The 56200-nt window shown below is 69.4% G+C and carries 49 protein-coding genes (1 of these 49 cut by a window edge); 23 read left to right on the top strand and 26 right to left on the bottom strand.

Going from position 1 to position 56200, the window contains the following annotated elements; translation table 11 throughout:
* Window positions 1-166: 166 nt before the first annotated feature.
* The 4 genes from LZ199_RS18010 to LZ199_RS18025 form a co-directional block, all read right to left on the bottom strand.
* Window positions 167-1741: an LVIVD repeat-containing protein gene (locus LZ199_RS18010; protein WP_323389790.1), complete on the bottom strand. Its 1575-nt coding sequence runs from the start codon at window positions 1739-1741 to the stop codon at window positions 167-169.
* Between the two features lie 197 nt (window positions 1742-1938).
* A complete protein-coding gene (locus tag LZ199_RS18015; protein WP_253994951.1) occupies window positions 1939-3162 on the bottom strand; it encodes a carboxylesterase family protein in 1224 nt (407 codons plus the stop codon).
* A gap of 214 nt (window positions 3163-3376) precedes the next feature.
* Entirely contained in the window at window positions 3377-5233 is a 1857-nt protein-coding gene (locus LZ199_RS18020; RefSeq protein WP_253994952.1) for an MXAN_5453 family MXYO-CTERM-anchored protein, read from the bottom strand.
* Between the two features lie 55 nt (window positions 5234-5288).
* Window positions 5289-5774 carry a hypothetical protein gene (locus LZ199_RS18025; protein WP_253994953.1) on the bottom strand — a complete coding sequence of 162 codons (486 nt, stop codon included), beginning with the start codon at window positions 5772-5774 and terminating at the stop codon, window positions 5289-5291.
* Window positions 5775-6026: 252 nt separating this feature from the next.
* On the opposite strand from LZ199_RS18025, the gene LZ199_RS18030 reads away from it, so the two are divergent.
* On the top strand, window positions 6027-6542 hold the full coding sequence (locus LZ199_RS18030) for a YfbM family protein (protein WP_253994954.1): 516 nt from the start codon (window positions 6027-6029) through the stop codon (window positions 6540-6542).
* Between the two features lie 25 nt (window positions 6543-6567).
* Here the strand turns inward: LZ199_RS18030 and LZ199_RS18035 are convergent, their stop codons facing one another.
* On the bottom strand, window positions 6568-7344 hold the full coding sequence (locus LZ199_RS18035) for a TSUP family transporter (RefSeq protein ID WP_253995289.1): 777 nt from the start codon (window positions 7342-7344) through the stop codon (window positions 6568-6570).
* 144 nt (window positions 7345-7488) lie between these two features.
* Here LZ199_RS18035 and LZ199_RS18040 point away from each other — a divergent pair, with 144 nt between their 5' ends.
* From LZ199_RS18040 to yhbY, 4 genes are all read left to right on the top strand, one after another.
* Window positions 7489-8301 carry a hypothetical protein gene (locus tag LZ199_RS18040; protein WP_253994955.1) on the top strand — a complete coding sequence of 271 codons (813 nt, stop codon included), beginning with the start codon at window positions 7489-7491 and terminating at the stop codon, window positions 8299-8301.
* 826 nt (window positions 8302-9127) lie between these two features.
* Window positions 9128-9310, top strand: a complete 183-nt coding sequence (locus LZ199_RS46970) for a hypothetical protein (RefSeq protein WP_407667212.1) — start codon at window positions 9128-9130, stop codon at window positions 9308-9310.
* Window positions 9307-11214 carry a J domain-containing protein gene (locus tag LZ199_RS18045; RefSeq protein WP_407667213.1) on the top strand — a complete coding sequence of 636 codons (1908 nt, stop codon included), beginning with the start codon at window positions 9307-9309 and terminating at the stop codon, window positions 11212-11214. The genes LZ199_RS46970 and LZ199_RS18045 overlap by 4 nt, the downstream gene beginning before the upstream one ends.
* Window positions 11215-11276: 62 nt before the next feature.
* Entirely contained in the window at window positions 11277-11567 is a 291-nt protein-coding gene (yhbY, locus tag LZ199_RS18050) for a ribosome assembly RNA-binding protein YhbY (RefSeq protein WP_253994957.1), read from the top strand.
* A 21-nt stretch (window positions 11568-11588) separates the two neighbouring features.
* On the opposite strand, the gene LZ199_RS18055 is transcribed toward yhbY, so the two are convergent.
* From LZ199_RS18055 to LZ199_RS18065, 3 genes are all read right to left on the bottom strand, one after another.
* Window positions 11589-12377, bottom strand: a complete 789-nt coding sequence (locus tag LZ199_RS18055) for a crotonase/enoyl-CoA hydratase family protein (RefSeq protein ID WP_253994958.1) — start codon at window positions 12375-12377, stop codon at window positions 11589-11591.
* 92 nt (window positions 12378-12469) lie between these two features.
* Window positions 12470-13141, bottom strand: a complete 672-nt coding sequence (locus LZ199_RS18060; protein ID WP_253994959.1) for a hypothetical protein — start codon at window positions 13139-13141, stop codon at window positions 12470-12472.
* 185 nt (window positions 13142-13326) lie between these two features.
* Complete coding sequence (locus LZ199_RS18065; protein ID WP_253994960.1) at window positions 13327-14637, bottom strand: neutral/alkaline non-lysosomal ceramidase N-terminal domain-containing protein; 1311 nt, start codon at window positions 14635-14637, stop codon at window positions 13327-13329.
* Between the two features lie 144 nt (window positions 14638-14781).
* On the opposite strand from LZ199_RS18065, the gene purF reads away from it, so the two are divergent.
* Window positions 14782-16167: an amidophosphoribosyltransferase gene (gene purF, locus LZ199_RS18070; protein ID WP_253994961.1), complete on the top strand. Its 1386-nt coding sequence runs from the start codon at window positions 14782-14784 to the stop codon at window positions 16165-16167.
* Window positions 16168-16433: 266 nt separating this feature from the next.
* Here the strand turns inward: purF and LZ199_RS18075 are convergent, their stop codons facing one another.
* From LZ199_RS18075 to wecB, 3 genes are all read right to left on the bottom strand, one after another.
* Window positions 16434-16670 carry a hypothetical protein gene (locus tag LZ199_RS18075; RefSeq protein WP_253994962.1) on the bottom strand — a complete coding sequence of 79 codons (237 nt, stop codon included), beginning with the start codon at window positions 16668-16670 and terminating at the stop codon, window positions 16434-16436.
* Window positions 16671-16823: 153 nt separating this feature from the next.
* On the bottom strand, window positions 16824-17861 hold the full coding sequence (locus tag LZ199_RS18080; RefSeq protein ID WP_253994963.1) for an RluA family pseudouridine synthase: 1038 nt from the start codon (window positions 17859-17861) through the stop codon (window positions 16824-16826).
* Between the two features lie 264 nt (window positions 17862-18125).
* Window positions 18126-19256, bottom strand: a complete 1131-nt coding sequence (gene wecB / locus LZ199_RS18085) for a non-hydrolyzing UDP-N-acetylglucosamine 2-epimerase (protein ID WP_253994964.1) — start codon at window positions 19254-19256, stop codon at window positions 18126-18128.
* A gap of 105 nt (window positions 19257-19361) precedes the next feature.
* Between wecB and kdsB the strand changes: the two genes are divergently transcribed.
* Both kdsB and LZ199_RS18095 read left to right on the top strand, forming a co-directional pair.
* Complete coding sequence (kdsB, locus tag LZ199_RS18090) at window positions 19362-20102, top strand: 3-deoxy-manno-octulosonate cytidylyltransferase (RefSeq protein WP_253994965.1); 741 nt, start codon at window positions 19362-19364, stop codon at window positions 20100-20102.
* Window positions 20103-20104: 2 nt separating this feature from the next.
* Window positions 20105-21013 carry a hypothetical protein gene (locus tag LZ199_RS18095; RefSeq protein WP_253994966.1) on the top strand — a complete coding sequence of 303 codons (909 nt, stop codon included), beginning with the start codon at window positions 20105-20107 and terminating at the stop codon, window positions 21011-21013.
* Here LZ199_RS18095 and LZ199_RS18100 read toward each other — a convergent pair.
* Window positions 21006-21854 (bottom strand): aldo/keto reductase, encoded by an 849-nt coding sequence (locus tag LZ199_RS18100; RefSeq protein WP_253994967.1) that lies wholly within the window; start codon window positions 21852-21854, stop codon window positions 21006-21008. The two genes, LZ199_RS18095 and LZ199_RS18100, sit on opposite strands and share 8 nt — an antisense overlap.
* 94 nt (window positions 21855-21948) lie before the next feature.
* On the opposite strand from LZ199_RS18100, the gene LZ199_RS18105 reads away from it, so the two are divergent.
* The 6 genes from LZ199_RS18105 (at window position 21949) to LZ199_RS18130 (ending at window position 28090) form a co-directional block, all read left to right on the top strand.
* Entirely contained in the window at window positions 21949-23715 is a 1767-nt protein-coding gene (locus LZ199_RS18105) for an ABC transporter ATP-binding protein (RefSeq protein ID WP_253994968.1), read from the top strand.
* A 316-nt stretch (window positions 23716-24031) separates the two neighbouring features.
* Window positions 24032-24265: a hypothetical protein gene (locus LZ199_RS18110; protein WP_141643146.1), complete on the top strand. Its 234-nt coding sequence runs from the start codon at window positions 24032-24034 to the stop codon at window positions 24263-24265.
* An 84-nt stretch (window positions 24266-24349) separates the two neighbouring features.
* Window positions 24350-25984, top strand: a complete 1635-nt coding sequence (locus LZ199_RS18115; protein ID WP_253994969.1) for a CTP synthase — start codon at window positions 24350-24352, stop codon at window positions 25982-25984.
* Window positions 25981-26820 carry a 3-deoxy-8-phosphooctulonate synthase gene (gene kdsA, locus LZ199_RS18120; RefSeq protein ID WP_163866295.1) on the top strand — a complete coding sequence of 280 codons (840 nt, stop codon included), beginning with the start codon at window positions 25981-25983 and terminating at the stop codon, window positions 26818-26820. The genes LZ199_RS18115 and kdsA overlap by 4 nt, the downstream gene beginning before the upstream one ends.
* 32 nt (window positions 26821-26852) lie before the next feature.
* Window positions 26853-27434: a KdsC family phosphatase gene (locus LZ199_RS18125; RefSeq protein WP_253994970.1), complete on the top strand. Its 582-nt coding sequence runs from the start codon at window positions 26853-26855 to the stop codon at window positions 27432-27434.
* 35 nt (window positions 27435-27469) lie between these two features.
* Window positions 27470-28090 (top strand): response regulator, encoded by a 621-nt coding sequence (locus LZ199_RS18130; protein WP_015346747.1) that lies wholly within the window; start codon window positions 27470-27472, stop codon window positions 28088-28090.
* Window positions 28091-28205: 115 nt separating this feature from the next.
* Here the strand turns inward: LZ199_RS18130 and LZ199_RS18135 are convergent, their stop codons facing one another.
* The gene (locus LZ199_RS18135) at window positions 28206-28658 is read right to left on the bottom strand and encodes an Hsp20/alpha crystallin family protein (RefSeq protein ID WP_253994971.1); all 453 of its coding nucleotides are present in this window, start codon (window positions 28656-28658) and stop codon (window positions 28206-28208) included.
* A 248-nt stretch (window positions 28659-28906) separates the two neighbouring features.
* Window positions 28907-29101 (bottom strand): CPXCG motif-containing cysteine-rich protein, encoded by a 195-nt coding sequence (locus LZ199_RS18140; protein ID WP_253994972.1) that lies wholly within the window; start codon window positions 29099-29101, stop codon window positions 28907-28909.
* Window positions 29102-29182: 81 nt separating this feature from the next.
* On the opposite strand from LZ199_RS18140, the gene LZ199_RS18145 reads away from it, so the two are divergent.
* Window positions 29183-30049 (top strand): GspE/PulE/PilB domain-containing protein, encoded by an 867-nt coding sequence (locus tag LZ199_RS18145; RefSeq protein WP_253994973.1) that lies wholly within the window; start codon window positions 29183-29185, stop codon window positions 30047-30049.
* 3 nt (window positions 30050-30052) lie between these two features.
* Here LZ199_RS18145 and serB read toward each other — a convergent pair whose 3' ends face one another.
* The 3 genes from serB to LZ199_RS18160 form a co-directional block, all read right to left on the bottom strand.
* A complete protein-coding gene (serB, locus tag LZ199_RS18150) occupies window positions 30053-31252 on the bottom strand; it encodes a phosphoserine phosphatase SerB (protein ID WP_253994974.1) in 1200 nt (399 codons plus the stop codon).
* Window positions 31253-31325: 73 nt separating this feature from the next.
* The gene (locus LZ199_RS18155; RefSeq protein ID WP_253994975.1) at window positions 31326-32891 is read right to left on the bottom strand and encodes a serine/threonine-protein kinase; all 1566 of its coding nucleotides are present in this window, start codon (window positions 32889-32891) and stop codon (window positions 31326-31328) included.
* A 68-nt stretch (window positions 32892-32959) separates the two neighbouring features.
* Window positions 32960-33709: a TIGR02266 family protein gene (locus LZ199_RS18160; RefSeq protein WP_163866288.1), complete on the bottom strand. Its 750-nt coding sequence runs from the start codon at window positions 33707-33709 to the stop codon at window positions 32960-32962.
* A gap of 105 nt (window positions 33710-33814) precedes the next feature.
* Between LZ199_RS18160 and LZ199_RS18165 the strand changes: the two genes are divergently transcribed.
* The 7 genes from LZ199_RS18165 to LZ199_RS18195 all read left to right on the top strand — a co-directional run bounded on the left by LZ199_RS18165 (window position 33815) and on the right by LZ199_RS18195 (window position 42121).
* A complete protein-coding gene (locus LZ199_RS18165) occupies window positions 33815-34303 on the top strand; it encodes an NADH-quinone oxidoreductase subunit NuoE family protein (RefSeq protein WP_253994976.1) in 489 nt (162 codons plus the stop codon).
* A gap of 34 nt (window positions 34304-34337) precedes the next feature.
* A complete protein-coding gene (gene nuoF / locus LZ199_RS18170; protein WP_253994977.1) occupies window positions 34338-35678 on the top strand; it encodes an NADH-quinone oxidoreductase subunit NuoF in 1341 nt (446 codons plus the stop codon).
* On the top strand, window positions 35675-36184 hold the full coding sequence (locus LZ199_RS18175) for an NADH-quinone oxidoreductase subunit J family protein (RefSeq protein ID WP_253994978.1): 510 nt from the start codon (window positions 35675-35677) through the stop codon (window positions 36182-36184). Before nuoF ends, LZ199_RS18175 begins: the two co-directional genes overlap by 4 nt.
* A gap of 75 nt (window positions 36185-36259) precedes the next feature.
* Complete coding sequence (gene nuoK, locus LZ199_RS18180) at window positions 36260-36562, top strand: NADH-quinone oxidoreductase subunit NuoK (RefSeq protein ID WP_141643162.1); 303 nt, start codon at window positions 36260-36262, stop codon at window positions 36560-36562.
* Between the two features lie 22 nt (window positions 36563-36584).
* The gene (gene nuoL / locus LZ199_RS18185; RefSeq protein WP_253994979.1) at window positions 36585-38816 is read left to right on the top strand and encodes an NADH-quinone oxidoreductase subunit L; all 2232 of its coding nucleotides are present in this window, start codon (window positions 36585-36587) and stop codon (window positions 38814-38816) included.
* Complete coding sequence (locus LZ199_RS18190; protein WP_253994980.1) at window positions 38813-40543, top strand: complex I subunit 4 family protein; 1731 nt, start codon at window positions 38813-38815, stop codon at window positions 40541-40543. The genes nuoL and LZ199_RS18190 overlap by 4 nt, the downstream gene beginning before the upstream one ends.
* A gap of 18 nt (window positions 40544-40561) precedes the next feature.
* Entirely contained in the window at window positions 40562-42121 is a 1560-nt protein-coding gene (locus LZ199_RS18195) for an NADH-quinone oxidoreductase subunit N (protein ID WP_253994981.1), read from the top strand.
* Between the two features lie 92 nt (window positions 42122-42213).
* Here LZ199_RS18195 and LZ199_RS18200 read toward each other — a convergent pair whose 3' ends face one another.
* The 7 genes from LZ199_RS18200 to LZ199_RS18230 form a co-directional block, all read right to left on the bottom strand.
* The gene (locus LZ199_RS18200; protein ID WP_253994982.1) at window positions 42214-43056 is read right to left on the bottom strand and encodes a GNAT family N-acetyltransferase; all 843 of its coding nucleotides are present in this window, start codon (window positions 43054-43056) and stop codon (window positions 42214-42216) included.
* A gap of 424 nt (window positions 43057-43480) precedes the next feature.
* Window positions 43481-44926, bottom strand: a complete 1446-nt coding sequence (locus tag LZ199_RS18205; protein ID WP_253994983.1) for a sigma-54-dependent transcriptional regulator — start codon at window positions 44924-44926, stop codon at window positions 43481-43483.
* Window positions 44923-47439 (bottom strand): ATP-binding protein, encoded by a 2517-nt coding sequence (locus LZ199_RS18210; protein ID WP_253994984.1) that lies wholly within the window; start codon window positions 47437-47439, stop codon window positions 44923-44925. Before LZ199_RS18210 ends, LZ199_RS18205 begins: the two co-directional genes overlap by 4 nt.
* Window positions 47436-49352, bottom strand: a complete 1917-nt coding sequence (selB, locus tag LZ199_RS18215; RefSeq protein WP_253994985.1) for a selenocysteine-specific translation elongation factor — start codon at window positions 49350-49352, stop codon at window positions 47436-47438. Before selB ends, LZ199_RS18210 begins: the two co-directional genes overlap by 4 nt.
* 19 nt (window positions 49353-49371) lie before the next feature.
* Complete coding sequence (locus tag LZ199_RS18220) at window positions 49372-50175, bottom strand: phosphoribosyltransferase (protein ID WP_407667214.1); 804 nt, start codon at window positions 50173-50175, stop codon at window positions 49372-49374.
* 68 nt (window positions 50176-50243) lie between these two features.
* Window positions 50244-51275 (bottom strand): Glu/Leu/Phe/Val dehydrogenase family protein, encoded by a 1032-nt coding sequence (locus LZ199_RS18225; RefSeq protein WP_253994987.1) that lies wholly within the window; start codon window positions 51273-51275, stop codon window positions 50244-50246.
* Window positions 51276-51309: 34 nt separating this feature from the next.
* Entirely contained in the window at window positions 51310-52200 is an 891-nt protein-coding gene (locus LZ199_RS18230) for an Hsp33 family molecular chaperone HslO (protein WP_253994988.1), read from the bottom strand.
* A 262-nt stretch (window positions 52201-52462) separates the two neighbouring features.
* Here LZ199_RS18230 and LZ199_RS18235 point away from each other — a divergent pair, with 262 nt between their 5' ends.
* Window positions 52463-53140, top strand: a complete 678-nt coding sequence (locus LZ199_RS18235) for a succinate dehydrogenase (RefSeq protein ID WP_253994989.1) — start codon at window positions 52463-52465, stop codon at window positions 53138-53140.
* A gap of 125 nt (window positions 53141-53265) precedes the next feature.
* Here LZ199_RS18235 and LZ199_RS18240 read toward each other — a convergent pair whose 3' ends face one another.
* Window positions 53266-53769, bottom strand: a complete 504-nt coding sequence (locus tag LZ199_RS18240) for a single-stranded DNA-binding protein (protein WP_253994990.1) — start codon at window positions 53767-53769, stop codon at window positions 53266-53268.
* A 232-nt stretch (window positions 53770-54001) separates the two neighbouring features.
* Window positions 54002-56200, bottom strand: partial view of a D-alanyl-D-alanine carboxypeptidase/D-alanyl-D-alanine endopeptidase gene (dacB, locus tag LZ199_RS18245; protein ID WP_253994991.1) — the 3' portion only. Its footprint extends 84 nt past the window's final position; the window shows 2199 of its 2283 coding nt (coding positions 85-2283); its start codon lies off the right edge, out of view — the gene reads right to left on this strand; it ends in the stop codon at window positions 54002-54004.

The raw sequence follows: 56200 nt of genomic DNA on the forward strand, positions 1-56200 counted from the left end.
GCACCTGGGACTGCTTCTACTCCCGGAACGAAGGAGCGAGAGGCGCTACCCACGAGTCGTAAAGATAAAAATGAGCAACTACGACAAGAAGTGGGTGAAACGCCCCCGCCCTAACTGACCGGCATTGTCGCTAGGCGGCCGCCCGTTCTTGTGTCGGATATGGGGTTCAGAGCTCGTTGAAGATGAGCAGGCCGCGCGCGGACTCGACGACGTAGATGTAGCCATCTCCCGGCAGGCGGATGCCGAAGGCGCCCTGGAAGACTCCATCCGTGCGTCCCGAGTCTTGCTCCCGGAAGACGTTGTAGTGGGCCACCTGTCGGGGCTGGGTGGGATTGGCCACATCCAGCACCCGCACGCCCTCCTGATACCAGGCGATGTACAGCCGCGTGCCCTTCAGAATCAGGTTGTGGATGGAGGACACGGGCCGCAGTCGGTGCTCACCAATCTTCACGATGTTCGCGGGGTCCGTGACGTCGAGCACTCGCAGGTGGGAGCCGGCGAACTCGCCGCCTTCGAAGGCGATGGTGCGCCCGGCGAACGTCCCCACCGCGCTGTGGTGCGAGTACACATCCCGGTAGGTGTACTGGCCCAGGAGCTTCGTGTCGTCCAGCCGGCTGATGTCCACGACGGCGTAGCCACCCTGCGCGTTGCTGACGTAGAGCCGGTCCTCGTACACGAACTGGTCATGGGGCCCTCCCGAGTTGAACTGGTCGGGCAGGGTGATGCTCTGCAGGGGCACCGGCTCCAGGGGATTGGCGAGGTCGTAGATGTCCGTCCGGCCCTCGTTGGCCGTGGCGTACAGCCGGCCGCCGTGGACCAGCACGGTGTGCACGCCGTAGTCACCCGAGTACAGGGAGCGGATGAAGACCGGCTCCGCGGGCTGGGAGATGTCGTAGACGACGATGCCCGCGACATCGCTGGCGATGTACAGCGCGTCCTCGTGCGCCCAGACCCCGTTCCAGTAGTTGTCCCCGGGGATGCTGATGGACTTCTTGAGGACGGGGTTGCGCTTGTCGGTCACGTCGAAGACGGTGAGCCCGCCGGCCTTCCCGGTGAGCGATTCGGACACGGAGACGACATAGGCGTGGTTCTTCGCGACGTAGACATCCACGGGCTTCCCCAGCGCCACGTGGCCCTCCGAGACGAGCGTCATGCCTCCGGAGGACTCCGGCTCGCCCGCGTGCCACACCATGCGGTGCGCCTCGAAGGTGCCACGCTGACTCACGTTCCCCGCGGCGTTGCACGTGACGTAGCAGCCGGTAACCGTCTCCGGCGTGGGCCGCTGGCAGCCGGCATACACCCGTGACACCGCGGTGCCCGTGGTCGAGCCGGAGGAGATGAAGAAGGCGCCGCCCTCGGTCCGCCGGCTGATGAGCGGCCTGGACGCCAGCGTGCCGCCACCCTCCGCGCCGTCCAGCTTGAAGCCAATGCCGATGCCGAAATTCACCTGCGTCCCGCCATCTTGCAGCCTCAACTCGTACCGCTGACCGGCCTGGTAGATGCCCTCCTGCTCCACGTGCGCCAGCGCATCTGTGTCACACGCCGACAGGTCGAAGCTCTCAGGCCCCAGGCCCTCACACCGCAAGGGCGTCCTCACCCCGAGCACGGAGCAGGGCGCGTAGGGGCCCTTGTCCAGCCAGTTGCCGTACTCCTCCAGGGGCGTGGCTCCTCCATCCCAGCCGCCGCCTCCCACGCCGGCATCGGGTTCGCCCTTGGGCGTGTCCTCACAAGCGGACAGCACGCCTCCTCCCAGGACACAGGCCAACAACCAGACACGGGCACGAGTGGACGACATCATTGGGCACCTCACCGAGGGGAATGTCGGAGTACGAATTCCGCCGTCCACCTGGGTCGTCCCGCACGGACATGCGACTCCAATGCTTGTCGCCCGAGGCCCATCTCCCGTCTGGCTCCCGAGTTGGCCCCGAAATGGCGGCTTCAAGTCCTGGAATTGCAGTCAGGGTCTCTCTGCTCCGCTGAGACAAGAGGCGCCCTGCCGCGCTGCGACCCACGAGAGCCTCGGGCTACGCTGGCGCGCGTCGTCCCCTTCCCCTCAAGGAGCTGCCCATGAATGCTCGCCGCATCCGTTCGTTCGTCCTGGCCTCGCTGTCCGGGATGGTCCTCGTGGCCTGTGGGGCAGGCGCTCCCGAAGCCGAGCCCGTGAGCCCTGAGACGTCCGAAGTCGAGTCCACCTCCCAGGCCCAGACGTCCTGCCTGGACGAGTGCTACCAGGCCCATTCCTGGTGCCCGGTGCAGTGTCAGGCGACCACCGAGCAGTGCAACGCGGCCATCTCCATCTGCTACGACTCGTGCACCCGCGGTGTCGGTCCCTGGCTGCCCTGCTGAGTCGCGGCCCCACCGCCCGGGTGAGGCGAGCTGTCCACCCGGGCGGAGTGGCACGGCGTCAGCGGGAGTGGCTGAGCATCCAGGTGTAGATATCGTGGCCCGCGGAGCCGCTGTACGTCCGGGACCAGGAGTCATGTCCGACGCCCTGGTACAGCGTGAGCAGGGCGGCGGGGTTCGCCCGGGGTTGCAGGTGTTGTTGAGGGTGTCGACGGGGTCGATGGACCCCCACTGGGACACCGTGCCATCCGAAGTTCCGTGGAAGGCCCACACCGGGACATTCCGCAGGTTGCAGATGGGCAGGCCGTTGCCATTGCCCGCGATGGGGACGATGGCCGCGAGCTTCTGCGGATAGGTGGCCGCGTAGCCCCAGGTGATGAAGGCCCCGGCGGACAGCCCGGTCAGGTACACGCGGTCCGGGTCGATGCGGTAGTGGCTCTTGGCGAACTCGATGACGGCGTCGACTTCGGTGTACGGCCACCACGCGCTGCCCCGCTGCGGCGCCACCAGGACGAAGGGGAAGTGCCGCCCGTTGCGGGCGAGCAGCGGAGGCGCGGTGGTGGTCATCACCCGCTCCAGGCTCAGCGAGGTCCCATCCAACGTGCCGTTGCCCTGCTGTCCCTCGCCGCCCAGGAACACGACGAGCGGATAGGTCGCCGTGGGGTTGTCGTCGTAGCCCTGCGGCAGGTACTCCCAGTAGCCATGGCTCATCCCAGGAACCGTGTTGATGGGACGCGGGAGGATTTGCCCCTGCGCCGCCAGGGCCACGTGTGAAGCGAGCAGGACACATCCCAGCACGATGCGATGCGGTGTCGTCATCCGGTGCCTCTCCAGCCTGGATGGAGAGAGATACCTTAGTTACTCAGTTGCATGCTTGGAATAGGCCCCTCGGACTCGAGGCTCGCGCCGACATGGAGACATACGTCGCCACATGCCATTGCTGGCGGAGTGACTGTCCTGGTGTGTGTGATAAAGGCATTGCCCCGCTGGCGCATCAGACAGACGTGCCAGCGGGGAGTTGGGGGCCGAGGCGTCAGAGACTGCTCAGACTTGTCCGACGACGCGCGGCGAACCACGCGAGGCCGAGGAGCAGCCACGGCAGGAAGGCGGTGGAAGACGTCGACTGGCAGCCGCAGCCTCCCGTGTCTGGATTGGGGCCCGCGCCGCCCGCGTCCACGGGGCCACTGTCCTGACCATCCGGGCAACGACCTCCGTCACAGCGCGAGGTGCCACTGTCTTCCTCACCAGGGCACTCACCTCCGTCACAGCTCGGTGTGCCGCTGTCTTCTCCGTCCGGACACTCGCCTCCATCGCAGCTGGGTGTGCCGCTGTCTTCGTCACCAGGACATGTGCCGCCATCACATCCAGGAGTGCCGCTGTCTCCTCCGCCGGGGCATTCACCTCCGTCACAGCTCGGAGTGCCGCTGTCTTCATCACCAGGACACGCGCCGCCATCGCATCCAGGAGTTCCGCTGTCTTCTTCGCCAGGGCACGCGCCTCCGTCACAGCTCGGCGTGCCGCTGTCTTCCTCTCCAGGACACGCGCCGCCATCGCAGCCCGCATCGCCCGGGCCTCCATCCACGCCACCATCCGCGGGCGGTGCGAAGTAGGCCTGCGCCACGAAGATGGCGGTGCCCCACTCCTCCTGGTCATTGTCCGGTGGCGCCAGCCCCGCGACGACGGACACGTCGCCTCGCGGGCTGATGCTCACGCTTCCAGCGAACACGGGGCCGCTCGGCGTCTCCTGGTCGATGCGCGCGGGCCCCTGGTCCGAGTCGACGATGTCGTGCTCCGACACCACCCGCCGAAGCGTCCGCCCGTCACTCACCCACACCGCGCGCCGGCCGTCGCTGTCGATGGCCCGGAAGACGATGAGCCCCTCGTCATTCATGTCCGGAGGGAAGAACTCCACCTCCCGGATTCCCTCCTGCCCGTTCTGCGCCACCACCCGCAGCTCCGCCCCATCCCACAGAAAGACGGTCGTGAGGTTCGGCCCCGCCCCCACCCTCGCCGTCGCGATGAAGGCCACGCGGCCCAGGTTGTCGAGCGCCGGCTGCACGGACGCGAACCGGTAGATGGGCGACGCCGCATCCCTGCCCCGCGATTGAGCGATGAGCCGGGACGTCCCGTCCGCGCTGAAGACTCGCAGCTCCTGGTAGTACTCCGAACCTCCAGGCGCCAGGTCTCCCACGCCCGCCATCTGCCCCAGGTCATTGAGCGCCGGCGAATAGAGGAACTCGTAGGGGCTCGTCTCGTCGAGCGTCTTCTCCTTCGCCAGATAGGTCGTCGTCCAACCCGCGCCTTGCGGCGTCAGCACGATGTAGCCGCGACCGACGGAGTTGAAGGTGACCCGAAACCCGAGCTGCCCCGCATCATTGAGCGCCAGGCTGGACCAGTCCGATGCCCCGAGCGGCTCGCGGACGATGCGCACGTCCTCCGGTGCCTCGGAGCGCAGCAGATAGATGCCATTGCTCGCGACGGCGGTGGCCCCCGTGACGGCGAACGCGACGACCCCGTCCGAGTTCAACCCCGGGTCACTCGCGCGCGCGTCCTCTCCCAGGTCCGGCAACACGTAGCGGTGGTGGCCCGCCGCATCACTTCCCCACCAGATGGCGTTGGGCCCCTCGGGCGTAATCGACAACCGGAAGGCCACCCGCCCGTCCGCGACCACCGGCACCTGGAGACTTCCCGCGAGCAGATTGCCTGGCTTCAGGTTGTACGCACCGGACTCATTGCCCAACAGGTTGGTGCGGGCCTGGAGCTGAAGCGTGTAGTGCTCCGGTAAATCGGCCCGAGCCCCGGGAGTCAGCGCGAGCCCTCCCATCCCCAACATCACGGCGGACTGGCGCAGCAACGTCCGTGCTCGTCGAATCCACGTCACGTCACGCATGGGCGGAACCCTCCGCTGCCTGTAGGGCGCAAAGGCTACCACTCGGGGACAGCGCTCATGGAGTCGCGACGGGTGCGCTCGCCGTCTCGTCCTCCGTCAGGCCCAATCCCATGTTCAAGTTCCCGCCCGCTTGAAGGTCTGCCGTGCGACAGGACTCCAGATAGCCCGTCCCGCGAGCACAGATGGTCAGCCGCCCTGACGGGACGTTGGGGAAGTAGGCCATGCCATGCTCGTCGGTCCGCGCCTGCACTGGAAACACGACGCGAGGCTTCGTCTCCAACATCATGCCCACCGCCACGCCGCGCAGGGGATACCCATCCCACCCCCGCGTGGCGCGGACCTCAACGCGCCCCGGCTCCGCCGGTGTGGACACCGGGGACTCGGACGGCTCGGAGGGAGCCGTCGGCGCCTGGGGCCGCTGCTTCTTCACGATGCGAGGACTGCCCTGCCCCACGCTGGGGCGCGCGGGGCCCGCTGGTCCCCGTGACTCCGGGGGACGCAAGGCGGTGCGCAAAAAGGCCGCGAGCGAGAGCGACAGCACGACTCCCGCGAGAGTGACACCCCATCTCCCCGCTGGTGACATCGGGTGTCCCTCCCTGAACCGCCCCTGACGAGGACGCGGCGATTGACCACTGAAAGACTAGCATCCCGGGTCCGAGTGCCGCTCACGCGGGCCGCGGGGCCGTCATCGAGGCGGACCCGCATCGAAATTCCGCGACGTCGCCGGGGACTGGTAGGGTCCGGCGCCGCTCACGATTCCCCCCCTGCTTCCGCGGCACACGAGGTCCCCCGCATGGAGATGCTCTGCACCTTGCGCAGCGTCACGGTGGCGCAGCGCGACGCCTTGCTTCAGGCCCCCGAGCGCCTGGAGGACTTCCTCGACGACGAGGAGGACTTCGGAGACCCGAAGGGCGGAGCATTCCTGGAGCTGGACATCGGCGAGGCGTGGCACGGCCTCCAGTACCTGCTCACCGGCACGCCGTGGGAGGGCAGTCCCCCGCTGGACTTCCTGGTGCGCGGCGGCGTGGACGTGGGCGACATCCCCTCCGACGAGGGCACCGCGCGTGTCTTCTCGCCCGAAGAGGTGAAGGCGCTCGCCACCGCGCTGCGCGAGGTGTCCGAGAACACGCTGCGCCGCCGCTATGATGCGGTGGAGATGCAGGCCCAGGACATCTACCCGGGCACCTGGGAAGAGCCGCCCGACGACGCGGACCCGCTGGAGGAGATGGTCTCCTACTTCGACGAGCTCCAGAAGTTCATGGCCCAGATGGGCAAGCGCGGAGACGCGTTGCTGGTGCACATCGGCTGAGGCGCCAGGGCGCGCGCGCCCCGTGTCAGCCCATCATCACGTCGCGCCCCAGCTTCAGCACCAGCGCCAGCACCACGGCGAGCACCACCTTGCGCACCAGCGTGTCGCCGCCCTTCACCGCCAGGTGCGCGCCCAGCCACGCGCCGGTGAACTGCGCGGCGGCCATGGGCAGCGCCACCTTCCACAGCACCACGCCCTTGAGCGCGAAGAGCGCCACCGACGCCAGGTTGGAGGCGAAGTTCACCACCTTCGCGTCGGCGGAGGCTCGCGCCAGCCCGTGGCCCAGCAGCGTGTTGAAGCCGACGATGAGGAAGGTGCCCGTCCCCGGACCGAAGAACCCGTCATAGGTGCCCACGGCCAGCGCGATGAGCGCGCCGATGGCGAGCGCGCGCGGCCGGGGTGAGGGCTCCGCCTTCTCGCCGGAAGCCGATGTGCGACGGAACGCGAGGAACACCGCCACCGCGATGAGCAGCACCAGCACCAGCGGCTTGAGCACCTCCGGCTTCACCAGCAGCACCAGCGCGGCGCCAGCGAATGCTCCTCCGAGGCCAAAGGGGAACGTCACGCGCGCCAGCCGCCAGTCCACCAGCCCCGCGCGCGAGAAGCGCACCAGCGCGGCGAACGAGCCGAAGACGGACTGGCCCTTGTTGGTGCCCAGCGCGACATGGGGTGGCAGGCCCACCGTCAGGAGCGCGGGCAGGGTGATGAGCCCGCCCCCTCCGGCGATGGCGTCCACGAGGCCCGCCACCAGCGCGGCGACGCACAGCAAGAGGAGGTGCTGCGCACTGACGTCCACCACCAGTTGGTCCACCCTGCGTCTCCCTCGGCTCGAACGGCGCCTGGGTACCACGCGCCAGGAGCGCCGTCGCGCCTGCCCGCTTCTTGCGTCACCGCGCTCCTTGGGCGTCAATGCCCCTGCGGAACTCCCCTGCTCCCCGAGGTCACCATGCTCGCCTCCCTCATCACCGTGCTGGCGCTCTCGCTGGGCTCGGCACCGCCTTCCCAGGACCCCAACGCGCCCTCCTGCCGCTCCATCAACAGCCAGACGGCCTGTGGCTATGGGTGCAAGTCGGACTCGAACCGGGCCCGGTGCGCGCAGACGCCGCAGGGGCGCTGTCAGGTGGTGGATGGCCAGGCGGTGTGCTTCGACCCGCCGGCCTACGTGGTGAAGGCGTACGGCGCGTCGCTGCCGGAGCCCGAGTGCAAGGCCATCGATGGCGTGGTGGCCTGCGGCTACAACTGCGCGACGCAACCGGGTCGGGTGAAGTGCGCGAAGTCGCCGGCCGGGGTGTGCCGGGGCCGCAGTGGAGAGGTGGAGTGCTTCGACCCTCCGGCGGTGGTCTTCGCCGTCTACGGCAAGGACACGCCCCGGGCGGACTGCCGCAGCAACAGCGTGGAGCTGACGTGCGGCTACAACTGCCTGAACGCCCCGGAGGGGGTGCGCTGCAACAAGACGCCCGCGGGGGTGTGCAAGATGGCCAGTGGCCGCATCACCTGTTTCGACCCGTCTCCGGCCGCGCTGTGCGCCTGGAAGCGCACCCTGCCCGCGCCCGAGTGCCGCAACAGCGAGGGCGGCCCGGTGTGCGGCTACAGCTGCACCACGGCGTTCTCCAAGTCGGCGTGTGCGTCCACCCCGGCGGGGCTGTGCAAGGTGTTCGACAGCGAGGTGGCCTGCTTCGACCCCCCGGCCGAGCAGCAGGCGGACGCCGCGTGCCTGTCCGTGCTGGGGCTCGCCGCCCTCGACGGCGCCCCCCCCTGACGCTCCGTATGAGCACACCGCCCCGACGTCTCCTTTGACCGGTTCGGAGACAGCGGTAGGGTTCCGTCTTCTCGCAGCTCGAACGGAGTAGAACCGCACATGGCGGAGGGTGACGTCCGTCAGTACTGGGTTCGCAACGACAGGGGCACCCTGTGGGGGCCCCTCACCCTGCCGACCATCGAGCTGCTCATCGACAGCGGCTCCATCAAGGGGAAGCTCCAGGTCTCCGAGGACGGCATCAACTTCGCCTTCCCCTGGCGCTTCCCGGAGGCCCGCGACACCTTCCCCCGGGAGCTCTGGGGTGACGGGGCGCCCGACGTGCCCCGAGGCGCCGGGAGCGCGCCCGCCATCGGTCAAAGCCAGTGGACCGGGGCCGACGGCGGAGCGCCCGTGGCGGGCCCTGGTGCGAATCCCGGCGGAATGCCCACGGCAGGTCCTGGTGCGAACCCCGGCGGTGCCCCCATGGCGGGTCCAGGCGCGAATCCCGGCGGCATGCCCATGGCCGGGCCCGGTGCCGTCGCGAGACCCGGGCAAGGGGCGGCTCCGATGGCGGGGCCTGGGACACGTCCTGGAGATCCTCGCGTCCCTGGCAACCCCATGGCCGCACAGCAGGGTGCGCGCCCCGGCGTCCCGGGGGCCGTGCCCGGAGCGCCCAACGTCGCCGCGCGTCCAGTCCCCGGAGTCGCCACGGCGCCTGGAGTCGTCACGGCGCCTGGAGTCGCCACTGCGCCTGGAGTTGCCACGGCGCCTGGAAGGCCACCGACGGCCCCTGGAGTGGGAGTCGCGCCGCAAGCAGGCGCCGCCACGCGTCCAGCCGGGGTGCCCGGTGCGCCCCAAGCACCCGGAGGAGTCGCGCCGCAAGCGGGAGCAGCCGCCGCTGTCGCGCGTCCCGTCGGAGCACCTCAAGCACCTGGAGGAGTCGCGCCGCAAGCAGGAGCACCTGCCGCTGTCGCGCGTCCCGCTGGTGCGTCTGGTTCCCCGCAGTCAGGGAGCCACGCTGCCGTCGTGACGGAGGCCTCGGGCTATGCGGTGCCGGCCCGGGGGCAGCTTGAGCAGACCTCGCCGCTGAACCTCTACGGGCGAGTGGCCTCCGCGGAGCTCACGGGGCTGCTCACGCTCACGCTCTCCGACCGGGTCACCCTGATTCATTTCCGCAAGGGCAACCCGGAGTACGTCGACTCGACGCATGCCGAGGACGCGCTGGGCACCTCGCTGATGGGCGCGAAGCTGCTCACGCCCGAGCAGCTCCAGCAGGCCGAGTCCGCGAAGGACCGCTTCGGTGGCGACCTGCTCGCGGCGCTCTTCGGCCTGGGCCTGCTGCAACCCGCCAGCGCCTTCGCCATCCTGGCGCAGCGGGCCTCCAGCATCCTGTTCAAGGGGCTGCGCGCCGAAGCGGGCACATTCACCTTCGAGGTCCGTGAGCTGGCAGGCAACAAGTCCATGCCGCTGGGCAACCGGTGGGCCGTGCTCAGCGACACCGTGCGCCGCATGCCGTCCACGGAGATCAAACGCCGGCTGATGCCGGTGCTCCAGCTCCCCATCATGAAGGCGGGGGGCATGGTGGCCGCGAGCGACCTGCGCCTCACGCCGCACGAAGTCCGGGCCCTCACCGTCATCGACGGCGTGCGCTCGGTGAACCAGCTCCTCACCGACTTCCCACAGGACGCCGACCACCTGCTGCGCATCGCGTTCCTCCTCCGGGAGCTGGACGCGGTGTCCTTCGCCGCGGTGTCGCCCAGCAGCGCCGGTCCACGCCCCGCGGCCCCACCGCCTGGTGCCACCGTCGCGAGCCCACAGCCCGCGCCCGGTGCGGCGGCCCAGGCACCTCGTCCCGGCACTCCACCCGGCGCGGCTCCCGCTGGAGCGCCCCGCCCCGCCACGGGAGGGGCCCCAGGAAATCCCCCGGGTGTCGGCACGGCTCCCGCTGGAGCGCCCCGCCCCGCCACGGGAGCAGCTCCCGGGAATCCTCCCGGCGTCGCCGCTGGAGCCGCGCGTCCTGGCAATCCTCCCGGAGTGGCCACCGCCGCCGGAGCCGCGCGTCCCGGCAATCCTCCAGGTGCGGCCGCCGCCGGGGCCGCGCGTCCCGGAAATCCTCCCGGAGCAGCCACCGCCGCTGCTGGAGCCGCTCGCCCTGGCAATCCTCCAGGAGCCGCGCCCCGGCCAGCCGGCCCTCCGACGGTCGGTCCAGCGGCGGGTGCGGCGCCGCCCACCGTCACCGCCAATGCGCCGGGCTCCGACGAGATTCCGTCGCTGCGTCAGCTGGTCATGGCGCTCAAGCAGCAGAACCACTTCCAGCGGCTGGGGCTGGCGGAGAAGGCGGACTCCAGCGCCGTCAAGGTCGCCTACTTCCGGCTCGCCAAGCTCTACCACCCGGACACGCTGCCGCAGGGCGCGCCGCCGGAGCTGGAGAAGCTCAAGGCCGAGGTGTTCGCATACATCGGCGATGCCTACCGGACGCTGTCCGACGACAAGAGCCGCGCGTCCTATCTGGAGGAGCTCCAGAGCGGCGGCGCGGGAGCCGAAGTCGACATCAACGCCATCCTCCAGGCCGAGGAGCTGTTCCAGAAGGCGTGCATCCTCGTGAAGGCGCGCAAGTTCCCCGAAGCGGTGAAGATGCTGAACGAGGCCATCCAGCTCAACGCGGAGGAGGCGGAGTTCTACGCGTGGCGAGGCTACGCGCGCTTCTTCACGGCGGCGGACAAGAAGGCGGCGCAGCCGGAGGCATTCCGGGAAATCCAGAATGCCATCAAGCGCAATGAGCGCTGTGCGCCCGCGCACTACTTCCTCGGGGTGATTGCGAAGCTGTCGGGGGACGTCCCGGGCTCGCTGAAGCACTTCAAGCGGACAGTGGAGCTTCAGCCGGACCACATCGACGCGCAGCGGGAGATTCGCATGGCGGCCCAGAAGAAGTAGGGTGCGCCCCCCATCCGGGAGGGGCCTGGGGCCCCGCCGGACGTCTCGAAGGAGTTTGCAACGTGCCGCTCACCGGGAAGCAACGCCGCCAACTGCGCGCGCTCGGACACCACCTGGAGCCGGTGGTCATCGTCGGTCAAGCCGGCGTCACCGAGGGCGTCATCGCCGCCGTCGAGCAGGCGCTGCATGACCACGAGCTCATCAAGGTGAAGCTCAACGAGGGTCCGGAGACGCGCCAGGAAGCCGCCGCGCGCATCGCCGAGGGAACGGGCGCCGAGCAGGCCCAGCTCCTGGGCCGCACCGCCCTCTTCTTCAAGAAGCGCAAGGAGAAGTCCAAGTTCGAGAAGCTCTGACGGACCGCGCCTGGGGCCGCCTCACTTGCCGGTGAAGCGGGCCTCGCGGCGCTCCAGGAAGGACTGGACGCCCTCGGCGGCGTCCTCCGTTCCCACCAGCTCCAGCAAGCGCGGCAGCAGCGCACGGGCCGCCGCCTCGGGCCCCTCGTGCACCGCCTGTCGCGCGGACGCGAGCGTCGCCTGGACACCCAGGGGCGCCTGCTTCGCCACCGTCTCCGCCAGGGCCAGCGCGCGCTCCAGGTGACGGCCGCGCTCCACCACCTCCTGCACCAGCCCCATCCTGTACGCCTCGCGTGCGTCGAACTCGTCGCCGGTGAGCAGCCAGCGCATGGCATTGCCCCAGCCCGCACGCTGCGGGAAGCGCAGGGTGGCGCCGCCGAACGGGAAGATGCCGCGCTTGATTTCAATCTGTCCGAAGCGCGCGTCCTCGGAGGCCACCGCGATGTCCGCAGCGAGGATGAGCTCGATGGACAGCGTGAGGCACAGGCCCTGGACGGCGACGACGAGCGGCTTGGTCCGCGGCGCACCCTGGATGCCCCACGGGTCGATGAAGCCCTCGGAGTAGAGCGGCTCTCCGCTGGAGAGCGCGGGCGCGACGCTCGCCAGGTCCAGGCCCGCGGAGAAGTGGTCTCCCACCGCGAAGATGACCATGCACCGCACGTCCGGATGACGGTCCGCCTCGGTCACCGCGAAGGACAGTCCTCGCAGCATTCCGACGTCGAACGCGTTGCGCTTCTCCGGACGGTGGATGCCGATGAGGGCGAGGTGACCGCGCACTTCCAGGGTGATGCGAGGGTCCGATGCGCTCATGGGCGCTCCACGGTGAAGAAAGGGAGCGCCAGTCTCCGCCAAGCGGCCCCGGCCACGCCATCACCCGTGTCACGCCGTCCAACGCAGGACGTTCAGAACCGTCCCGCCAGCCCGGTGACGAGACTTCCATCCCGCGTGCGGCCCAGCGTCGGCACCACCACGGCCTGGGACAATGACTCGCGCACGGTGGCGGAGTGGGAGAGGCCAAAGCCGAAGAGCGCCCCGACAAAGGGCGTCACGAGCAGGCCCAAGCCTCCCAGCACGGCGACGTCATCACTGTCGCTGCTCAACATCAGCGCCGACGGCACCGCTCCCAACGCGGCGCCCAGCAGCGTGTAGCCGAAGCCGCCCTCACCGCCGAGCCACTGGCCCGTGAGGTAGACGCCCGAGGCCACGCCCAGCGCCATGCCCACGCCCAACGACAGCGTGAGGCCCGTCTCTCGCTCGCAGGAAGACCCGTCGTTACAGCCCGTCACCGAACTGCCCAGATAGGCCCCCGCCATCCCGCCCACGAGCATCCCGCCACCGCCGAGGAGGATTCCCAGCGGGATGTGCGCGCCCCGTCGATACCGCCGCGTGCGCGCGGGGGAAACGGGAGGCGAAGCCAGGGCAGGAGTCTCCACCACGTCGTCTGGAACGGAGACGAGCGGGGGCGGCACGGAGGGCCCCTCTTCCGCGCGCTCCGATTCGGGGAGGTGCTGACCCGATGCCGGCATCCCGACGAGGCCCACGGCGAACAAGGCAATCAGACAGCAGGTCTTCATGACGATGGTGCACTCCCCGAGACGAAACTTCAGGCCACCCACGCGACGACTGTCAATCCAAGGTCCAAGTCGCCCCAGGAAGACCCGACACATCCGCCGTGGCGCTCGTCACGGAAAGTCCCCGCGAGGCCAGCGGCCCACGCGTGCACCGCTTCCAGAGCGGGCCCACCGGGCAGCGGCCTTTGTCAGCGCGTGAAGCCCGCCGTGCTGGCCGCCAGCTCCGCCGCTTCGCCCAACCGCTCCAGCAGCACGGGACCGAAGTACTGTCGCCGCGACTCACCGCTGCCCTGGCCCACCAGCTCTGGCGTCTCCACGTAACCCACGTACCCGCCGACAAGCCCCAGCACGCCCGAGGCCCCGGTGCGTCGCACCAACTCCGCGCCCGCATCGACGGTGGGCTCGCCCGGCACCGTCACCAGCTCCAGTGGCCCCAGCACCAGCGCCGCCACCTCCGCCACGCGAGCGGAGGAACCACACAGCATGTTGTCGCCCGCTGCACGAGTGAACGAGGGCACCAGCCGCGACGCATCCGGCCGAGGCATCGCCACCTCCGCGCGCGCCAGCGACAGTCGGACTGAAGGCCCCACGGGGGCCAGGGGCGCCTTGCTCGCCAGGTCTGACAAGGCGCGCGCGAAAGCGGACACACGCTCCAGTCCCTGCCCTTCCGAGAACGCCACCGAGGCATTGCCCACCGCGCCCTGCAACAGCAGCGTCACACCGCTGCCCTCGGCCTCGCGCAGCGAGCTGAGGCGCCCCGGATAGTCCGGGTCCACGTACGCGCGCTGCCGGGGCACCATCGCCGGGTGCGCGGCGAAGAAGAGCAGCTCCGCCACGGGCGCCTTGGCGCCGCGCAGCACCGCGCGAGTCAGCGTGCCATCCGGCGCGGTGCCACCGCTGCGCGTGTAGACGAAGGACGGCTCCTTGGCCTCGCCCAGCTCCAGCGTCACGTCGGTGAGCGTAGCGCCCGCTTGTTGCAGCGCGGCGCTCGCGGCGGCGGCGACCGCCTCCAGCGAGTCCTCCCGGTAGCGCCCCGTCCCCACGAGCTGGGACACCAGCCTGTCGTCATAGCCGCCCAGAGAGGAGTGCGTGTGAGTGGCCAGCACCAGCACGTCCTGGAGCCCTGCGGCGAGCGCTCGCTCACGCACCCTGGCCGTGACGGCGTCCGTGACGAACAGCAACTCGAGCGACACCAGCCCTACGCGAGTGCCCCCGGACTCCAGCACCACCGCGCGAGCATGGAGCGGCGGGTCGGACTGGCTCGCATCCGGACGCGGCGGCGAGTAGCCCGCCACCACCACCGGAAACGGAGGCACCAGCGCCACCTTCGCCGCGCCCGCGCGCAACGCACCTTCTGCTTTCACGTGAGACAGCAGCACGGGGGCGCGCTGCTCCCAGGTGCCACACCAGTTCCACGAACCCAATGAATAAGCGGCACCCACGGTGAGCAGGACCAGGGGAAACAGGGAACGCCAGGAGGCTCGTCGCAGGGAGGCCATGCGGTGGCCAGACTAACGGGACGGTGCACGTACCGCGAGGCTCGTGTGCCCACATGAGCCGACTCCGGTGTCGGGTGGAATACCCACCAGAGGGGCATGCGTTCCTGTTCCGCTCACCGCCCGAAAGGAGTAAGGCACCGCGCCATGTGCGGCATCTTCGGAATCACGGGACACGCCGAGGCCTCTAACCTGACGTACCTGGGGCTGCACGCCCTGCAGCACCGCGGTCAGGAGTCCGCTGGCATCGTCGCTTCCGACGGCCACGGTCTTCGGGCGCACCGTCAGATGGGGTTGGTGGCGGATATCTTCGACGCGCCGGTGCTCGCCGGCCTGCCTGGCCAGTCGGCCATCGGACACGTGCGGTATTCGACGGCCGGTGGCAGCCAGCTCAAGAACGCTCAGCCGCTCTTCGTGGCGTACGCGGGGGGCCAGGTCGCCGTCGCGCACAATGGCAACCTGGTGAACGCGGGAGCGCTGAAGGAGAAGCTGGAGGCCGACGGAGCCATCTTCCAGTCGGACGCGGACACGGAGGTCATCATGCACCTCCTGGCGCGCTCCAAGCAGGCGACCTTCGAGCAGAAGCTGGTGGAGGCACTGCGCAAGGTGGAAGGCGCCTACAGCCTGCTGGTGCTCACGCAGAACAAGCTGGTCGCGGTGAGGGACCCGCTGGGCATCCGGCCGCTGGTGTTGGGGCGGATGAAGGAAGGCGCATACGTGGTCGCCAGCGAGACGACCGCGCTGGACCTCATCGAAGCGGATGTGGTGCGCGAGCTGGAGCCGGGCGAGCTGCTGGTCATCGAGAACGGCATGCTGCGCACCAGCAGGCCCTTCGCGGAGCCCGCGCGTCTGGGGCGCTGCATCTTCGAGCAGGTGTACTTCGCGCGTCCGGACTCGGTGTTGTTCGGAAACAGCGTGTACGAGGTGCGCAAGCAGATGGGCATGCAGCTGGCGCGCGAGCAGCCGGCGGAAGCGGACCTGGTCATCGCGGTGCCGGACTCGGGTGTGGCGGCGGCCATCGGCTTCTCGCAGCAGAGCGGGATTCCGTATGACGTGGGCCTCATCCGCAGCCACTACGTGGGCCGCACGTTCATCGAGCCGCAGCAGTCCATCCGTCACTTCGGCGTGAAGCTGAAGTTGTCGGCGGTTCGGCACGTGCTCAAGGGCAAGCGCGTGGTGGTGGTGGACGACTCCATCGTCCGAGGCACCACGAGCCGTAAAATCGTGAAGATGATCAAAGCGGCGGGAGCGCTGGAGGTGCACCTGCGCATCTCCTCGCCGCCGACGAAGTGGCCGTGCTTCTACGGCATCGACACGCCGAGCCGTCAGGAGCTCATCGCGGCGACGCACAGCACGGACGAAATCGCGAAGTACGTCACGGCGGACACGCTGGGCTACATCTCGCTGGAGGGGCTGGGCACGGCGGTGGGAGACCCCAGCCGCGGCAGCTTCTGCACGGCGTGCTTCTCGGGCGAGTACCTCATCGGAGAGCTGTCACCCTCCGCGCCGGAAGCGAACAAGCTGACCGCCTGACCGCAGCTCCAGGCCCGGCAAGACGTACAAGCACAAGGCCCCCTGCCCTCTCTTCGGGTCGGGGGCCTTGATCGTTCCAGGCGGCAGTGGAGGCTTCGCGTCAGCGAAGCTCCGCGCCCGTGGACCAGGGCCGTGGTCGCATTCCGGGCGGCAGTCGAGACTTCACTCAAGCGAGGCCTCGCGCGCTTCGACCAGGGCCGTGGTCGCGTTTCAGGCGGCGTTAGAACGACCCATCTTCGGAGCTGTTGCCTCGGTCGGTTCGCACGTCAGTTGCGGTTGTCGAACTGGATGCCCTCGCGAACTTCACCCATCGCCTGTTCGGTGAGGCCGATGGCCTTCACGCGGTGCCCACCCTTGTCGGGGGCCGCGTTCTTCAGGGCGGAGAGCGCCTTCTCCAAATGAACCATGGCGTCTCGCATGCGCGGCTGACGCTCCGCCTGGGCCTGGTTGACGAAACCGCCGAGGAAGAAGGCGACAGTGGCGGCGAGGACGGTGCGACGCATGAAAAGCTCCCGAGGTGGTCGCGTCAGGGACGCGAGGAGGGTGTTTCCCTCTCGAACCCAGGAGCCGTCAGGAAGTTGCGGGCCACGGTGAAGACGCCTCCGCGGCCCGTCACCCCGGCGCGCGTGGACGCCGTGAGTGTAAGCCGGAAGGCCTCACCCACCGCCCGTCGCAGGGGAAGCTGGCGACAGAGGAGCCCCCGCGATGAAGTCCACGAGGTCGGAGGGAAGTGGCGACTCGAAGGCGGCCTCCACGCCAGTCCCAGGATGAGGGAAGACGATGCGCGCGGCGTGCAGGGCATGTCGTGGCAGGCGCAGCCGGACCCACGCCTCGGGCTCCAGGCTGTGCTTGCTGAAGCGATCAAAATATCCCGGGTCCGGTCCGTACATCTTGTCACCCACCAGCGGGAAGCCCGCGACGTGCAGGTGGATGCGAATCTGATGCTGGCGCCCTGTCTCCGGAAAGCAGCGCAGCAGCGCGAAGGGCGAGCCATCGCGAGTGAATCGCTGGATCACCTGGAAGCGGGTGCGGCTGGGCTTGCCCTCCACGGGATCGATTCGCACGGCGATGCGGATGAGCTCGGTGCCCTCGGCGATAGGGGCATCGACGACGAAGGAGTCCTCGGAAGGATGTCCTTCGCAGACGGCGAGGTACTCCTTGTGGACGTCGCGCGAGACGAAGAGTCGGCCCAGCACGCGACAGGACTCGGTGGTGCGGCCGCAGACGACGAGCCCGCTGGTCTCCCGGTCCAGGCGATGCGCGGGCTCGGCGAAGCGCTCACCGAAGCGCTCGCGCAGGATGGAGACGAGGGTGCCCTTGTGGTAGCGCGCGGTGGGATGGATGGGCAGGCCCGCGGGCTTGTCGAGCACCAGCAGCCAGTCATCCTGGAACACGACGGGAAGCGCCGTGGGTGTCTCAGGCTCTTCGCTGCCGGGGCGGCGCAGCCGGAAGGCCATGCCGGGATACACGGGCGTGGAGGGCTTCAGTCGCCGCTCGTCGCAGCGGACACCGCGCAGGATGATTCCGGCCAGGCGCTCACGCGGCATGCGGCGCAGCTTCTGGCCCAGGTAGTCCTCCAGGCGCCAGCCCGCATAGTTGGGCTCCACGACGAAGGAGATGTCGACGAAGCCCTCGGGAGCCGGGTCCTTCTCGGAGGCGGAGACCTCCGCCGATGAGTCCTTCTCGCCGCGCATGACCTCCACGCTCTAACACGGAGCGGAAGCCCAGACCGTCGGAACGAACACAGTCACGAGGCACCATTACGCCGGCATCGCAGTTCCCCAACGGGCTCGGCGCTATCTGGGCGTGAACCTCACGAGCCCTTCACGCCGGGCGTCGCACGACGAGGAGTCACCTCGGCACGAACCGCACGAGCCCTTCATCCAGAACTCTCGCCAGTCGTCGCACGACGAGGAGCCACTTCGGCGCGAGCCGAGCGGCCCCTCATCCGCCGTGAATCAAGCGGAGGCTGCCTGAAACGAGCCCTGCTCGACGCCGAGGAAGCGCGAGAACAGGTCAGCGATGCGCTCGCCCGAGCGACCATCCCAGTACTCCGGCACGCGGCCCTTCTTGCCCTGTCCGTTGAGGGCGCGGTCAGCCGCCTCGCGGATGCGGTCCGGGTCAGTGCCCACCACCTCGTTGGTGCCCTCCTCGACGGTGATGGGACGCTCGGTCTGCTCGCGCAGGGTGAGGCACGGCACGCCCAGCGCGGTGGTCTCCTCCTGGAGCCCGCCCGAGTCGGTGAGGATGAGCCGAGCCTGCGACGTCAGCGCGAGGAACTCCAGATACCCCATGGGGTCCACGGGGCGCAGGTTCGGGTTGCGCTCGAACGCGGAGTTCAACCCCTGCTCGGCAATCATCTTCCGCGTGCGCGGGTGCACCGGGAAGACGACGGGAATTCGAGAAGCCACATGGGCGATGGCGGACAAGAGCCCGCCGAGCACGCGCGGGTCATCCACGTTGGACGGCCGGTGGAGCGTGCACACCGCGTAGCCATGGGGCGCAAGGCCCAGGTTCTTCAGCACGGGCAGCTGGTCGGCCCGCTCCTTCGAGGCGAGCAGCGAGTCAATCATCACGTTGCCCACGAAGTGGATGCGCTCCGGGTCCACCCCTTCCTTGAGCAGGTTCACGTCCGCGTCGCGCGAGGGCGTGAGGAGCAGGTCGGCCAGCCGGTCGGTGACGACGCGGTTGATCTCCTCCGGCTGGTGCCGGGAGTTGCTGCGCAGGCCCGCCTCGACGTGGGCCAGCGGAATCGCCAGCTTCGACGACACGAGCGCCGCGGCCACGGTGCTGTTGACGTCACCCACGACGGAGACGAGGTCCGGCTTGTGCTCCAGGAAGACCCTCTCCAGCTCAATCATCGTCTTGGCCGTCTGCTGCGCGTGGCTGCCGGAGCCGATGCCCAGGTGCACGTCCGGCGCGGGCAGGCCCAGGTCGGAGAAGAAGACGTCGCTCATCTTGACGTCGTAGTGCTGCCCCGTGTGGATGAGGATTTGCTGGAGCGGGGTCCGCGCGGCGATGGCCCGGTGGATGGGCGCGACCTTCATGAAATTGGGGCGCGCACCGACGATATGGATGACCTTCTTCATGTCGCCAGCCAAGCTAGGCACGGCGAATCGGATGACTAGTGGCTGCGGGGCGACTCGCCTCGGAGGAGCCAGCGTCCGTCCTGAATCTGATAGACCGAGTGTGCCATGCCCTCCTCACGCACCATCGCCGTCATCCCCGCCCGTCACGCCAGCACCCGCTTCCCCGGCAAGCCGCTCGTCCTCATCGCCGGCAAGCCCATGGTGGAGCACGTCTGGCGCCGCTGTCAGGAGGCCGGCGTCTTCGACGAGGTCTGGGTCGCCACGGACGACGAGCGCATCCGCGCCACCGTGGAGGGCTTCGGAGGCCGCGCGGTGATGACCAGCCCCGCCTGCGCCACGGGCACGGACCGGGTGGCGGAGGTGGCTCGCGAGCGGCCCGACGTGGACGTGTGGGTGAACGTCCAGGGTGACGAGCCCCTGGTGGACCCGGAGGCGCTCAAGTCGCTGGCCGGACTCTTCGCCGACACCACCGTGCGCATGGGCACACTCGTCAGACCCCTGGAGGCGGACGAGGCGGACAGCCCGCACGTGGTGAAGGCGGTGCTCGCGCTCAACGGCGACGCGCTCTACTTCAGCCGCAGCCTCGTCCCGCACGCGCGAGAGACCGGTACCCCCGTCCCCCGCTGGGGCCACATCGGCTTGTATGGTTACCGGCGGGAGGTCCTGCTGCGGCTCGCGGAGCTGGCGCCCACGCCGCTCGAGGAGACGGAGAAGCTGGAGCAGCTTCGCGCGCTGGAGCACGGCATCTCCATCCGCTGCGCCCGAGTCTCCTGGCGCACGGTGGCGGTGGATGTCCCCGGAGACGTCGCGAAGGTCGAAGCCGTCATGCGCGAGAAAGGACTGTAGCCATGGGCATCTTCCAGGACCTGTTCGGCGGAACCGACACCAACACCAACACCAAGGCCAAGGACGAGACGGCGGAAGCCCCCGCCGCCGCGCCCCCCGAGCCCACGAAGGAGGTCCCCGCGACTCCCCACGTCGCGACGGTGGCTCCCATTCCAACCCCCGCGCCCTCGCCCGCACCGCCCCCCGCTAAGAACGACCCGCGTCGACGCAAGTGGGCGGACGACGAGGAGCACCAGTTGGAGGGGGTACAGCGGCTGGTGTCGCGCAAGGTGGAGCGGGTGCTGGAGCAGCTCGGCACGCTCGCGATGCGGGCCCGCACGGGCGAGGAGGTCCCCACCGTCACCGTCACGCTGCACTTGGCGCACGGGCACACCGTGACGGGCACGGTGGTGGACTACGCGCCGCGAGACTCGGTGTTGCTGGCGCTCGGCAAGGAGGGCCTGCTCGGCTCCGAGTCGGTGACGTACGTGGACCTGGCCACGGTGGTCGCGGTGACGGTGGGTCAGGCCAGCAAGCTGCTGGAGCTCGCGCAGCTGGTCCGCAGCACGCCCACGCGACAGGACCTGTTGACGATGGTGGAGAAGCTGCCGCACGCCCTCACCGAGCAGTTCTGGCCGGGCGAGACGGCGCTGGGTGGCAGGCCGCTGCGCTTCGAAGTGGACTGGATGGGGCTGGACGACGAGCCCGGCCGCCGAGCCCTGGAGTCCGCGCTGAATGTCACGAACCACGCGCTGCGCGCGCTCGCGCAGGAGCAGGGCCGCGAGGTGATGCGCCGCATCGCCACCGTGCGCTTCGTCCGGGGCAAGGCCATGCGCGCCGCGCTGGAGGGCGAGACGGGCACGGTGACGGTGGGCGAGGGAGAGCCCACCGTGTCCGCCTTCCGCAAGGCCTTCGCCTCCGGCCTCAAATGACGGGCAGCTCGTCGCTGTAGGCGCCCGTGGGGAACGCCGCGTCGATGCGCGCCAGCTCCTCCGAGGACAGCTTCAGCGACACGGCTGCGGCGTTGTCGCGCAGATGGGCCACGCGGCTCGCCTTGGGAATGGCGAACAGCGAGGGCCGCCGCACGAGGAACTGGAGCGCCACCTGTCGAGGCGTCGCGTCATGCGCCCGGGCGATGGCCTCCAGCACGCGCCCTCCCGGACTGCCAGGCGTGGGGAAGCGGCCGTTGCCAAAGGGGCTGTAGCCCACCACCGCCACGCCGCGCTCCTCGCACCACGGCAGCACGGCGTGTTCGATGGCCCGCTCCTCCAGGTGGTAGAGGACCTGGTTGCAGGCGATGCGCTCGGGCTTCGTGAGCGTGAGCAGTTCGTCCAGGTCAGACACCGCGAAGTTGCTCACGCCCCAGGAGCGAATCTTCCCGTCCGCCACCAGCTTCTCGAAGGCACGCACCGTCTCCGCCAGCGGGTGTGAGCCGGGCCAATGCAGCAGGTAGCAGTCGAGCCAGTCGGTGCGCAGCCGCTTCAGGCTCCGCTCGCACGCGGTCAGCGTGCCCGCGTAGGTGGCATTGGAGGGCATGACCTTCGACACGAGGAAGACCTCCTTGCGTCGCCCGGCGATGGCCTCGGAGACGATGGACTCCTCGACGCGGCCGTGGCCGTACAACTCCGCGGTGTCGACGTGGGTGAGCCCCAGGTCCAACCCCGCACGCAGGGAGCGGATGGCCTCCTCGCGGTCATCCTCCTCCATCTGCCACGTGCCTTGACCGAGGACGGGGACCTGCTTCCCGGTACCGCCGAAGACGCGCTGCTCCATGGCCTACCTCCATGCCCGCATAGAATGAACACTCCCACCCGCTCCGACAGCCCGGAGCCGTGCGAAGCGAGGGGCTCCGCGCTAGTCTCCGCCGGTGTCTGCCACCCCGCCTCCCTCGAAGCCCCGGCTCCCCTCTCGGCTGACGCTGGGCCGCCTGCTCACCCTCGCGAGGCCGGAGATTCCCACGCTCGTCGTGGGCACGCTCTTCCTGCTCATCAGCAGCGCCGCCACGCTGGTGTTTCCCCGCGCCATTGGAGACCTGGTGGACGAAGCGCTCGGCGCTCGCAGTCGCGAGCGGCTCGACACCATCGCCATGGTGATGCTGGGCGTCTTCGTCGTGCAGTCGGTGGCCATGGCGCTGCGCGCCTACCTCTTCAGCACCGCGGGCGAGCGCGTGGTGACGCGGCTGCGCAAGCGCTTGTTCCAGAGCCTGCTCTCCCAGGAGGTGGCCTTCTTCGACGAGCGGCGCACCGGGGAGCTCACCAGCCGGCTCGCCTCGGACACGAGCGTCCTGCAGAGCACCGTCACCACCAACGTCTCCATGACGCTGCGCTACCTCTGCCAGGGGCTCGGCGGCGTGGCGCTGCTCTTCATCACGTCCCCGCGCCTGACGCTGGTGATGCTCGCCCTCATCCCCGCGGTGGCCATTGGCGCGGTGGTGTATGGCCGGCGCGTGCGAGTGCTCGCCCGGGACGCGCAGGACGCGCTCGCCGCGTCCAGCGAGGTGGCCGAGGAGGACCTCTCCGGCATCCGCACCGTGCGCTCCTTCGCCGCGGAGCGCCATGAAGTGGAGCGCTACAGCGCGGCGGTGGACAAGGCGCTCGGACTCGCGAAGGAGCGCGCGCGACAGTCCGCTATCTTCATGGGCATCGCCTCCATCGCCATGTACGGCTCCACCGCGGCGATTCTCTGGTACGGCGGCCGGATGGTGGTGGACGGCGAGCTGAGCGCGGGCAACCTCACCTCCTTCCTCATCTACACCTCGCTGGTGGCGCTCTCGCTGAGCGCGGTGACGGAGGTGTGGGCGGACGTCATGCGCGCCACCGGCGCCGCGGAGCGCGTCTTCGAGCTGGTGGACCGACAGCCCGCCATCCCCGCCGGGGGCGAGCGGCTGGCTTCCGTGAAGGGCCACGTGGAGTTCCGCGCCGTGCGCTTCGCCTACCCCACGCGCTCCGACGTGCCGGTGCTCCAGGGGCTGGACCTGGAGCTGCGCCCCGGCGAGGTCGTCGCCGTGGTGGGCCCGTCCGGCGCGGGCAAGTCCACGCTCGCGTCGCTCTTGTCGCGTTTCTATGACCCTCAGGGCGGCGCCGTCGTCCTGGACGGACACCCGCTCACCACGCTGGAGCCGGAGTGGCTGCGCCGCAACATCGGCATGGTGGCGCAGGAGCCGCAGCTGTTCTCCTGCTCCATCGCGGACAACATCCGCTACGCGAAGCCGGACGCCACCGACGCACAGGTGGAGGAGGCCGCGCGCGCCGCCAACGCCCACGACTTCATCCAGCGCTTCCCGGAGGGCTACCGCACGCAGGTGGGCGAGCGCGGCGTGCAGCTCTCCGGTGGCCAGAAGCAGCGCGTGGCCATCGCCCGCGCCGTGCTGAAGGACCCGCGCCTGCTCATCCTCGACGAGGCCACGAGCGCCCTGGACGCGGAGAGCGAGCACCTGGTGAAGGACGCGCTGGAGCGGCTGATGAAGGGCCGCACCACGCTCATCATCGCCCACCGCCTGTCCACCGTGGCCAACGTGGACCGGGTGCTGGTGCTGGAGGGCGGCCGCATCGTCCAGAGCGGCACCCACTCCAGCCTCATGAGCCAGGAGGGCCTCTACCGCCGGCTGGTGGAGCGCCAGTTCGTCGCCGCCTGAACGGCCGCCCGGCACCCATGCCCGCGCTTATCGCTCCGGAAAGTGGCGCGGAAACAAGCCGGTGATTAGCTCTTCCATCCTCAAGAAAGGAGGTGATGCCTTGATCGACAGCAAGAATCAGGCGTCCACCTCCGCCACGGCGGCCTGAAGAGGGTCACCGCGGCGGTGGCAGACGCTGAAGGTTTCAAGGGCCCGTTTCCGCGTTCGCGCGGGGACGGGTCTTTTACTTTCCACCGGGAATGGAGTCCCAAGCGACCTGTTCCGACCCGCCGGGGGGAGTGGCCGACCCTTTTCGTCCAAATCCGGGAGATTCGCCGTGTCCATCACCCCGTGTCCAAGCCCTCTGCCCACCGCCCTGCGCGACGAAGAGGCCGTCGATGCGCAGCGCAACCTCTACTGCCCCAACTACGACGCCTGCCTGCACATGGTCGTCAAGCGCGGCTGGGAGGGGTGGAGCTGCCGCAATTGCGACCTGCGCGCCTTCCGGGTCGGACAACCCGACGTCCGGGAGTTCGCCGTGTCTCGCCCTGGTGGTTGGGACGGCAACTGAGCAGGAGTCGGCCGGCGCCCCGGCCGGCCGCACGTTCTCCTCAGAATAATTGACGCATCCCTGCCCTACTTGGCAGAACGGGATATGCGCTCCAAGAAAACCAAGTTCATTTTCGTGACGGGCGGAGTGGTCAGCTCCCTCGGCAAGGGCCTCGCCTCGGCTTCCATCGGCGCCCTGCTCGAGAATCGTGGGCTCGCCGTCACGCTGCTCAAGCTGGACCCGTACATCAACGTGGACCCGGGCACGATGAGCCCGTTCCAGCACGGCGAGGTCTTCGTCACCGAGGACGGTGGCGAGACGGACATGGACCTGGGCCACTACGAGCGGTTCACCAACGCTCGGATGAGCCGGCTCAACAACTTCACGTCGGGCCGCATCTACCACGCGGTCATCATGAAGGAGCGCCGCGGCGAGTACCTGGGCAAGACGGTGCAGGTGATTCCGCACATCACCGACGAAATCAAGGCGAGCGTGCGTCAGGCGGCCCAGGACGCGGATGTGGTGATTGTGGAGGTGGGCGGCACGGTGGGCGACATCGAGTCGCTGCCGTTCCTCGAGGCCATCCGCCAGATGCGCTACGACGTGGGCAGCCAGAACGCCGTCTACGTGCACCTGACGCTGCTGCCGTACATCGGCGCGGCGGGCGAGGTGAAGACCAAGCCCACGCAGCACTCGGTGATGAAGCTGCGGGAGATTGGCATCCAGCCCGACTTCCTCGTGTGCCGCACGGACCGCGAGGTGTCGCGGGAGATAAAGGACAAGATCGCCATGTTCTGCAACGTGGACACGGGCAACGTGTTCACCTCGCCGGACGTGCGCAGCATCTACGAGCTGCCGCTGGAGCTGCACCGGCAGGGCCTGGATGACCGGCTCGCGGAGGTGCTCAACATCTGGAGCCGCGCGCCGCACCTGGAGCGCTGGGAGAACATCATCCGCAAGGTGTACGAGCCCGCGCGCGGCCAGGTCCAGGTCGCCATTGTCGGCAAGTACGTGAACCTCACGGAGAGCTACAAGAGCCTCAACGAGGCGCTCCTGCACGGCGGCATCGCCAACGACGTGAAGGTGAACCTGCACTTCGTGGACAGCCAGGACGTGGAGGCCCAGGGGCCGGAGAAGCTCCTGGCCGGCGTGGACGCCATCCTCGTCCCCGGGGGCTTCGGCGTGCGAGGCACCGAGGGCAAGATCGCCGCGGTCCGCTACGCGCGGGAGAAGAAAATCCCCTTCTTCGGTATCTGCCTGGGCCTGCAGATGGCCGTGGTGGAGTTCAGCCGGAGCGTGCTGGGCCTCCCCGCGGCCAACAGCCTGGAGTTCAACGAGCACACCCCGCACCCCGTCGTGACGCTCATGGAGAGCCAGGTCACGGTGCAGGACAAGGGTGGAACCATGCGCCTGGGCAGCTACGCCTGCGCGCTCAAGAGCGGCTCACGGGCACACCATCTGTACGGCCAGGACACCATCCAGGAGCGCCACCGCCACCGCTTCGAGGTGAACAACGCCTACCGGGGCCGGCTTCAGGAGGCAGGACTTGTCATCTCCGGGCATAATCCGGAGCTGAACCTCGTGGAGATGATCGAATTGTCTGACCACCCGTACTTCGTCGGCTGCCAGTTCCATCCCGAGTTCAAGAGCAAGCCCTTTGCTCCCCACCCCCTCTTCTCCGGCTTCATCAAGGCGGCGCTCGAGCAGCGCGACGCCACGTCCGGTCAGGTGCGCGCATGAGCGCCAGCAGCCTCCCCATCAACCTCTGTGGCTACAAGGTCGGCCCGGGCCAGAAGCTCTTCGTCATCGCCGGCCCGGACAGCATCGAGTCCGAGGAGATGGCACTGAAACATGCTCACTTGCTCAAGGGCATCACCAGCCGACTGGGCGTGCCCTATGCGTTCAAGTGCTCCTACGACAAGGCCAACCGGACAAGCGGGAAGTCCTTCCGAGGTCCTGGCCTCCGGGAAGGGCTGCGTATCCTAGCGCGTATCAGGGATGAAGTGGGCGTCCCGGTCCTCACGGACGTCCATGAAACCAGCCACGTAGGTCCTGCCTCGGAAGTTGTGGATATCATCCAGATACCGGCGTTCCTGTGCCGGCAGACAGACCTGGTGGAGGCCGTGGCTCGCACGGGGAAGGGCGTGAACTTGAAGAAGGGACAGTTCGTAGCCCCCAAGGACATCGTCCACTCGGCGCGCAAGGCGTTCGAGTCGGGCAACCCCAACGTGCTCGTCACGGAGCGGGGGTCCACGTTCGGCTACAACAACCTGGTGGTGGACATGCGAGGGCTTGCCCACATGCGCGAGGCGGGCCTGGCCGTGTGTTTCGACGCCACGCACTCCGTGCAGCAGCCCAGCTCCGGCGACGGGGTGACGGGGGGCGAGCGCAAGTTCGTCTCACTGCTCGCCCATGCCGCCGCGGCGGCCGGGATTGATGCATTGTTCACGGAAGTCCATGAGGACCCTGACCGTGCCCTGTGTGACGGTCCGTGCTCCCTCAATCCACAGATGTTCGAGGACGTGGTACGAAATGTGCTGAACATCCGCCGGGTGTTGGGACACGAGCCCGGTTGATGAACACGACGAGGGGAGGAGCCGAGCGAGTCATGCCGACGGACGCACCTTCCAAGCCTGGAAAGGAAGAGCTGACGTCTCGCGCGGCGCGCGTGCGGCTGCTTGTCTTCGACGTGGACGGGGTGCTCACCGACGGCGGCCTGTATTACGGCGACGGCGGGGAGCTGATGAAGCGCTTCGATGTGAAGGATGGCCACGCCCTGGTCATGGCCCGACTGTCGGGTCTGCCCGCCGCCATCCTCACCGCCCGCACCTCGAGCATCGTGGAGGTTCGCGGGAGGGAGCTCGGGCTGGCGGCTGTGTTTCAAGGCCGCCGCGACAAGGGTGCCGCACTGGACGAGCTGCTCCAGCAACTGGCCGTTCCCCTGGAGGCCTGTGCCTACATGGGGGACGACCACAACGACCTGGCCCCTCTTTCGAGGGTGGGCTTGTCCGCGTGTCCCGCGGATGCTGTTCCCGAGGTGCGTCAAGAGGTCGACTTCATCACCCAGAGTCCGGGCGGCCGTGGCGCCGTCCGTGAGCTCGTCGAGCTGTGCCTCAAGGCCAGTGGACGGTGGGAGGACGCCGTGGGTCTGATGAGGGGGACTGATGGACGCAGTGCGCAGAGAGGTTGAAGGAAACCCCGTATTCAAGGTAGGTGGTTGATTCCATGGGCAGCGGAATGATGCAGCAAGAGGGGAGTACGGCGATGACGGACCAGCTCTACACGACGCACGACATCAGTCGCTTGCTTCAGGTGGATCCGTCCACGGTGAGCAAGTGGATTGACCGGGGCATCCTGATGGCATTCAGGACGCCGGGCGGCCATCGCCGGGTGCGGTCGGCGGACCTGCGCACGTTCCTCATCACCCACCAGATGCCGGTGCCGGAGGAGTTGGGTAGCGGCACGGTGCGCCTGCTGGTGGTGGACGACGAGCGCGCGGTGCTGGACGCCATCAAGCGCGCGTTCAAGCCGTTCGCGGCGCAGGTGGAACTGCAGACGACGACCAGTGGCGTGGAGGCGCTGCTGCTGGTGTCCGAGCAGAAGCCGCACGGCATGATCATCGACCTCAACATGCCGGACATCGACGGCCTGGAGGTCTGCCGCCGCATCCGTCAGCGCAAGCAGATGGAGGGCGTGCGTCTCATCACGATGACGTCCGTGCACACCGCCGACGTGGTGGAGCAGTCGAAGCAGGCCGGCGCGCTCGCGTGCCTCGCCAAGCCGCTGGATGTACAGCAGGTGCTGGAGCTGTTCCGCGTGCCCATCTCGCTCAGCGCGAAGCGCTGAAGCGTAGAGGGCTTCCGCCACCCCCCTCGCGGAAGCCCTCGACAGGGGTGAAGTCAGCAGGAAGCCGCGCCGTTTTCGGCGGACAGCGGCCTCCCAGGAGGGGTGTGCGCGCGGTTCAGCTCTGGACCTTGACCTCGATGACCCGAGGCTTGGTTTCCTCGCGCCGAGGCAGCGTCAGCGTCAGCACGCCTTGCTCGTAGCGCGCCTCCACCTTGGCGGCGTCCACGGTCTCCGGCAGGGAGAACGAGCGAGTGAAGCTGCCCTGGCCGCGCTCCTGGCGACGCACGCTGACGCCTTCGGCGAGCGGCTGCGTCTTGCGTTCGGCCTTCACGGTGAGCACGTCGCGCTCCACCGTCACCTGGATGTCCTTCGCGTCCACGCCGGGGATGTCGAGGTGCAGCGTCACGCCCGCCTCGGACTCGAGGATGTCGGCCGCCGGGGTGCGCTCGGTGCGCCGCGGGGACTGACGGAAGAGGCCGGGCTGGCCCAGCTCACGGAAGAGCGCGTCGAAGTCGCGCATCAAAGGGTTCACCACCACGGCGGAGTTGAACGGGTTTCGGCTCTGCATGGTCTTCTCCTGTGCGTGTCACCCTGGGTGGGTGCACGGTGTGTGAATCACAGACGTTGTCGTAGTCGGCGGTCGCCTCGGGGGCCCCATCGGGGCTCCACTCCAGCGCCGCCTCACAAGACTCAAGAGAACCATGCTCCGGGACGTGTCAAGCAACGCCCCCGGCCCCGCCGCGCCCGTTGCGACGGGCCCGTCTGCCTGCCCTCCAGCGGGCCCGGAAGGCGTCCTTCAGGACGAGCGCCCCACGCTCAGTCGTCGTCGCGGCCCAGGGTGATGGAGAAGGCCTCCTCGTCGCGGACGACGTTCACCGTCCACGGACGGCAGCACACCGGGCAGTCCTCGATGTAGCGCTCCGCGCTGGCGCCAATGGGGTCCACGTCGACCTCCACCTCCTCGCCGCAATAGGGGCATTGCTGGGTGGCGGCTTCCGCGAAGGGCTGCATGGTGGTGCCTCCTCGCCCTCGAAGCGGGCGATTGCGTCGCGGACTCATCGTCCGCGCATTCAGACGGTAGACTCCTGAGCCATGGCTTCTCCTTCCCGCAATCGTATCGGTGACATCCTCGTCAAGGCGCGCGTCATCGACGACCTCCAGCTGCGCAGCGCCATGGCCACCCTGGACCAGTGGGGCGGGCGGCTGTCGCGCGTGGTGGCGGACCTGGGGCTCGCCAGCGAGGACGTCGTCACGGAGGCCATCTGCCAGGGCCTGGGGATGCAGCGCGTGCAGCTGGGCAACATCAGCCGCGACACGGGAGCGCTGGCGCGCGTGGAGGTGAGCATGGCCGAGCAGAAGGCCGTCTTCCCCGTGTCGCTCAAGGACAACGGCAAGACGCTGGTGCTGGCGATGGCGGACCCCACGGACCTGGCCACGCTGGACCAGGTGGCGGCCCGCAGCCGTGCTCGCGTGGTGCCCATGGTGGCGGGCGAGCGCGAAATCGAGCACGCCATCCTCCGGCACTACCGGAACCAGGAGCCGGTGGCGAGCAGCCGTTTCGCGCCGTCGCGCAGCCAGTCCGCCAACACGCCCTCCACCGTCGACGAGGAGCAGCAGGAGGAGGACGAGTTCAAGGTCGTGGACATGAGCGGCAACACGGTGGTGAAGCGCATCGCCGACATCGTCCCGCCCGGCTCTCCCGCCACCGCGCCCGCGCCCCGCGCCGCGGAGAAGCCCGCACCGCCCGTCGCGAGCGGCTCCAGCGCGGCGGACATCCTGGATGAAATCCTGGCCGGCGGCGCCCCGGCCTCCGAGTGGACGGACGAGGACCTGCAGCGGCTGCAGACGCTCCAGCAGAACCAGGAGAAGAGCTCCAAGATTCTGCGCGCCCTGCTGGAGCTGCTGCTGGAGAAGGGCAAGCTCCAGCAGCGGGAGCTGGCCGCGAAGATGCGGCTCTAGCCGTCAGCCCGCTTCCTGGAGCTCTCGATGGGTGAGGCCCAGGAGGTAGAGGATGGCGTCCAGATCTCCAGCGGAGATGGACGTGTCGGCCGCCTCGCGCAGCCGGGGCTTGGCGCGGAAGGCGATGCCCAGCCCCGCGCGCTCCAGCATCAGCAAGTCATTGGCTCCATCGCCCACGGCGATGACCTGCTCCAGCAGGATGCCCTCCTGCTTCGCCAGCTGCTCCAGCAGCTCCGCCTTGCGGCGCGCGTTGACGATGGGCCCCACCGTGCGCCCGGTGAGCTTGCCGCCCTCCTCCTCCAGGACGTTGGAGTAGGCGTGGTCGATTCCCAGGCGCGCCTTGAGCGCCTCGGCGGCCACGGAGAAGCCTCCGCTGATGACGGCGGTGCGGAAGCCCAGCCGCCGCAGCACGCGCACCAGCGTCTCCGCGCCCTCCGTCAGCGGCAGGTTCGCCGCGAGCTGGTGCAGCACGGCCACGTCCAGCCCCGCCAGCAGCGCCACGCGCTGACGCAGGGACTCGTCGTAGTCCATCTCCCCGTGCATGGCGCGCTCGGTGATGCGCGACACCTGCTCGCCCACGCCGTGCGCGCGCGCCAGCTCGTCGATGACCTCGATGCGGATGAGCGTGGAGTCCATGTCCATCACCACCATCCGCTTGCTGCGGCGAAACAGGCTCTCGCGCTGCAGCGCCACGTCGAAGGTGTTGTCGCGCATGGACAGCGCCAAGAGCGAGCGCTTCAGCGCCTCCGGCTCCACGGACGCGGGCAGGGTGACGTGCAGCTCCACCGAGCCCAGGTGCGTGTGCGTCAGCCGGACGATGCGCTCCAGGTTCGCCCCCTGCCCCGCCAGATGCGAGGACAGCGCGTGCAGCTCACGGGCGCCCAGCGCGCGGCCCACCGCGGTGACGACGTAGCGCGCGGGCGCGGGCGTCACGGTGGCGCTCGAGTCCGGCGACTCCACCGCCTGGAAGTCCAGGTCCACGCCCAGCTCCCGGGCGGCGAAGAGCAGCGCGCTGGGGATGCCGCGCGCGTCGGCCAGGCGCACCAACAGGCAGAGCGTGAGGCGGCCCTGCACCACCACCTGCTCCACGTCGAGCAGCTCGGCGCCCGCGTCCGCGAGCAGGCCGGTGAGGCGGGCGGTGATGCCGGGATGGTCCTTGCCCGTGACGGTGACGAGCACGCAGCCGGAGGAAGTGGGAGTCATGTCCCCCGGACGATGCCACGACGGCGCGCGGGCGGGGCGGGCCTCATGCGGCCCGCGCCCACCTCTGCATCAATCAGGACTGCGGCGCTTCCGAGGAGAGGACGAGGTCACCCCGGACGAGGAACTCCTTGTCCGGGAAGGCCTTGTAGAAGTCCTCGAGCATCGCATCCACGTCCGGGTAGCGCTGCTCGCGCTTGTCCTGGGTGGCCTTGTCGAAGAGCTGGTCCAGCCCGCTGGGCGCCTCGGCGTTCACCTCCGAGGGCAGGGCCGAGCGGCGGCCGGGAATCTGCCCGGTGAGCATCTCGTAGAGCAGGATGCCCAGCCCGTACACATCCGCGGCCGGACCCGGCTCCTTGGCGCCCCGGTGCATCAGCTCCGGAGCCATGTAGGGCATGCCACCGGTGCCCACGAAGACCTGGGGCATTCCCTTGGTGGAGTCCACCTCCACCACGCGGCCCAGGCCGAAGTCGGCCAGCTTCGCGTTGCCGTACGCGTCGAAGAGGACGTTCTCCGGCTTGAGGTTGTGGTGCGTCAGGCCCGTGGCGTGCGCGGCGCGCAGGCCGTAGGCCATCTGCAGGAAGGTGCGCAGCGCGAAGGGCACCGGCACGCCGCTGCCACCACCCGCCTCCAGCCTCTCCTTCAGGCTGCCGTTCATCAGCTCCAGCACGAAGTAGGGCCGGCTCGCGTCCACGTTCTGGTCCACCACCTGGACGATGCCGGGGTGGCGCACCTGGGCCTGCGCGCACAGCTCCTTCTTCAGCCGCTTGAGCACCTCCCCGCGCTGCAGGAAGGAGAAGTAGCCGAAGATGTCCTTGAGCTCCTTCAGGCAGATGTCCAGCCCGAGCGCCGTGAAGCGGCCCTTGAAGACGGTGCCCAGCGGGCCCGTGCCAATGGGGTCGAACTTCTGGTAGCGCAGGTCCAGCTCGGTGCCCTTGGAGGCGACGGGCGCGGCGGCGACAGGGGTGGCGGCGGGAGGGGGCATGGAAGAGGCAGCGGAAGACGCGGGAGGAGCGAGGGGCAGCGGCGCGGGAGCGGTGGGAGCCAGGCCGATGGATGTCTCGCGGCGAGGCTCGGGGACCGCGGGGGTGATGAGCGCCACGGGCGAGGCGGCGGCGACTGGCGACTGCGCCGACGGCGGCGGGGTCAGGTCCAGCGCGGGCATGGCCGAGCGCGCGGCCCGCATGGGGGCCATGGCCGGCTGCGAGGGAGGCGGCGCGATTTGCGTGGCCGCGGTGGGCACCACCTCCGCCTCGTCCAGCAGCAGCTCCGGCGGGGGCGGCGGCAGCTGCATGGGCTCCTCGGTGCCCTGGGCCACCGGCGGCTCGTCCTCCGCGGAGGAGAGCTGCTCGGCGAAGAACTCGCCCACCTCCGTGGAGAACTTGTCCCCCAGTTCCCCGCCCGCCACGCGCTCGCCCTGCTCGGTGAGCTTGAGCTGGGCCTCGCGGTCCATGGCGATGTAGTGGAACTTGCGCAGGAAGAAGAAGTAGTTGTCGAACTCGAGCGAGACGGACGGTTCGAGAGCGGCCTTCACATCGGCCAGCTTGTTCGAGCGTCCAAGTCGGCCGTTCTCCCTCAGGTTTCGGAGGATGAACAGCGCCTCGCCACTGACGGCGTCGCGGTTGATGGCGGCCTTCGGCATGGGTGGGGGACTCTACGACGTCCCACCGCCCCCACTCAACGTGGGACTGCCAGAACCCTGGGGGGCGGCTACTTGATGCGAAGGAGCTGCTTCACCGTCTCCAGCACTTCGACGAACTTCACCGGCTTGCGCAGGTAGATGTCGACGCCGAGCTGCAGGGCGCGGTCCTGCGCCTCCTTGCCGCCCGCGGAGATGGCGATGACGGGGATGGCCCGGAGCGCCTCCTCCTCGCGGATGCGCTCCACCAGGGCGAAGCCGTCCATCACCGGCATGTACAGGTCCGTCATGACCAGGCTGAAGCGGCCCTCGCGCAGCATCAGGAGCGCGTGGTGGCCGTCCGGCGCGAAGTGGACCTCCAGGGGCACCTTCCCGTGCAGCTCCCCGCTGGCCAGCTTCTTCAGGACGTAGCTGTACATCTCGATGATGTGCGGGTTGTCCTCGACGATGAGCACACGGTACCCCTCGTGCTCGCCGGTGGACTCCTGGCTGTCTGGACCTGCCGCACTCAAGATGTCACCCAGTCTCCGCCGGTCTTCTGCGCGCTCCACTCGGACGCCGACACCTCCGGGCTGATCGAAGCTCGCCGGCCTGACCCAGGCCACGATGCCGCTGACTTCTACCGGATCCAGCAGTCCCGGGAAAGAAAGTGCGAGGCGGACATCCTCTCCGAGCGTGAAGGCCTGCTCGGTCTGCACGAACAGCCCCGAATGGGACAGGTTCTCCGTGACGTCACGCGCCTGGCGTCCGTCCGCGTACTCCACCTTCAGCACGGCCGGGATCCGGGGGTGCTGGCGCTTGTTCTCTGGGCCCGGGGTCATGACAAGGGGTTGGAATCGCTCGGCAATTTGCTGATGGCGGCCCAGTGTACCGTCGAGGGTTTATGTTGACAACGCGGCCATGGGGGCAATACGTAGCCCCCCGCCATGGCGGAGCCCCTGTTCACTCCTGAAGAGCAGAAGAAGTTCGACGCGGGTATCGCGGAGATCATCTCCCACTACCCCCCTGAGCGCAAAAGCGCGGGCATGCTCCCGGCGCTGCGCGTGCTCCAGGAGATCAAGGGCTGGTTGCCGCCCGAAGGATTGAGGCTGGTCGCCAAGCACCTGGAAGTCACGCCGGAGCGCGCCTATGAGGTCGCCAGCTTCTACGTGATGTACCACCTGAAGAAGCCGGGCAAGTACGTCATCGACGTCTGCACGAACCTGTCCTGCTCGCTCTGGGGCGCGGAGAAGATGCTCGCCTACCTGGAGGAGAAGCTCGGCCTCAAGGCAGGTGAAGCCAACGAGAAGTTCACCTTGCGCGAGACCGAGTGCCTGGCCTCCTGCGGCACGGCGCCGTGCCTGCAGATCAACGAGGATCATCACGAGAGCCTCACCCGCGCCAAGCTGGACGCCATCCTGGCCAAGCTGAGCTGAGCCCACCCCTTTTCACCCAGTAGGACGTCATCACATGACCGCTACGGCAAAGACGATCGACCCGATCATCTCGGCGGCCTGGGGCAAGCCGCAGTCCTGGACCCTGGACAGCTACAAGAAGCGCGGTGGCTACGAGGGCCTGAAGAAGGCGCTGGAGATGCAGCCGGCGGCCATCATCGACGAGGTGAAGAAGTCCAACCTCCGAGGGCGCGGCGGCGCCGGCTTCCCCACGGGCCTCAAGTGGAGCTTCGTCCCCAAGGACAGCCCCAAGCCCAAGTACCTGGCGGTCAACGGCGACGAGTCCGAGCCGGGCACCTTCAAGGACCGCTACATCCTGGAAGACGACCCGCACATGATGCTGGAGGGCATCGCCATCGCGTCGTACGCGCTGGGCGTGCACACCTGCTACGTGTACCTGCGCGGCGAGTTCAAGTTCCCCGCGGAGCGCTGCCAGGCGGCCATCGACGAGGCCTACAAGGCGGGCATCTTCGGCAAGAAGATGCTGGGCAAGGACTTCGAGCTCAACTGCTACCTGGTCCGTGGCGCCGGCGCGTACATCTGCGGCGAGGAGACGGCCCTCCTGGAGAGCCTGGAGGGCAAGAAGGGCTGGCCGCGCCTCAAGCCCCCCTTCCCCGCGGTGGTCGGCCTGTTCGGCAGCCCCACGGTGGTGAACAACGTGGAGACGCTCGCCAGCGTGCCCCACGTCTTCACGGGCGGCTCGGACTGGTACGCGAAGCTGGGCACGGACAAGTCGGGCGGCACGCGCTTGGTCTGCCTGTCCGGCTCGGTGAACCGCCCCGGCGTCTACGAAGTGTCCATGTTCACCACGCTCGCGGAGCTCATCTACGACGACAAGTTCGGCCGGGGCATGCCGGCGGGTCGCAAGGTGAAGGCCGTGATTCCGGGCGGGTCCTCGGCGCCGGTGCTGGGCGCGGACGAGCTGGACGTGGCCATGGAGTTCGAGGCCCTCAAGGTCAAGCAGACCATGGCGGGCTCCGGCGGCGTCATCGTCATGGACGACTCCACCTGCATGGTGCGCAGCCTGTGGCGCGTGGCGCGCTTCTACGCGGAGGAGTCCTGCGGCCAGTGCACGCCGTGCCGCGAGGGCACGCCGTGGCAGACGCGGCTGTTGCGCAAGATTGAAGAAGGTCGTGGCGAGCCGGGCGACATCGAGATGCTGTCCAACGTGGCGTCCTCGATTGCCCCCTACCCGCCCATCGGCCTGGGCAACACCATCTGCGCGCTGGGTGACGCGGCGGCGCTGCCCACGCACTCGTTCCTCATGCGGTACAGGGACGAGTTCGAGGCCCACATCCGCGAGCACCGCTGCCCGTTCGGCGACAAGCCCTGGGGTTCGTTCGGAGACTGGTCTTGAACATCGAGCTCATCCTCTTCGGGGCGTTCGCGCTCCTGACGCTGCTGTCGGCCGGGACGGTCATCTTCGCGCGGAGCCCCATCAACTCCGCCATGGCCCTGGTCTCCACGTTCTTCTTCCTGGCCGGCCTGTACGTCCTGCTCTGGGCGCACACGGTGGCGGTGCTCCAGGTGATGGTCTACGCGGGCGCCATCATGGTGCTCTTCCTCTTCGTCATCATGCTGCTCAACCTGGGCGAGTCCCCCACGCGCGGCCGGCCCACGCTGGCGCGAATCGTGGGTGGCGCCGCGACGCTGGGGCTGCTGGTGGTGCTGGGCATCGCCCTGTCGAAGCTGCCGTCCGGGCCGCCGCCGTCGCTGGGCGTGGAGGGGCAGGCGACCTTCGGCACCATGGCGACGATGGGTCAGGTCGTCTTCACCCAGTGGCTCTTGCCCTTCGAAGCGGTGAGCCTGCTGCTGCTGGTGGCCATGGTGGGCGCCGTCGTCGTGGCCAAGTCGCGAATCTGATCGCTGCCGACTCCCTCAAACTTTCTGTGCTAGATGGCGGCGCAGGTCGTCGCCCGCGAGGCCCCGAATCGGCCCATGGTCCCCATCTCCTACTACCTCCTGCTTGCCGCCGCCCTGTTCTGCATGGGCATGTTTGGCGTGATGGTGCGCCGCAACGCGCTGGTCATCTTCATGTGCGTGGAGCTGATGCTCAACGCCGCGAACCTGACCTTCCTCGCGTTCGCCCGAATGCACGGAGACAGCGTTGGCCATGTCTCCGCCTTCTTCGTCATCGCCGTCGCGGCGGCGGAGGCGGCCATTGGCCTCGCCATCGTCATCGCCGTCTTCCGGAGCCGAGGCAGCGTCCTGGTGGAAGACATCCGGACCATGAAGCACTGACGGACCCGCCAGGAGCCCTGTCATGAACCTCTCGCAATTCCTGCAGACGGCGCCCGTCGCTCCCGACGTCCTGGCGCCCTCGCTGTGGCTCATCATCGCCCTGCCGCTGCTCGGCGCGTTCATCTGCGGCGTGTTCGGCAAGATGCTGGGCCGGGCCAACGTCAACCTGGTCGCCTGCTCCGCGGTGGGTGGCGCCTTCGTGTTGAGCGTGCTGGCCTTCTGGGCCACCAGCGACACGGACCCGGAGAGCCGCCGGCTGCTGTCCTTCTTCGTGAACCCGTTCGGCACGGAGCGCGACTACGTGCGCTACGCCCTGGCGCACGACTACGGCACGTGGTTCGCCGTGGGCGACTTCCGGGTGAACTTCGGGCTGATGGTGGACCACCTGTCGGGCACCCTGCTGCTGGTCATCACCGGCGTCGGGTTCCTCATCCACCTGTACTCCACCAGCTACATGGAGCACGACGAGTCCTACTGGCGGTACTTCGCGTACCTCAACCTGTTCGTCGCGGCCATGCTGACGCTGGTGCTGGCCGACAACCTCGTCCTGCTCTTCGTGGGCTGGGAAGGCGTGGGCATGGCCAGCTACCTGCTCATCGGCTTCTGGTACACGGACCCCGCCAAGGCGTGGGCGGGCCGCAAGGCGTTCGTCACCAACCGCATCGGTGACTTCGCGTTCCTCATCGCCACGTTCCTGATGGTGCTGCTGGTGGGCGCCTTCACCGAGCAGGCCAACGAGCGCGACTACACGATGGCCAACAGCAGCAGCCAGCGCTACTCGGCCGCGCTGCAGGAGAAGGGCACCGTCACCTTCCTGGGCCTGCAGAAGATGGCCGAGGCGATTCCCGAGGGCGGCGGCGGCGCGGTCATGCTGTCCACGCCCATCGCCGCGGGGCCCCTGGAGGGCTACACGTTCGGCGGGGTGATGACGGCGGCGATGCTGCTGTTCCTCCTGGGCGCGGCTGGCAAGAGCGCGCAGCTCCCGCTGTACGTCTGGCTGCCGGACGCGATGGCGGGCCCGACGCCCGTCTCCGCCCTCATCCACGCGGCGACGATGGTCACCGCCGGCGTCTACCTGTTCAGCCGCATGTCCGCGCTGCTGGTGCTCAGCCCCACGGCCATGGCCACGGTGGCCATCATCGGCGCGCTGACCTCGCTGCTCGCGGCGCTCATCGCCTTCGCGCAGGACGACATCAAGAAGGTGCTCGCCTACTCCACGGTGTCCCAGCTGGGCATCATGTTCATGGGTGTGGGCATGGGCGTGTTCTGGGCGGCGGTGCTCCACCTCGTCACCCACGCCTTCTTCAAGGCCTGCCTCTTCCTGGGCGCCGGCAGCGTGATGCACGGCAACGGGGACGAGACGGACATCAAGAAGCTGGGCGGCCTGCGCCACGAGATGAAGTGGACGTGGGGCACCTTCTTCGTCGCCACGCTGGCCATCACCGGCATCATCCCGCTGTCCGGCTTCTTCTCGAAGGACGCCATCTTCCACGGCGTGCACCACAACCACCTGGAAGGGCTGCACTGGGTGTCCAGCGTCGTCTACTACCTGGGCCTGCTCATCGCCGCCTGCACCGCGTTCTACATGACGCGCGTGTACCTGCTGACCTTCGAGGGCCAGCGCTCCAAGGAGGCGAAGCTGGCGCACGCGCACGAGAGCGCGTGGCAGATGACGCTGCCGCTGGTGGTGCTCGCGGTGCTCAGCGTGGTGTCCGCCGTGTACGCGTGGCCGCTGATGAAGGCGCCGGGCGACGGCCGGCCGCAGCCGGTGTTCGAGAACTTCCTGAGCCCCGTGTTCGCGTCGATGAACCGCATCGTCGCGACGGGCAAGACGGTGGCGCTGGACACCAGCGTCCCGGCCATGGGCGACTACGTCTTCGCGTGGCTCGTGGCGGTGTCGGGCGGCGCGCTGGCGGGCTTCCTGTACCTGCGCTTCTTCCCGGCGCGCGCGGGCCAGCCGGCTCCGGCCTTCGCCCGGGCCGTGCGCCGCACGGCGCAGAACAAGTTCTACGTGGATGAGCTGTACGAGCTGGCCATCATCCGGCCGGTGAAGTTCATGAGCTTCATCCTCTTCCGCGTGGTGGACGCGCTCCTCATCGACACCGTGGCCGTGCGCGGCACGGCGTGGGTGACGGCGCGAGTGGGCAGCGCGCTGCGCTACGTCCAGTCGGGCGACGCCCAGGCCTACGCCGCAGTGATGGCCCTCGCCCTGCTGGGCGGAGTCGCCTACGCCCTCATCCAGGTGCTGCAATGAGCTTCTTCGACACCCACCTGCTCAACCTCGTCGTCTTCCTGCCCCTCGTCTTCGCGGCGCTGGTGTTGATGCTGCCGGCGGGCGAGGCGGGGCAGATTCGCGCCGTCACGTTCATCGCCATGCTGGTGGACCTGGCCTTCGGCGCGTGGGCGTACATGCGCTTCGAGCCGGGCGGCCCGGAGTTCCAGCTCGAGTACCGGGTGCACTGGTTCAAGGAGTTCGGGCTCAGCTACCACCTGGGCGTGGATGGCCTGGCGGCGAGCCTGCTCCTGCTGACGGTGTTCCTGGGCCCGCTGGTGGTGCTGGCCTCCACCACGTACATCAGCCACCGCATCAAGGAGTTCCACCTGGCGCTGCTGGTGCTCCAGACGACGATGCTGGGCGCGCTGGTGTCGCTGGACGTGCTGCTGTTCTACATCTTCTTCGAGGCCATGCTCATCCCCATGTACCTGCTGGTGGGGGTGTGGGGCGCCGAGGACCGCCAGATGGCGGCGGTGAAGTTCTTCCTCTACACGCTGGTCGGCTCGCTGCTGATGCTGGTGGCACTCATCGCCGTGTACTTCATCAGCTCGCCCGCGGGCGCGCGCTCGTTCGACTACTCCAGCATGTACAACGGCCTGCTGGACGCGAACCGGCAGCTGTCCGCCTGTACCGCCGGCCCGCCTGGAGCATGTGACTCGCTCACGGGACTGGCCGCGACGCTGCACACCTATGGCCCGTGGCTCTTCGCCGCCTTCGCGCTGGCGTTCGCCATCAAGGTGCCCATGTGGCCGGTGCACACGTGGTTGCCTGACGCGCACGTGCAGGCGCCGGTGGCCGGCTCCATGATTCTGGCCGGCGTGATGCTGAAGATGGGCACGTTCGGCTTCTGGCGGTACGCGATTCCGTTCTTCCCGGTGGCCGCGCAGAACGCCCGGCCCTTCCTGGCGACGCTGGCCGTCATCGGCATCGTCTACGGCGCGCTGATGTGCCTGGCGCAGCGGGACATCAAGAAGCTGATTGCGTACTCGTCCGTGAGCCACCTGGGCTACTGCATGCTGGGCATCTTCGCCCTGACGGCCGAGGGCGCCACGGGCAGCGCGTACCAGATGCTCAACCACGGCATCTCCACGGGCGCGCTGTTCCTCCTGTTCGGCTTCCTCTACGAGCGGCGCCACACGCGACTGATGGCGGACTTCGGCGGCATCGCCAAGGTGATGCCGGTGTTCACCGTGGCCTTCGTCATCATCACCTTCTCGTCGGTGGCGGTGCCGGGCACCAACGGCTTCATCGGTGAGTTCCTCGTCCTGCTGGGCACCTTCAAGAGCGATTTGGGCGCCGCCGCCGGCAACCCGCACCTGACGATGGTGTTCGGCGCGTTCGCCACCCTGGGCGTCATCCTGGGCGCCGCGTACATGCTGTGGATGGTGCAGAAGGTGTTCTTCGGGGGCCTCACGCACCGGGAGAACCAGCACCTGACCGACATGAACCTGCGGGAGATGCTGACGGTGCTGCCCTTCATCATCCTCGTCGGAGTCATGGGGCTGATGCCGCAGCCGTTCCTGGACCGCATCGAGCCGTCCACCAGCCGCTTCATCGCTCGCGCTCGCGTGGGCACCCCGGGTGCCACCGTGGAGACGGAGCAGGTGCGCGTGGAGGTGATGGGGCTGCCGGCCCAACCCACCGCGGCCGCTCCGAGCGCCCCTGCCCCGCTCGCCGCCCGAGCCGTCCCCTCGCCTCGGCCGTAAGCCGCCTGAGCCCACGACATGATCCTGCCCAATCTCACCCTGGCAGACTTCCTCCCGCTGATTCCCGCCATCATCCTGGTGGTGGGAGCCTGCATCCTGCTCCTGTCGGAAGTGTTCCTCGGCGCCCACGCGTCGCGCTCCTACCAGGCCGTGCTCACCGTGGTGGCGGCGGTGGCGGCGGGCGCGATGGCCGTGGCCAACATGTTCGAGCCGGCGCACGAGGTGTTCCTCGGCTTCGGCGTGCTGGACCCCTTCTCCAGCTTCCTCACCTTCGTGGTGTGCGTGGGCCTGGGCCTGGCGGCGCTGAGCTCCGTGAGCTTCCTGCGCAAGCGCGGGGCGGAGCGCGGTGAGTTCTACGCGCTGATGCTCTTCGCCGCGGCGGGCATGAGCCTCTTGGCGCTGTCCAACGAGCTCATCACCCTCTTCGTCAACCTGGAGGTCCTCTCCATCGCGACCTACGCGCTGACGTCGTACCTGCGCCGTGGCACGCGGCCGAGCGAGGCGGGCTTCAAGTACTTCATCCTCGGCGCCTTCTCCTCCGCGGTGCTGCTGTACGGCGCGGCGCTGCTGTACGGCGCCACCGGCTCCACGAAGCTGACGGACATGGTGGGCCCGCTGTCCAGCGCGCTCGCCACCCAGCCGGCGCTGGTCTACGCGGGCCTCATCCTCCTGGGCTCCGGCTTCGCCTTCAAGGTGGCCGCGGTGCCGTTCCACATGTGGACGCCGGACGTGTACGAGGGTGCCCCCACCCCCGTCACCGCGCTGATGAGCGCGGGCGTGAAGGCCGCGGCCTTCGCGGCGCTGGTGCGCGTGTTCCTCACGCTGGGCAAGGGAATCGACCCGCACCTGCCGCTGGTGCTGTTCTCCACCCTCGCCTTCCTCACCATGGTGGTGGGCAACCTGCTGGCGATTCCTCAGCGCAACGTGAAGCGCATGCTGGCGTACTCGTCCATCGCCCACGCCGGCTATCTCCTGGTGGGCGTGGCGGCGCTGTTCGTCACCGCGCCGGGCGAGCAGTTCCGCCTGCTGGGCCCGTCCGAGCTGACGGGTGGCTCGCCGGTGGAGCTGGCCCGCTCGCAGGCGCTGCGCGGCATCCTCTTCTACCTGCTCGCGTACACCTTCAGCGCCGTGGGTGCCTTCACCCTGGTGTCCGTGCTGGAGCGCCGCGAGGACGAGGAGAAGGGCACCGCCTGGGACTTGGAGCGCTTCAGCGGGCTGGCGCAGCGCCGTCCGGGTTGGGCCGTGGCCATGGCCGCCTTCATGCTGTCGCTGGGCGGGATTCCTCCCACCATCGGCTTCATGAGCAAGCTGCTCATCTTCCAGAGCGCGGTGGACTCGGGCCTCATCGGACTGGCCATCATCGGCGTGCTCTCCAGCGCGGCGGGCGTCTATTACTACCTGCGCGTCGTGGTCTACATGTTCATGCGGCCGGTGCCCGAGGGCGCCCTGACGCTCGAGCGCAGCTGGTCCACCGAGCTGGCCCTGGTCCTCTCCACCGCCGCCGTGCTGGTGTTCGGAATCCTCCCGGGCCCCATCACCGCGTGGCTGCAGCAGGCCAGCAGCATCTTCGGCCAGTAGGCGCGTCACCAGCGCCTGGGGCCTCGCGCCCTCGTCACCCACGCCCGCCCCGGCATTCGTGCCCGGGCGGGCGTCGTCTTTCCAGGCGCCCGCTACGGCTCCGGGAGCGCTCCGCGCAGCTCGAAGGTCTCCAGGCTCACGCTGGCTCCCGCGTCTCGCAGGAGCTGCTCCAGGGGCGCGTCGTCCGTCACCACCACGGCCACCGACTCCCGGGCCGCTCCCAGCAGCGAGAAGGCGCCCTCCAGCAGCGCCCTCGCATGGGCCAGCGACGCCGCGAAGAAGGGATAGAGCACCGCGCCGCCGGAGCGCACGTCCATCATCCCCAGCGTCCCCGCCTCGCCGTCCTCTCGCGCCAGCCGAAGCAGTCGGTGCGAAGGCAGCGTCGCGTAGCGCGCCAGCTTGCCCGGCATCATCCCGAAGGCCTGAGTCAGCGGTTCCCAGTCACCCGCCTCCACCGGCACCACCATCAACCCGTCGGGCACTGGCGGCAGCACGGCCACCTGGGCTCGCGTCACCCGGAGGTTGGTGCCCTGGCGCACGAGCTTCATGCCCAGCGAGGTGTACAGCCCCAGCGCCGCGGCGTTGTCCCGCTTCACGTTGAGCGCCCAGCTCCGGCAGCCCTGCTCACGCAAGCGCTCCGCCACGCGCTGCATCATCCAGCGCCCCAGCCCCTGGCGCCGCGCGGAGGGCGCCACCACGAGCTGGCCCACGTAGCCCAGCACACCCAGCGCGTCTGTCGACGTGTACCCCTCCACCCCACCCGACCCTTCCACCAGCAGGGTGCGGGGCGCGACTTCTTGCTCCCACATGGTGGCCGAAGGCGGGGGCTCTTCCAGGCCCAGCTCGGCGAAGAGCCGCACGTACGTCAGGTAGTCGTCCTCGCGTCCAGGCCTCAGCACCCACGGACACGGCTGCCGTCGCACTTCCACCGCCATCAGGCACTCCTCCCGGAAGGATGGAGCGAACACCGACGCTGGCGGATTTCAACGCCCGACGGCACAAAAGAAGGCGGCCCGACACTCCACAGGGGAGGGTCGGGCCGCGGGTCTTCTGAAGGTGACTCACCGGAAGTGCTGAAGGGGTGGGGGGGAACCGCCTTCAGCCTCGCTTCGATGTGTCCCGCGTGGAGATATAGCAGTCGTCGTGCCAAGTGCCGCTTTGGGACAAACTCCAGTTTTCTCAGGCACTTAGAGGTTCACCCGACAGTGGCCAACCCGGCGATTGCATTGCAGCCCTGAAATCACCTTGCAGAACTGAAAATTACCAATGATTTCAAGCATCTGTGTTTTTCACCGATGAACCTCGTTCATTTCGGATCTGAATCCACAAGTGCGCAAAAGTTACACGTCCAACTCCACCCTACTCCCGGCTCGCCTCGGTGGGGGGGCGGAGGTTGAGGCGCTTCATCTTCCGCCACAGGGTGGTGGAGGAGACGCCCAGCTCGTCGGCGACACGAGCCAGGTCCACGCCATGGCGCTCCAGGGACTGGGCGATGGCGCGGCGCTCGGCGTCCTCCACCACCTGGGCCAGGGTGGGGCCTCCAGCCGTGCCCGTACCGAGTCCCAGCTGCCCATCCAGGGCGCTGAGGCTGGAGGTGCCGTGCGCGGGCGGCAGGCGGGCCTGGCGCAGCGGGAAGTCCTCGGGCATCAGCTCGTCGCTCTCCGCGAGCGCGGCGGCCTGCTCCACCAGGTTCTCCAGCTCGCGCACATTGCCGGGGAAGTCGTAGCCCATCAGGTGTGTCACGGCGGAGGCGGACAGGCGCCGGGGGTTGGGGCTGCGGGCGTTGGCGCGCTCCAGGAAGTGCTCGGCGAGCACGGGCACGTCATCCAGGCGCTCTCGCAGCGGGGGCACGCGCAGCGTCACCACGTTGAGGCGGTAGTAGAGGTCCTGGCGGAAGCGCTTCTCGCGCACCTCGATTTCGATATCGCGGTTGGTGGCGGCGACGGTGCGCACGTCCACGCGCAGCGCGGTGGACTCGCCCACGCGGCGCACCTCGCCCTCCTGGAGGGCGCGCAAGAGCTTGGACTGGAAGGTGGGGCTCGTCTCCGTCACCTCGTCGATGAAGAGCGTGCCGCCGTCAGCCTCCTCGAAGAGGCCGCGGCGCGCCTTCACCGCGCCCGTGAAGGCGCCCTTCGCGTGGCCGAACAGCTCGCTCTCCAGCAGGGACTCGCTGATGGCGGCGCAGTTGACGGGCACGAAGGAGCGGCTCTTGCGCCGGCTGTGCGCGTGGAGCGCCCGGGCCACCAGCTCCTTGCCGGTGCCGCTCTCTCCCTGGATGAGCACGGTGGCGTCGCTCTGCGCCACGCGCATCAGCCGCGAGGTGAGGTCCCTCATGGCGGCGCTGCGCCCCACCAGCGCGGACAGGCCGTGGCGCTGGTTGAAGTCGGTGGCGAGGTTGTCCACGTCGCGCAGCAGGCGCGCTCGCTCCAGGGCGCGCTCCACGCGGTAGCGCAGCTCGCTCTCCTTGAAGGGCTTGGTGACGTAGTCGTAGGCGCCCAGCCGCATCGCCTCCACCGCGCTCTCGATGGAGCCGAAGGCCGTCATCATGATGACCTGGAGGCGCGGGGCCACCTCCAGCGCGCGCCGGAGCAGCGTCAGCCCGTCCATGGGCTCCATCTTCAAGTCGGTCAGCAGCAGGTCCATGCTGCCGCCGGACAGGTGGGCCAGGGCCTCCTCACCCGTGCCCGCCTCGAAGACGGTGTAGTGCTCGGCGCGCAGGAGCAGCGCCGTGGTCGCGCGCATGTTGCGCTGGTCATCCACGACGAGGATGCGTCCACGGGACGGTGGGGTGTTCGCGTCAGTCATGGGAAGGACGGGGGCTGCGAGAGAGGAAGGCGGAAGGTGAAGGTGGTACCGCGACCGGGGACGCTGTCCACGGCGATTTCGCCTCGATGTTCCTCGAGGATACGTTTGACGACAGCCAGGCCCAGGCCCGTGCCCTGCGCCTTGGTGGTGAAGAAGGGCTCGAAGACGCGGTGGAGCAGCTCGGCGGGAATGCCCAGCCCCTGGTCCGCCACGTCGATGCGCAGCTGCTCCCGCCCGCCATGCGCCTCCCGCCGCGCCAGCACCCGCACCCGTCCACCCTGCGGCATGGACTGAATCGCGTTGACGGCCACGTTGACGAGCGCCTGGCGGATGAGCCGGCGGTCCATGGGCACCGGCGGCAGGCCCGCCTCCACCTCCGCCTCGATTTGCACGGGCCGCTCCGTGCCACCGCCCTGCACGCGCGCCGCCTCCAGCGAGTCCTGGAGCACGCGGCCCAGGTCCTCGTGCTGGAGCACCGGGTTGCGGGGGCGCGTGTAGTCCAGCAGGTCGCCGACGATGCGGTTGAGGCGGTCGCTCTCCTCGCCCAGGATGTCCAGCAGCATGCCCGCGTCACCAGAAGGCTCCAGCAGCCTGCGCAGCGACGCCACCGCGTTGAAGATGACGCCCAGCGGATTGCGCACCTCGTGCGCGACAATCGCGGACAGCTCGCCCAGCGCGGCCAGCCGCTCGCGCTTCACCATCTCCGCGCGCGTGGCGGCCAGCTCCGCGTAGCTGGCCCACAGTGACTCATACAGGCGCGCATTGGCGATGGAGAGCGCGAGCTGCCCACACGTGGCCTCCGCCAGCTCGACGAGCTCCGGGCTGAAGCCCCGGGTGCGCCGCGTGTCATCCACCAGCACCACGCCGATGAGCTCCTCGCGCGAAGTCAGCGGCAGCGCCAGAAGCGCCTTCTCCCCAAAGCGCTGGACGAGCTGCGGGTTGAAGCCTCCACCCGAGGCCTCCACGTCCTCGATGGCCACCGGCTTCCGCTCGCGCGCGGCCCGGGCCGCCACGCTGTCACTGCTCAGCGACAGCTCCACCGTGCGGAAGAAGTCGCGATGGGCCGCGGAGGCCGCCGCGCCCCGGAGCACCTTGGCGCTCTCGTCGTACAGCATGATGTAGCAGTTGGACACGTCCAGCAGGTGGACCAGGAAGTCCGAGGCCACGTCGAGGATGCTGGAGGTCTCCAGCACGCCCGACGTGGTGCGGGCCAAATCCAACAGCAGGCGCGTCTCGGTGAGCTGCCGCGCCGACTCCGAGCGCAGCCGCCGCTGCTCCAGCAGCGTCACCAGCAGCTCCGACAACGTCCCAAGCAGCCGCACGTCCCGCGCGTCGAAGGGCCGGGCCGGCGCGCGCAGCACCTGGAGCACGCCGCAGACCTCTCCGCCCCGGGCCAGCCGCACCGCCGCGCCGCTGCCCAGCGTCCCGCCCGAGACTTCGCGCAGCACCGCCGCCTGGGCCTCCGTGGTGAGGTCTCCATCCAGTGCGTCCGGCACCGTGGCCCCCATCACCGCGCTCAAGCGGTCCACGCTCGCCGGGGAGACGCCGCTCTCCGCCAGCCCGAAGTGGGCGGCCAGCTCCAGCGGCCCCTCCTCGCCTTGCGTCAGATGCAGCATGGCGGCCTCCGCCAGCAGCAGCTCCGACACGCGCGACAGGAAGTCCTCGGGCGTGGGGGGAATCGGCCGCGCCACGAAGCGCGCCATCTCCGCGACGGCGCCCACTTCCCACCGGCTGCGGGTGCCGTCCGCTTGCACGCGCGCATCCGTCAGCGCCGCCCCCACCACCTTGGCGAACAGCGTCAGCACCGAGCCATGGCGAGGCGCCACCCACGGCCCCTCCACGCGCAGCACCTCCACCTGGGGCCCTCCCACCGGCAGGTACACGTGCGTGGGCGCGGCCCGCTCCGCGCCACCGAAGACGGGGCGCCCGTCCGACAGCGCCTCCAGCCCCAGGTACACGTCCGTGGGCGGAGGTCCGCCATCGAGCGCGTGCAGCCGCATGCCGTCCCACCGCAGCAGCCGCACCCTGAAGCCCGCGGCCTCCAGCCCCTTGATGGCGACGCGGCGCACCGCGTCCTCGGAGTGCGCGGACACGAGGCCCGCGGAGGTCTCCACCAGGCGCTCGGCCACGGACAGCTCGGCGGGCCGGTCCATCATCGGCAGCAGGTTGAGCAGCAGCGCCCGGCCCCCGCCCTCGAGCGGGAGATGGGACGCGTAGAGGGCCACCTCCCGGGCGACGCCGTCCGCCGAGGGCACCTGGTAGAGCTGCGTCGCCGCCTCCATGGGCACGCCGGACTCCAGCAGGCGGTAGCGCTCAATCAGCCGGCTGCGGTCCTCCGGCTGGACGAAGTCCATGATGGAGCGCCCCTCGACCTGCTCCCGGGGCAGCCCCAGGAGCGCGAGGTACGCGTCATTCGCCGCGAACACGCGTCCGTCCACCACCGCGAGCACGGGGTTGGCGAAGGGTTCGATGAAGGCGCGCAGCGACGCCTCGCTGTAATGCTTCGTGCTCATCCGCGACGCAGCACCCGCTTCTCGCCTACCCGGAGCGTCACCTTCTCCCGGTCGAAGTACTCGGACAGAGGGATGACGAACTTGCGACTCTGTCCCACCAGTTCCTTGAAGGCCTGGGTGCTAATTTCCTTCTTCTCGCGCAGGTGGGCAACCAGCCGTTCCCGCAGGGCCCCCAGCGCCGCCGCGTCGAAGCACAGCTCCTCGCTGACCCGCGCCACCCTTCCCTCGGCCATCAGCACCTTCAACAGCTCTCTCAGGCGGGGCACCGGGAGCTGGAGCTTCTGGGACAGCTCGGCCTCCGTGGGCGGGGCCAGTCCCGTCGCGGACAGCTCCGCGGCGAGCCGCGCCCGGGCCGCCTCGTCCCCCAGCGACAATGCACGGCCGCGCCCCTTCAGACGCACGAGGTCCCGGTCCAGCTCCAGCTTCCCGGCGTCCCCCAGTCCCTGCAACACCCGCTGGAAGGCGCGCGCGTCCAGCTCTGACGACAAGCGCTGGCGCAGCTCCTCGCGGGACAGGCCCTCGCGCAAGGGCTCGCGCTCATGGAAGGCGGCCAGGAGTGCGAGCGCCCGTCCCTGCAGCCCCTCGAACACCTCGCCGGAGAGGTATAGCCGCCGCTCCTTGTCCAACAGCAGCGCCGCGCCCCGAGCGCCCAAGAGCTCCAGCGCGCGCGCCAGCACCCGAGGCGAAAGCCCGGAGCGGCCGAACAGCTCCGCCTGCGTCAGCCCGCGATAGCCGGCCTGCCGCAACAGCCACGCCACCTGCCCCGCCGGGTCCGCCTCCCGCAGCGGCGCCACCACCGCCGAGCCGCCCTTGCGACGCCGAGGCGGCACAATCGACAGCACCCGCCCCCCCGCGAGCGTCGCGCCCCGCCCGGGCAGCGCGCGCGAGCCTCGGAGGATGAAGCGCTGGCCCACGAGCGCCGCCACCGGCGCATCCAGCCGGAGCTGCGCCAGCGTCGTCTCGCCGGGCTCCAGCCGCTCCACGTCCAGCAGCGCCACCGTGGCCTCCACCTGCGAGGTGCCCAGGTGCAGGAGCAGCTTGCGGCGGCGCGGCAGCGGCGACTCCGCCGTGGGCAGCAGCGTCAGCTCCACGTCCAGCATGCGCGTCTCGGGCAGCTCTCCGGCGCGCGTCAGCACCTGCCCTCGGGAGAGCGACTCCGCCTCCACGCCCGGCAGGTTCACCGCCGCGCGCTGGCCGGCCTCCACCTTCTCCACCGCCCGCCCATGCACCTGCACGCCGCGCACGCGCAGCGGCCCCGGCTGCCCGGGGAGCAGCGACACCGCGTCGTCCACCGCCACCGTGCCCGACAGCAGCGTGCCCGTCACCACGGTGCCGAAGCCCTTGAGCGTGAAGACGCGGTCCACCGGCAGGAAGGTCGGCCCCTCCGAGGGACGCTTCGCCAACGCCCCGGCGGCCCGGCTGAGCGCGGCACGCAGCGCGTCCAGTCCCTCGCCCGTGCGCGTCGAGCACGGCACCACCGGCGCACCCTCCAGGAAGGAGCCCGCGGTGAGCGCGGCGAGGTCCGCCTCCACCAGCACGCGCCACTCCGGCCCGGGCTCCGCCAGCAGGTCCGACTTGGTGAGGGCGACGACACCGGCGCGCACGCCCAGGAGCCGGCAGATGTCCAGGTGCTCGCGCGTCTGGGGCATCACGCCTTCGTCGGACGCCACCACCAGCACGGCCAGGTCCACGCCCCCGGCGCCCGCGGCCATCGCCTTCACGAAGCGCTCGTGGCCGGGCACGTCCACCACGCCCGCCACCGAGCCGTCATCCAGCGTCAGGTGCGCGAAGCCCAGCTCCAGGGTGATGCCTCGGCGCTTCTCTTCCTGGAGCCGGTCCGTGTCGATGCCGGTGAGGGCCTTCACCAGCGACGTCTTGCCGTGGTCGATGTGTCCCGCGGTGCCGACAATCATCGCCTCACCACGGCACTGCTCACGCCCCCGCCTTGTCCGGGTCCTCTTCGAAGCGCGCATCACCCGCGCCGGGCGCGTAGTCCCACGGGAAGACGACGAGCGCGCCCGTCGTCAGGCCGGCATAGTCCGGGGCGAAGCCCTCCGGCTTCGAGATGAGGCACGCCGTCGACACCTGGGTGGCGCCCGCCTCGCGCGCCAGCGCCGTGGCCAGCGACAGCGTGTCGCCGCTGGAGGCCACGTCGTCGACGATGAGCACGCGCTTGCCCTTCAGCTCGCGCGGCATCTCCCCGCTCGTCTTCGGCCCACCCTTCGGGCGTCCTTCGTCACCCCGGTCCCTGCTGCGACGGCTGATGCGCACCGGGAAGAACGCGCAGCCGAGCGCCGAGGACAGCGCGCCGCCGACGAAGACGCCGCCGTGGGCCACGCCCACCACCGCCTCCGGCTTGAACGTCTTGCGGATGGCGTCCGCCAGGTGGTGCACGGCGCGGTCGAAGTCCGCCCACGTCAGCTCCTTCACGCCCGCGGAGCGCTTGCGCGACTGGTCCTTGCCCGTGGGCTGACGCGGCGCTTCCACCTGCGGCGCCAGCACCAGGTCCACGGGAATGGAGACGAGCTTCTGCGCCTGCTTGCGCTCCGCGGCGGACAACGACGCGGACGACGGCGCGACACGAGTCTTGGGAGAAGTCTTCTTCGAGGAGGACTTCGCGGTGGGCTTGCGCTTGCCCTGGGCCTTGGGCCCGGGCGTTGCCCGCTTGGTGGCCACGGCGGTGAGCTCCGGCTGGGGTGCGGCCCCGTCATACCCCGAGGACCGCGCCCTGGCCACATCCCGCTGAAGTCCGCCACCTCGACACATCCGGATGACACACCGGGGTGACGGCTCAGCCGCTCGCGTCAGGCCGCCAGCTTCTCCTCCACCATGCGGTCCGCCACCTGCTCCGGACGAAGGCCGGACTCCTTCGCGCGCCGCAGCACCGTGTCGATGGTGTCGAAGATGTTCGCCGCCCGGGCGTACGCCTTCTCCCGGTCATACCCCGCCCACTCCTGGGCCACGTTGATGAGGCCCCCGGCGTTGGCCGCGTAGTCCGGCACGTAGAGGATGCCCCGGCCGGCGAGCTGCTCCCCGTGTCGCATGGTGAGCAGTTGGTTGTTGGCCGCGCCACACACCGCCTTCACCTTGAGCAGCGGCAGCGTGGCGTCGTTGATGGCGCCGCCCAGCGCGCAGGGCGCGTAGACGTCCGCCTCCATGCGGTGCAGCGTGTCCGCGTCCACCGCCGTGGCGCCGTACTCCTTCACCGCGTGCGCGACGCTGGCGGCATTGATGTCGCTGACCCAGACCTTCGCCCCGCGCTCGTGCAGCTCCTTCACCAGGTACATGCCCACGTGGCCCACACCCAGCACCGTGACGCGCAGCCCCTTGAGGTCCGGGCTGCCGAAGACGTGCTTGGCCGTGGCCTCCATCGCGCGCGCCACGCCGTACGCCGTCACCGGCGACGGGTCTCCGCTGCGCTCCTTCAGGCCGACGACATGCTTCGTGTGCTTGCGCACGTGCTCCATGTCGTCCGTGCTGGTGCCGCTGTCCTCGGTGGTGATGTAGCGGCCGCCGAGCGACTCCACCGCGCGACCGAAGGACTCGAACAGCTTCGCCCGATCGAAGTTGCCGCGCGGCAGCATGATGACGGCCTTGCCACCGCCGTGAGGCAGGCCCGCGAGCGCCGCCTTGTACGTCATGCCACGCGCCAGCCGGAGCGCGTCCGCGACGGCCTCCTCCTCGCTGGTGTACGTCGCCAACGCGCGCGTCCCACCCAGCCCTGGGCCAAGCCGCGTGTTGTGCATTCCGACGATGGCCCGCAGGCCCGTCCGGGAGTCGCTGAGCAGATGGACGGCTTCGTAGCCGCCCTCGAGCAATTGCGTGAAGTAACTCATGGCGCGCGGCCTCTACCGAGGCCACGCACCCAAGTCAAACCGTGCCGCTCTCCAACATGCCGCGAATGACATCTCCAGGAATGACATAGCGCGTCGTGCAGAATTGGCACGTGGCCTCCGCCTGTCCTTCCTTCTCCAGGAGGTCCTTCAGCTCCTCGCGGCCCAGCGCGAGCAGCGCGCGCTTCACGCGGTCCTCGCTGCACGAGCAGCCGAAGCGCAGCGGATAACGAGACATCACCTCGAAGTCCGCCTCCGGCAACAGCGCGCGCAGCACCGCGGACCCACCCGACGCCGCGTGCGTCAGGAGCACCGACGTGGCGTCACGACGCAGCCGCTCACCCAGCGCCTGGAAGGTCTCCAGGTCCGCGCCGGGCAGGGGCTGGATGAGCAGGCCGGCGACCACGCCCAGGGACTCCGTCTTGCCTTCCACCTGGAGGGGGAGCTGCGCCAGCACCAGGCGAGAGGGGAGCTGATCCGACTGGTGGAAGTAGCGCTCCAAATCCTCCGCGAGGTCGAAGCGCTCCAGCTCCACCGACGAGCGGTAGTGCTCACCGCCGCCCAAGTCCCTCAGCACGGACAGGAAGCCCTTGTTCCCCAGCACGGGACGCCATTGGTACTGGTGGTCGCCGCCCACGTACTCCACGAGGGTGTTCTTCACGTAGCCCCGCACGAGGCCGGACGTGTCGCCGTCCACGAAGAGGCCCCGCAGCGGCCCGTCGCACTCCACCTGGAGGTTGACGCGGGACTCGCCCTTCTGGAGCGCTCCCAGCAGGGCGGCGGCGGTGAGGGCCTGGGACAGCAGCGCCGCGGCGGCGGGGGCGGTGTGGTGGGTGGCGCGGGCCTGGCGGGACAGGTCCGTGGTGAGCGCCAGCACCACGCGCGCATCGGACTTCTTCAGCAATCCACTGACGAGCTCATCGGACATGGCAGAGCGACTTAGCGTGCCCGAGCCGGCCGTGCCCGCCAACGTCGGAAGGCGGACGCCCCGTCGCATGCCGGCCCGGCAGCAGGGCCACCCAGGGTGACGCATAAGGCCAGGCTTATGCCTCCGTGCGCGGCGGCTGCCATGCGGGGGTGCGGAAGAAATCCAGCGTCCTGGCCGGAACGGCTATAAACCGCCCTCCGACAGTCACCTGACTTTGACTTGGGGCGCGGCCACTTGCCCGCGCGCCATCGCTGGAGACCCGATGAGCACCCAGGCCGCCACAGCCGACGCCGTTTCAACGAAGACTCCGCTCCTCAAGTCCCGCCTGGGCTCGTTCCTCGCGGTGGTGCCCCTGACGTTCTGGGTCGTCAACCACCTCTGGGACAACCTCTCCGCGTTCAACGGCGCGGTCGCGTGGGAGAAGTCCGTCACCACGTACGCCAACCCGTACTCCCAGGCCCTGACGTTCATCATCGTCATGCTGCCGCTGCTGTTCCACACCGGGTGGGGCCTCGTCCGGCTCTTCAGCTTCCGGCCGAACAACAACCGCTACAACAACTACGGCAACTTCAAGTACATCCTCCAGCGCGTCAGCGCCCTGGGCGTGCTCGCCTTCCTCGGCGCGCACATCTGGCTGGCCTTCCTGCAGCCGCGGCTGGTGGCGGGACACCCGGAGGCCTTCTCCGACATCGCCCGGGAGATGCGCTTCCACGGCCCCACGCTCATCGTCTACCTGCTGGGCACGCTGGGCACCGCGTACCACCTGGCCAACGGCCTCCAGGGCTTCGCCATGGGCTGGGGCCTGCTGGGCAGCGAGCGCGCCATGCGCCGCTTCGAGCCGGTCTCCATCATCCTCTTCCTGCTGCTGACGGCGATGAGCTGGAGCGTCATCTACGCGCTCTACACCGCGGGCGCCGCCTTCGGTCCCTCAAGCCACTAGTCCCAAGGGCACGGCCCCCTCGCGGGCGCTGGGCCCTCTTCGCCACAGCCCTGAAAAGCACACCGGCCGCCCCCGAGACTTCCGGGGAGCGGCCGGTTCGTTTCTGGAGTGCCGCGCGACCTGGCTCAGAACGGGATGTCGTCCTCGTTGTTGCCGCCGCCGCCGGAGGGACCGCCCATGCCGTCATCCATGGGAGGCGGCTGGCCGTAGTCGTTGTTGTCCATGCCGCGCGACTGACCGCCACCACCGGACTGCCGGCGCCCACCACCACCGCCGCTCGCGCCATCCCCGGCGTCACGACCGCCCAGGAACGTCACCGCGTTGGCCACGACTTCCGTGGTGTAGTTCTTCCGGTTCTCCTTATCCATCCACTCGCGCGTCTGCAGGCGGCCCTCGACGTAGCACTGCCGTCCCTTCTTCAGGTACTCGCCGCAGAGCTCCGCGAGCTTTCCCCAGACGACGATGCGGTGCCACTCGGTCCGCTCCTGCTTCTGGCCGTTCTTGTCCTGCCAGCTCTCGCTGGTGGCGATGCGGAAGTTCGCGACCGCCTGACCGCCCGGGGTGAACCGCACTTCAGGGTCCGCACCCAGGTTGCCGATGAGGATGACCTTGTTCACGCCTCCTGCCATGACCGCTCCCTCTGTCTTTCCGTCGAGTTCCCCTCCACCACGGAGAGGAATCTGCCCCGCCGGGCATCAGCCCTGGCAGGTTGCCTCCGACGTATAGCAGCGCGGCCTGACATTTCCAGAAGGCGGAGCCCGGCCCGCAGACTCGCCCGGCTGGCGGCCCCACGGACGAGGAGGCTTCGGAGGAAAGGTGCGGGAGGGCACCACCTGAGAGGTGGCACCCGCCCACCCGGTACTACCCGCCCGGACGCGTCTCCGCGGTGCGTGACGCATCAGGGGCACTGCCCGTGGAACGCGGGGGCGGAGGAGCCGAGGAGCCCCCCGCCGGCGCCACCACCTGCACCGGCGCGCCGCCCTCGGGACGGGGCGCCTTGGCCTCCGCCACCTTCTGCGACAGCGTGGAGTCCAGCCCCTTGGCGAAGGTGGCCACCTGGGGGTCCGCCGCGCCCTGCAGCCTGCGCAGCGACTTCCAGAAGGGATGGTCCGCCTGCCCCGCCTGCACCAGCGCGCGGGCCAGCAGCGTGGAGGACGACTCCCGGTCCGCCGGAGACGCCGCGCGCAGCGCCACCACGAGCTCCTCCGGCGCCGTCCGGGCCACTTCGCCCAGCGCCACGGACATCTCCGTCTGCGCCTGGGCATCCACGCCCGTGGCGCCCGCCAGCTCCAGCACCCGGGCCAGCGCCTCCGTGTTACCGCCCGCCGCCAGCTCCACCATGCTGGTGACGCCGGGCACCTCCACGGACAGCAGCCGCGCCACTTCCCTCAGCCGGCCGTACACGTCATTGCCCGCCGAGTAGCTGTCCAGGAGCGTGCGCGCCCCCAGGTAGTCATGCGGGTTGGACTGGTAGAGGCTCTCCGCCAGCACCGCGCGCACCGCCGGGTCCCTCTCGCTGCGCCACGCCGTGCGCAGGAAGCCCAGGTTGCGCTGGTCCCTCTGCCGGCCCAGGTCCAGGTACGTCTTGATGCGAGCCGCCACGTCGTCGATGGCACCCGACGGCTTGCCCCCATCCGCCAGGGAGGCCACCGCGCTGGAGGGCCCCAGGCTGGAGCCCGTGGCGGCCACCGCCGCGCCCAGCGCGTCCAGGCCCGCGACGATGGGCCCGGCGCGGCCGGCGAAGTCGTTCACCATCATGGAGAAGGAGAAGCGCTCACCGCCCGCGCTCGTCACGTAGCCGCTCAGCGCGGAGACGCCCTCCAGCGTGCCCGTCTTCGCGCGCAGCTTGCCCACCGCGTCGCTGCCCTCGAAGCGGTACTTCAGCGTGCCGTCCTTGCCGGCGATGGGCACCGAGGACAGGTACTCCGGCGCGAAGGGGAAGCGCGTGTACATGTAGCGCAGGAGCTTGTTGAGCTGCGCGGCGGAGAAGCGGTTCGCGTCGTTCAGGCCGCTGCCGTTCTTCATCACGTACGTGCCGCGGGAGATGCCCACGTCGCGCTCCAGGAACTGCTCCACCACCTCCACGCCCTTGGTGAAGGTGCCCGGCTGGCCGCGCCCCTCCGCGCCCATCGTCTTGAGGAGCTGCTCGGCGACGAAGTTGCTGGAGAGCTTGTTGAGGCGCTTGAGCAGCACGTCGAACGTGTCCGACTGGGCCACGTGCACCATGCGCGCCTTGGACGGCGTCAGGCCCGTCTTCACCCGGCCCTTCACCTTCATGCCGCGCGTGCTCAACAGCTGCTTGAGCGTCTGGCCGAAGTACATGGGAGGGTTGTCGATCTTCTTCCAGACGCTGACGGCTCCGCCGCGCTCGGGCGGCACCTGCCCGCGCACCACGATTTTCTGCTGCGAGCCCGCCGCGTCCGACGTCACGGAGACGCGCCGCGCGCGCTTCGCGCCGGTGGACAGCTGGTTGTCCACGACGAAGTAGTCGCTGGGGGGCTCCATCTCCACGGTGCCCTTGGCGCCGGGGCTCGCGCCGGGGCGCAGGAAGATGGCCACCGCGTTCCAGTTGAGGCTCAGCGCGCCGGTGGGCGCCATGTAGGCCCGGTCCGAGTCCTCCTGGTCATACCCGGGCGGCGTGCGCTCGGCGTCGAACCAGGAGTCGTCCACGACGATGTCCCCCACCTCGCGCAGGCCCGAGTGCCACAGCTCCGACACCACGCCCCACAGGCGCTCGGTCGTCATGGACGGGTCGCCCTTGCCGCGCACGTAGAGCGTCTTCACCTTGCCGTCCGTCGGCATCTCCGGCTCGACGAGGAACTCCGTGTCGTAGCGGAACTCCGGCCCGAGCGTCGCCAGCGCCGCCGCGGACGTGACGAGCTTCACGTTGGACGCCGGGTTGAGCAGCTCGTCCGCGTTGTGGGTGAACACCACCGCGCCGTCGTCCAGGCTCTGCATGTGGACGCCCACGCGGCTCACCTTGAGCGGCGCGCGTTGCAATACCTCGAGCAACGCGGCCCGCAGGGCTTCGCGGTCCGCGCGCTTCTCGGCGGAGGTGGG

The sequence above is a fragment of the Myxococcus qinghaiensis genome, assembly GCF_024198215.1.
Classification (GTDB): domain Bacteria; phylum Myxococcota; class Myxococcia; order Myxococcales; family Myxococcaceae; genus Myxococcus; species Myxococcus qinghaiensis.

What these genes read in the sequence shown, in the direction of transcription:
- LZ199_RS18015 (WP_253994951.1), bottom strand. Translation starts at nt 3,162, where the DNA reads ATGACGACACCGCATCGCATCGTGCTGGGATGTGTCCTGCTCGCTTCA.
- LZ199_RS18020 (WP_253994952.1), bottom strand. Translation starts at nt 5,233, where the DNA reads ATGCGTGACGTGACGTGGATTCGACGAGCACGGACGTTGCTGCGCCAG.
- LZ199_RS18030 (WP_253994954.1), top strand. Translation starts at nt 6,027, where the DNA reads ATGGAGATGCTCTGCACCTTGCGCAGCGTCACGGTGGCGCAGCGCGAC.
- LZ199_RS18040 (WP_253994955.1), top strand. Translation starts at nt 7,489, where the DNA reads ATGCTCGCCTCCCTCATCACCGTGCTGGCGCTCTCGCTGGGCTCGGCA.
- LZ199_RS18055 (WP_253994958.1), bottom strand. Translation starts at nt 12,377, where the DNA reads ATGAGCGCATCGGACCCTCGCATCACCCTGGAAGTGCGCGGTCACCTC.
- LZ199_RS18060 (WP_253994959.1), bottom strand. Translation starts at nt 13,141, where the DNA reads ATGAAGACCTGCTGTCTGATTGCCTTGTTCGCCGTGGGCCTCGTCGGG.
- LZ199_RS18065 (WP_253994960.1), bottom strand. Translation starts at nt 14,637, where the DNA reads ATGGCCTCCCTGCGACGAGCCTCCTGGCGTTCCCTGTTTCCCCTGGTC.
- purF (WP_253994961.1), top strand. Translation starts at nt 14,782, where the DNA reads ATGTGCGGCATCTTCGGAATCACGGGACACGCCGAGGCCTCTAACCTG.
- LZ199_RS18075 (WP_253994962.1), bottom strand. Translation starts at nt 16,670, where the DNA reads ATGCGTCGCACCGTCCTCGCCGCCACTGTCGCCTTCTTCCTCGGCGGT.
- LZ199_RS18080 (WP_253994963.1), bottom strand. Translation starts at nt 17,861, where the DNA reads ATGCGCGGCGAGAAGGACTCATCGGCGGAGGTCTCCGCCTCCGAGAAG.
- wecB (WP_253994964.1), bottom strand. Translation starts at nt 19,256, where the DNA reads ATGAAGAAGGTCATCCATATCGTCGGTGCGCGCCCCAATTTCATGAAG.
- kdsB (WP_253994965.1), top strand. Translation starts at nt 19,362, where the DNA reads ATGCCCTCCTCACGCACCATCGCCGTCATCCCCGCCCGTCACGCCAGC.
- LZ199_RS18095 (WP_253994966.1), top strand. Translation starts at nt 20,105, where the DNA reads ATGGGCATCTTCCAGGACCTGTTCGGCGGAACCGACACCAACACCAAC.
- LZ199_RS18100 (WP_253994967.1), bottom strand. Translation starts at nt 21,854, where the DNA reads ATGGAGCAGCGCGTCTTCGGCGGTACCGGGAAGCAGGTCCCCGTCCTC.
- LZ199_RS18115 (WP_253994969.1), top strand. Translation starts at nt 24,350, where the DNA reads ATGCGCTCCAAGAAAACCAAGTTCATTTTCGTGACGGGCGGAGTGGTC.
- kdsA (WP_163866295.1), top strand. Translation starts at nt 25,981, where the DNA reads ATGAGCGCCAGCAGCCTCCCCATCAACCTCTGTGGCTACAAGGTCGGC.
- LZ199_RS18125 (WP_253994970.1), top strand. Translation starts at nt 26,853, where the DNA reads ATGCCGACGGACGCACCTTCCAAGCCTGGAAAGGAAGAGCTGACGTCT.
- LZ199_RS18130 (WP_015346747.1), top strand. Translation starts at nt 27,470, where the DNA reads ATGGGCAGCGGAATGATGCAGCAAGAGGGGAGTACGGCGATGACGGAC.
- LZ199_RS18135 (WP_253994971.1), bottom strand. Translation starts at nt 28,658, where the DNA reads ATGCAGAGCCGAAACCCGTTCAACTCCGCCGTGGTGGTGAACCCTTTG.
- LZ199_RS18140 (WP_253994972.1), bottom strand. Translation starts at nt 29,101, where the DNA reads ATGCAGCCCTTCGCGGAAGCCGCCACCCAGCAATGCCCCTATTGCGGC.
- LZ199_RS18145 (WP_253994973.1), top strand. Translation starts at nt 29,183, where the DNA reads ATGGCTTCTCCTTCCCGCAATCGTATCGGTGACATCCTCGTCAAGGCG.
- serB (WP_253994974.1), bottom strand. Translation starts at nt 31,252, where the DNA reads ATGACTCCCACTTCCTCCGGCTGCGTGCTCGTCACCGTCACGGGCAAG.
- LZ199_RS18155 (WP_253994975.1), bottom strand. Translation starts at nt 32,891, where the DNA reads ATGCCGAAGGCCGCCATCAACCGCGACGCCGTCAGTGGCGAGGCGCTG.
- LZ199_RS18160 (WP_163866288.1), bottom strand. Translation starts at nt 33,709, where the DNA reads ATGACCCCGGGCCCAGAGAACAAGCGCCAGCACCCCCGGATCCCGGCC.
- LZ199_RS18165 (WP_253994976.1), top strand. Translation starts at nt 33,815, where the DNA reads ATGGCGGAGCCCCTGTTCACTCCTGAAGAGCAGAAGAAGTTCGACGCG.
- nuoF (WP_253994977.1), top strand. Translation starts at nt 34,338, where the DNA reads ATGACCGCTACGGCAAAGACGATCGACCCGATCATCTCGGCGGCCTGG.
- nuoK (WP_141643162.1), top strand. Translation starts at nt 36,260, where the DNA reads ATGGTCCCCATCTCCTACTACCTCCTGCTTGCCGCCGCCCTGTTCTGC.
- nuoL (WP_253994979.1), top strand. Translation starts at nt 36,585, where the DNA reads ATGAACCTCTCGCAATTCCTGCAGACGGCGCCCGTCGCTCCCGACGTC.
- LZ199_RS18190 (WP_253994980.1), top strand. Translation starts at nt 38,813, where the DNA reads ATGAGCTTCTTCGACACCCACCTGCTCAACCTCGTCGTCTTCCTGCCC.
- LZ199_RS18195 (WP_253994981.1), top strand. Translation starts at nt 40,562, where the DNA reads ATGATCCTGCCCAATCTCACCCTGGCAGACTTCCTCCCGCTGATTCCC.
- LZ199_RS18200 (WP_253994982.1), bottom strand. Translation starts at nt 43,056, where the DNA reads ATGGCGGTGGAAGTGCGACGGCAGCCGTGTCCGTGGGTGCTGAGGCCT.
- LZ199_RS18205 (WP_253994983.1), bottom strand. Translation starts at nt 44,926, where the DNA reads ATGACTGACGCGAACACCCCACCGTCCCGTGGACGCATCCTCGTCGTG.
- LZ199_RS18210 (WP_253994984.1), bottom strand. Translation starts at nt 47,439, where the DNA reads ATGAGCACGAAGCATTACAGCGAGGCGTCGCTGCGCGCCTTCATCGAA.
- selB (WP_253994985.1), bottom strand. Translation starts at nt 49,352, where the DNA reads ATGATTGTCGGCACCGCGGGACACATCGACCACGGCAAGACGTCGCTG.
- LZ199_RS18225 (WP_253994987.1), bottom strand. Translation starts at nt 51,275, where the DNA reads ATGAGTTACTTCACGCAATTGCTCGAGGGCGGCTACGAAGCCGTCCAT.
- LZ199_RS18230 (WP_253994988.1), bottom strand. Translation starts at nt 52,200, where the DNA reads ATGTCCGATGAGCTCGTCAGTGGATTGCTGAAGAAGTCCGATGCGCGC.
- LZ199_RS18235 (WP_253994989.1), top strand. Translation starts at nt 52,463, where the DNA reads ATGAGCACCCAGGCCGCCACAGCCGACGCCGTTTCAACGAAGACTCCG.
- LZ199_RS18240 (WP_253994990.1), bottom strand. Translation starts at nt 53,769, where the DNA reads ATGGCAGGAGGCGTGAACAAGGTCATCCTCATCGGCAACCTGGGTGCG.